Below are 49,183 nucleotides of genomic sequence, written 5' to 3' on the forward strand. Positions count from 1 at the left end.
GGCAGATCTTCCGCAGATCCCGATGCAGCCCCAACCGCATGACGTCAATCGCCAAAGCCGTCCTCACCCTAGAGCGGCAACGCTGAAGAAGCTCACTGGTTCAAGGCCCGCCCAAGCGCGGGCGCGCAGCGGGTGGGGCCGCCGCCCTGTCTTCGCCAGCGGCGGCCTTCCGCGTCTATTGAGCAATGCCATGTCGCGGGCTTCTCTTGCGTTGTTCTGAACACCTTCACACCCGTTCGGATCAATAATGATGGTGCTTCGCGGCGCCAGATGATGCCTGATGCTAGCGTCGGAGAGGAGCAGCCGGGAATAGTTCCAGCTGCCCATCCAGCCCCCGCATACCCGAAAGGCAGTTAAATGGGCACTGCGACCGCTGACGCCATTGGCCTGAAGATTAAGAAGGTCTTCAGTGCCCTGGATGCCGACAATGACGGATACGTCGACTGGAGCGACTTCCAGGTCATCATCGACCGATACTTCAACGAGTACGGGCTGAACAAGAACGACCGCAAGGCCATGGCCCTCCACGCCGCCTACGCCATGCTCTGGCAGGAGCTGGCCCGCCACGCGGACGCCAACGGTGACCTGCGCATCTCCGAGGAAGAGTACGTCGCGGCGACCCGCTCCGCGGTGATCGACACCAGTCGCTTCGATGCCGTCAACGGTCTCGCCGAAGCCACGTTCGACGTGATGGACACCGATGGCGACCACCAGATCAGCAAGGACGAATACCTTCGGCACGCGAACAACGTCTGGGGTATCCCCTCTCCCGAGGCTGCACAGGCGTTCGCGGCGCTGGACATCGACGGAGACGGACACATCTCTCGTCCGGAACTCATCCGATCCTCCCGCGAATTCTTCCTCTCCTCCGACCCGTCCGCCCCGGGGAGCCTGGTCTTCGGGCGCGTATAAGGGCCTGTCGGGTGGCTGATCGCGCGTGAAGCGCAACAATCTCGATTCACCCGACGGATCGCGCGACCATCGACACGGAAGCGTGCGCCACAAGGACCTCCTGCCGCTCATGGATTCGACACCCACGAGCTGTTCAGGAGGTCCTTTCCTCATGCCCGCGCCACGGAAGAATCACCGGACCGGAGACCCGCGTTCAACCGCCACCACTCGCGATGGAAAAGAGGAGTTGTCACCCAAGGCTCATCTCGCCGCTTCTACCGGTGCAGCTTGCTCTGGTTGACGGTATGGGCAGCGTGGCTGAGGACCGTGGGTGACTGAGTGACAACTCCGACCGGATCGTCTTCGGCAAGATGCTGCGACTGCCGCGCTTCGGCTGTTCTTACGAGGCCATCGCCGACGCGACCTGCTCGCCCAGCACAATCCGCAGCCGTCGCGACGAGTGGATACGCGTGTGCGCTTTCGCCGGGTTCAAGCAGCTCGCACCTGAGTCCTACGACCGGATCGTCGGCCTCGTCCTCGACCAGATTCCCGTCTCGCCCGGTGCTAGGAGCGTCGCGGCACCGTCATCGACGCCTGCCTTCTTCGACCTCGCCGACAAGCATCACCGTGCGCAGCCTGATCCGGCGGTCCTGGACAACGCACCGCTGGGCAGATCGGCGGAGAGGAAGGGAGCAAGGAGCGCGAACAACGCGTCGGGGCGGTCCAGGGGGATGATGTGGCCGCAGTCCTGGAGATGGTGTCCGACCAGGTCGTCGGCGATGGGACGGAGTTGGCGTTCGAGCCCGGGACCTACGGGGTGAGAGCCGATGGCCATGGTGGGCGTGGTCAGCCGAGCCGTCGCGACGGCGTCCTGGATCTGCTGCGCGCTGGTGGGCAGCGCCCGGTAATAGGAGAACGCGCGACGCAGGGCCTCGCTCCCGGTGTACGCGTGGACGAAGGCCGCGCGGATGTCGTCGGGGACTCCTCGCCCGAGCGTCCCCGAGTCGAGGAAGAAGTCGACGTACAGGGCCTCGTTGCCGGCCAGGACGGTTTCGGCGAGGCCGGGGACGGCGTGGAAGCCGAACCACCACGGGGCGCCGCTCGCGACGACGTGTTCCGCTCCGGGCAGGCGGCCGAGCAGTCCCTCCATCACGACCAGGCGCCGGACGATGCCGGGCCGGCGCAACGCGAGCAGGACGGCGGGGGCGGTGCCCGCGTCGATGCCGACCACCGCCGCCGAAGGCTCGCCGAGTGCGTCGAGCAGCCCCTCGGCGTCGGCGGCGAGGGTGCCCGCGTCGTAACCCTCGACAGCATGTGAACTGGCGCCGAAGCCCCGCAGGTCCGGGGCGATGACCCGGTACCGCCCGGCCAGTCGGCCCATGATGTCGCTCCAGAGTTGCCAGGTGTGCGGGAAGCCGTGCAGCAGGAGAACCGCAGGTCCGTCCCCCGCGATTGCGACGTTGAGTTGGACGCCGTTCGTCGCGATGCGGCGTAGTCGATGTGCGTCGGCGGCTGGCATGACGGCTCCTCCGGCTGGTTACCATTGGTGACCACGAAACGATAGGTAACCGTACGACCGCTTGCCAGACGGCACTTTCAGGGAAGGTGGTGAGCCACAGGTGACCACTCGAGGAGCCCAGGCCGCCGGTCGCGGGGTACGCGGCGATCTGTTCGATCCCCGGTGCCCGACGAGGCAGTTGCTGGACCGCATCGGCACGAAGTGGACGTCCATGGCCGTCAAGACGCTCGCCGATGCCGCACCGCACGAGGTGCGCTTCGCGGAGCTGAGACGCCGGATGCCCGGCGTCTCGCAGAAGATGCTGTCCGTGACGCTGCGAAGCCTGACCCGCGACGGTCTGGTGTCGCGCCGGGTCGAACCGACCGTGCCGCCGCGGGTCTTCTACCGACTCACCGGACTCGGGCTGTCCCTTGAAGCCGCGCTCGCGGGGCTGCGGACCTGGGCGGAGGAGCACATGGCCGAGATCGACCGCGCCAACGAAACCTCCGACCAGGAAGGCGATGAGGGATAGGCAGCCTGAATCCGCGCTCAGTACCGGTGGCTCGGATGCTCGATGTAGCCGCCGGCGTCGCCGCCCTGTACCACGCGGGAGATGGAGGGGATGCCGCCGGCGCAGTGGCCGGCGCGGCATCTCCCGGTTCTGCCCGAAGCACGACTCATGCCGGAGGGGTACGGCGAGGCACACGTGCGCCCGCGGTCGAGGCGGAGCTACTTGCGTCGCCGGACGTACCAACCCACGACCAGCACGACCAGGAGCGACAGCGCGAACGCCCACACGGTCGTGGCTGTGTCGTAGGACCGGTACATGATGGCCAGCATGCGTGGACGGATACCCGGCCTGCGGCACGGCAGTACCGGAGTCGCGGTCAGGCAGTGGCGGATCGCGCGGCCGGTCGTCGGGTCACAGTTTGCCGAAGACCACTCCGCGCCAGGTCCAGCCGGACCCGAGGACGGTGTCGCGCAGGGGTTCGCGCATCCGGGCGCTGTCGAAGCCGAAGGTCTCCGTCGCCTCCGGACGGCCGTCGGCGCCGCGTCCGACAGTCCACTGCCGGCTGACGGTCCGGCTCGGTCCGCGCGTGTACTCCGCTGTCACCTGGAGCCGTGTCGGGGTGCCGACCCGGCTGAGTTCCCACTGTTCCTCCAGCGCGCGGACCTCATGCGCCTGGTGGTCCAGCCGCATCCGGATCCGCACCGCGTGACCGATGTCGGAGCGGAGGAAGGTCTGCTGCCAGGCGGGCTCGGTCAGCCGCCACTCGGCCAGCAGGTCGCACTGCTCACCGCCGCCGTACCGGATGACGTACGGGACCTCGGGCTGGTTGAGGCCGAGCAGCGCGGACCGCAACTCCTGCCCCGGGACCGGCGACACCCCCTCTGCGGGATGCCGGGTGCCGGTCAGCTTGTCGAAGAGTCCCATGGGGCCAACCTACGAAGGCCGCGACCGGCGGCACAAGCCTGGCCGCCGCCCGTGCACGGCTACGGCGTCGCCTCCTCGCCCGGGCGGACACTGCGCACCAGGACCCGCTCATCAGCTCCACCGACTCGTCGGCGATCTCCGGCCGTGTGGCCATGCCGAGGAGGGCGAGGTGCGTGCGTTCCCGGGTGGTCGTTAGAGTCGTCCGGCGGGAGGGAGACGACGTGCGACTTCGTTGTGTGGTGCTGGACGACTTCCAGGGGGCGGCCACCGGGTCGGCCGACTGGTCGGTGCTCGGTGACCGGGTCGAGGTGGTGCCGCTGCGCGAGCACCTCGCTGACGAGGACGCCCTGGCGGAGGCCCTCGCCGAGGCCGACATCGTCGTGACCCTGCGCGAACGCGTCGCGTTCCCCGGCTCGTTGATCGCCCGGCTGCCCCGGCTGAGGCTGCTCGTCGCCTCCGGGATGCGCAACAGCGTCATCGACTACGCCGCCGCCGAGGCGCACGGGGTCACCGTGTGCGGTACGGCGAGTTCCAGCACCCCGCCGGTCGAGCTGACCTGGGCGCTGCTGCTCGGGCTCGCCCGGGGCATCGTCCAGGAGAACAACGCCTTGCGGGGCGGCGGGCCCTGGCAGTCGACCGTCGGCGCCGATCTGCACGGACGCCGGCTGGGGCTGCTCGGGCTCGGCAAGATCGGCGCCCGGGTGGCGGCGGTCGGGCTCGCCTTCGGGATGCGGGTCAGCGCGTGGAGCCGGCACCTCACCGGGGAGCGCGCCGCGGAGGTCGGGGTGGAACTCGCCTTCTCCAAGGAGGAGTTGCTCGCCGAGAGCGACTTCGTCTCCGTCCACCTGGCCCTCGGTGACCGTACCCGCGGCCTGGTCGGCGCCGCCGAACTCGCCCTGATGAAGCCGACCGCCTACCTGGTGAACACCTCGCGGGCGGCCATCGTCGACCAGGAGGCGCTGCTGGCCGCGCTGCACGAGGGGCGCATCGCGGGCGCCGGGGTCGACGTCTTCGACATCGAGCCGCTGCCCGCCGGACATCCGATGCGGACCGCTCCCCGGCTCCTCGCCACACCCCACCTCGGTTACGTCTCGCACGCCAACTACGCGACGTACTACGGCCAGGCGGTGGAGGACATCCGGGCCTGGCTGGACGGTTCACCGATCCGCCGGCTGCCCTGAGGGACCGGATCCGCCGATAGGCCGACTGCCCTGAGGGTCCGGTCAGGCGTCGGTCGGCACGCGTTCGTAGACGCCGTCGGCGCGGCGCAGTTCGTGGAGGTCGACCAGGTAGCGGCGCAGGGTCACATGGTCGATGTCGTCGGACCCCTCGCACCAGGCGCGCAGGCGCTCGTTCACGACGCGTTCCGGGTAGGCGACGCCCGGCTCGAAGGTCTGTTCCGCGATGTGCCGCAGGACGCGCTGCTTGCGGGTCCACTGGGCCGGCAGCCGCAGCAGACGGCCGTCGCGGACGAACGTGGCGATCACGTCCGGTCCGGTCTGCCGCGCGGGCCGCTCGCGGCGGGCCAGGTCGCGCAGGAGCTCGTGGGAGACGGCGAGCGCACCGTCGGGGCCTTCGGTCACGGCGCCGTGCTCGCGCAGCCGGAACAGCGCGAGGGCGGTGTCCCTCGCCGGGAGGCCGGCCGCACCGGCGACCTCCTCGGGGCCGCGCGCGCCGAGCGCCACGGCGGCGAAGGCCCGCAGCCGGCCGGGGTCGGCGAGCAGGCCGATCAGTTGCCGGGAGCGTTCGCGCGGATCGGTGGGGTTGTCGTCGTCCATGGCCGGAGGGTAGGCGAGCGGCCCGGCCGGGCGCCCGTGAATTAGGCGGTGCCGTCCATGCGCCCCCGCATGAGACAGGTCGTGCGGGCGCCCTGGCTCGGGCGTGCCGTACAGCCGCCGTGCCGGCTCGTGGACCGGTGGCGGGGTGCCGTTGAAAGGGTGACGCCGGGCTGATCACCGTGACCAGCCCCGCGCGGCGCCGTTGAACGGGGAGTGCGGCGGCGGGTCCGTCGCCGTGCCATCCGAGCTAGCAAAGGAGAACGTGATGTCTCGCTTCGCGAAGGCAGCCGCTGTCGCCCTCGGCACCAGTGCCGTGGTGATGAGCGGGGCCGGGCTGGCCCTGGCCGACGCCGACGCCGGGGCCGCGGCCGTCGGCTCCCCCGGCGTCCTGTCGGGCAACATCGTCCAGATCCCGGTCGACGTGCCGATCAACCTCTGCGGCAACACCATCGACGTCATCGGCCTGCTGAACCCGGCGTTCGGCAACGCCTGCGTCAACGGCGGCCACGACAGCAAGGGCGGCAACGCCGGCCCCGGCTACGGCGGCTGAGCCGACCGGCACCCACAGGGAAGAGCCCCGGCACTCCGAGCGCCGGGGCTCTTCCCCGTGCCCGCCTCACGCGTACCGGTAGATCCGGCTCACGTCCTCCAGCTGGTCCGGGGTCTCGTCCCACGGGGGCAGCTTCTGGTGCCGGGCGACGACGCGGCCGTGCTGCCGGTCGGTGGCCCGGGGCGGCTCGGCCGGCAGGTACCGGTGGTCGCGGTGGGCCCGCTGCCAGCGGTACCACTGGAGGTCGACGAAGGCGTGGTGCAGCCAGAACACCGGGTCGTTCACGGAGGCGCCGCCGAGCATGGCGCCGCCGACCCAGCGGTGCACCCGGTTGTGGTTGCGCCAGGAGGCGCTGCCGGTGCCGGACCCCCAGCCCTCCAGCCTGTTGCGGAAGCCCTTGCGGACGGTGGAGTCCCAGGGCCACACGTCGTACACCCGCTCGTCGAGCGCCGCCCGGAGTTCGCCGCGGGTGGGCAGCTGGATGGGGGCGGCGGCCCGGCCGAGGTCCCGGGTGAGGAACTTGCCGTCGGTGACGCCCTCGCGGATGGTCCAGCGGCCCGCCGCGTAGGCGAAGGGACCGGTGGTGACCTGGCGGTCGGAGCGCCGCCCGTTGCCGCCGAGGAGATCCTTGGTCCAGGGCACGGACGTCGTCGTGCGGTGCCGGGTCCAGTCCCAGTACGGCACGGTCACCGAGGAGTCGACCCGGCGCAGCGCCCGTTCCAGCTCCAACAGGAAGCGGCGGTGCCAGGGCAGGAACGACGGCGCCATGTGGGCGCTGCGCAGACCGTCCTCGCCGTCGGTGGTGTAGAAGTCGATGTGCATGCGCACGAACTCGTCGTACTCGCCGCGCCGTTTCAGCTCCAGCAGGGCGTCGACGAACCGGCGGCGCTCGGTGCGGGTGAGGGTGCTGACGTCCTTACGCACGTACGCCATGGCGGCCCCCCGGGTGCGTGTGGTCCCCCGGCCGGGAGCCTCCGACCGGTCCGGGCGCCAGGTCGCGCAGCCGCTGTCCGGGACCGAGGCCGTCGACGGCCGCCCGGGTGGCCTCCAGGGGCGTCCGGTACGACGTGTAGTGGTCGACCATGCTCAGCCAGCTGCCGTCGGCCCTGCGCATCAGGTGCAGCGGGCGGCCGTCGATGGTGACCCGCCAGTCGGTGCCGGCGGTCCGCGGTCCCGCGGCGGGCAGCGGGACGCCCTGGATGCGGCGGCCCCGGTAGGTCTCGTCGAAGGAGCCGCCCCCACTGCCGGCCGGGGACGCCGGCCGGGAGGCGGCGACGACCGGGGTGAGCGCCAGGGCGGCGGCGGAGGCCAGCAGCCCCCGGGCCACCTCCCTCCGCGAGGGTCTGCCCGCCCCCGCCCCCACCGCGGTCCGCTGTTCCGCACCGACCGCCACACCACCGACGCCGACGACCATCGCTGCTCCTCCTCCGGGTTGGGATGTCCTCCCGGTTAACCGGTGAGGGGCGCGCGGGGTCACCGCCGGAGAGCCATCCGGGGAGTACGAGGGGATCGCGGGAGGCGCGGCCCCGGGCGCGGACGGGTCCGCCGGCGGGCCGGTCAGACGCCGGAGCCGGTGTCCACGTCCGCGCCGGCGACGGTCTGGAGGACCGGGGCGAGGACGCCGGCCCGGGGCAGCTGGGTGCCGGGGAGGCCGAAGTGAGCGGCCCGGGGCGCGGTGAGCGGGGCGTCCGCGGACAGGCCGGGGGTGAGGGCCCGCAGCGCGGAGGCGGGCGCGGTCACGCCGAGGTGGTCGAAGTCGTCGCCCAGGACGTGCGGCAGCGGAGCCCGGGCGTCCAGGCCGGGCAGGCCGCCGCTGACCGGCAGCTGCGGCAGGGTGCGGTCCGGGAGGAGCCGGCCGGTGACGAACCGGGGACCTTCGGGGGCGCCCGGTGTCGGCAGCGGCAGCTCCGCGCCGAGCCTGGGCACCTCCATGTGCAGGGCCTTGGAGACGCCGCCCAGGGGCACGGGGACGGGAACCGTGCCGGCCGCTGCGGCGGGGCCGGCGGCCCCCACGGTGGCCGCGACGCCCGTGACGACGGCGGCGAGGGTTCCTCGGGTGGTCGACTTCATGTCAGGTACGGTCCCTTTCAGGGTGCGGGGATTCGACGTCCGTACCGCGTAACGAGCGGACCAGGGCTTCCGCGCACAATTCCCCCGGGTGCCGTAATAGTCAGCTCGTCCAGAAGTCCCACCGGCGCGTCAGCGCGAGCACGCCGACCACCCCTGCGCGGTACCGGCAGCGTCCAGGTGCGCTCGACGTGGAACGCCCCGACCCGTTGGGGGGCGAGCAGGAGGCCGTGGCGCAGGTGGCGCTTGTGAAGGGGGACAGCGGCCGGCTCCTCAGACGCGCAGGCCGCGGGCGGGGAGGTAGAGGTGCGCGGCGGCGTTCGTGGTCTCCGGGGCGCCCGCGAACGCGGCCAGCGTCTCCCCGGTGGCGGGCCGGCGGGGGCCGGTCGAGGGGCAGATCCGGGTGGTGAACATGAAGTAGGCGTAGCCGAGTTCCTGCACGGCGCTCACCCATTCCGCCGGCGGGGTGACCTGGCTGCTGACGCCCGGCATCTGGAGGACGATCTGGCCGGCGACGACCAGCATGCTGACCTTCAGGCTGGGCCGACTGGTGCCGTCGACGGGCTCGCCACCGACGGGCAGCCCCATGTCGGCGCAGAGCCGCGCGACGGCGGCGGACGCGGCGTCCGGGCCGTCCGGGCCGTCGCCCAGGGAGCAGGCGAGCAGGCAGGGGGTCCTGCCGTCGCCCACCTCGTTCCTGGCCATCCAGGCGAGCAGCGCGAGGGTGCCGAGGTCGGCGGCGCGGAAGGGGCGGGTCTCGCTCGATACTGAGGTCACCGCGCGACCATACCGACGGGCCGCGGGCCGGTCGGGCCGCTCCTCACCCGTCCGGAGCAGTGTCCGGGGCCGTGCCACACGATCGGGGGACGGGGCCCGGGACACGCCGGGGGCCGGTCCCCTGGGTGCGGAACCGGCCCGTCTCGGTGCGGTGGACGTCAGTGCCGCAGCGGCAGACCGCCGAGCAGCTTCTTGCTGTTGAGGGTCTTGGTGGCGTTCTTGACGCCGCTCAGCACAGAGTCCTTGTTCTCGGTGTCGAGCGCGTCCGACTGGTGCCGGACCGGCAGCAGGTCGGTGACGGTGGGCGGGTGCTCGGTGATCTGGGCGAGCCCTCCGTTGAGGCTCATGGGCGGCAGGTGCTGGGCGTCGTAGGCGAACGCGGGCGCGGCGACGCCGGCAAGGGCCACGGAACCGGCGACAACGGCGGCGGCCTTCAGGGACTTCATCGTGTTCCTTTCCTCGGCAACTCACGTCGCCCCAGGGTGTCTGACGCCCTGCCTAACGAGGTCCGGCCGGGCCGGAAACCCCGGCCCGAGAAGACATATGAGATCCCCGTGCGACTGCGACCGGCGTCCGCCGGTGGCAGCGGCGGACGCCGGCGGACGGCCCGTTCGGGTTCCCGCGTCAGCCGGTGGTGGTCGTGAGGTCCGTCGTGGCGGGCAGGGACGGCAGCGCGGGCAGCGAGGGCAGGGCCGGGACGGAGGGCAGGGACGGCAGGGAGTCGATGCTGGGGGCGGGCATGTCGGTGCCGAGGAGGGTCGTGCCGAGCAGGTTCACCAGGCCGGACACCACGTCGCCGGCGGACGACAGGAGCTGGTCGAGGCCGCCGGTGACCGCCTTCACCAGGTCGTCGATCGCGCTCTGGAGGGCGGACAGCGCGTCACCGGCGAGGTCGCGGGCGGTGATCGGCTTGCCGTCGTCGGCCTTGGCGGGCGCGGGGGCGGCGGGCTCGGCCGGCTGCGCGGCGGGCTCGGCGGGCGCCGGGGAGGCGCTGGCCGAGGGGGAGGCGGCGGTCGACAGCGAAGCGCCGGCCGAGGGGGACGCGGGCTTCGCGGGCGACGCGGTGGTCGAGGGGGACGCGGGCTTGGCCGGCTTCGCGGTGGTCGAGGGGGACGCGGGCTTGGCCGGCTTCGCGGTGGTCGAGGGGGACGCGGGCTTCGCGGGTGAGGCGGGGGCCGTCGGCGACGCGGGGGACGCCGGGGCCGTCGGGGAGACCGGGGCCGTGGGGGAGGCCGGGGACGCGGACGCCGCCGGGGTGGGGTCGGCGGCGGCCTCGGCGATGGCCTTCTTCGCCGCCTCGCCCAGCCTCCTGGCCTCGTCGGCGGGCAGCTTGCCCTTCTCCAGCGAGCGGTTGAGCAGGTCGACGACCGGGTCGAGGACGGAACCGGCGGTGCCGAGGGCCCTCACCTGGGCGAGCAGTCTCTCGCGCTCCGCGACGGGGCCGGGCGCCCGGGAGGCGGCGCGGTCGTGTCCGCGTGCCGTGTCGGCGGCGACGGCGGGGCCGGTGATGCCGACCAGGACGGCCGCGCAGAGAGCGGTGGACGCGAGACGCCGGGCGGGCACAGCACGCATGGGTGTTCCTTTCGGTGGACAGCGGGACCTGAGCCCACCGTCAGTTCACCGATGGCGGCGCGCAACCGCTCACGCCCGGAACGTGATCCGTCCGGGGTAGCGCGGAACCGGCCGTCCGCGCCGCGACGGATGTGCGGGCGGCCGGCCGGCCGAAGGGGTGCGTCCCGGTGTCAGTCGTTGACGCAGGTGTTGCCGAACGCCGGGTTCAGGAGGCCGATGATGTCGACGGTGTTGCCGCAGACGTTCACCGGGATGTGGACCGGGACCTGGAGGACGTTGCCCGACAGCACGCCCGGCGAGTTGGCGGCGACGCCGTGGGCGTCCGCGTCGGCGGAGGCCACACCGGCGGCGCCGGCAACGGCCGCGACGGCGGCAGAGGTCAGGACCAGGCCCTTCGCGATACGCGACATGGGGAGGAGCTCCTTGAGATCGACACAACATCCGGGCGGGATGCCCGGCGCTGTGTCAACGCGCCGCGCATCGAGGAGTTGTGCCGCCAATGGGGTGATGCGCCGGGCGAAGTGCTTCACTGTTCCGACACACTTGCCCGATTTCTCCGTATTGGTACGGATGCCGCTAGAGTTGCGGATCTCTCCAGACGTGCGAAAGGGCACCGCCGGCCATGCGCAAGTTCCCGGGAACGCCGCCGCGTACGACGGCGGCCGCGCTCGCCCGCGCCGCCCTTCCCGGCGCGGGCAGACACGCCGGCCCGGTGGCGTACGACGGCGGCCGCGGACGCGCGGGTGACGCGCTCATGTTCCGCGCAGCGCACCGGCGTACGCCCGTCGCCATCGGTGACCCCGCGCGTCCCGCGGACGACGTACCGGACGCCACGATCAATGACCTGGCCGGTGTAGCGGTCCGGCGGGTGCCGGTCTACGCCGACGCGCTCGGCCGCGACCACCCCGTGTCCGATCTCGGCGCGGCTGTGCGCGACGGCGGTGACCGGCCGGGCCGCCGGCTCGTTTCCCACGCGGACGCGGCGTGGGCCGGCGCGCTCTCCGACGCCGTGGACGCCCGGTAGTGCGACGCGTTCACGACCGCAGTTCCGAGCGCCCCCCGTGAGCGAGGTAACCCGCGAATGCACCAGCCAGCACCCGACCCGCGGCCCCGGGTCCTGCACCTCGCGCAACCCGTCGAGGGCGGGGTGGCCCGGGTCGTGCTCGACCTGGCGCACGCCCAGCTCGCGGCGGGGCTGCCGGTCACGGTGGCCTGCCCCGGCGGAGAACTGGCCGCGGGGCTGCGGGAGCTGGGCGCCGACGTGCGGCACTGGCGGGCGGGCCGGTCCCCGGGGCCCGGCCTGCCCGGCGAGGTACGGCGGCTCGCACGGCTGATCGACGACGTACGGCCCGCACTGGTGCACGCCCACAGCGCCAAGGCCGGGCTCGCCGCCCGGCTCGCGGTGCGCGGGCGCACGCCCACCGTGTTCCAGCCGCACGCCTGGTCGTTCGCGGCGGTCGACGGGCCCACCGCCGCGCTCGCCCGGCGCTGGGAGCGATGGGGGGCGCGCTGGGCGCACCGGGTGGTGTGCGTGAGCGAGGCGGAGCGCGCGACAGGCGTACGCGCCGGGGTGCACGCGGTGTACACGGTCATCCCCAATGGCATCGACACCACCCGCTTCGCCCCCGCTGCCCGCGCGGCCGCCGGCACGGACGGCACGGACGGCACGGACGGCACGGACGGCACCGGGGAACCGGCGTCACCCCTCGTCGTGTGCGTGGGGCGCCTGTGCCGGCAGAAGGGCCAGGACGTGCTGCTGCGTGCCTGGGAGGACGTACTGCGTGTGCTGCCGCGGGCCCGGCTGGTGCTGGTCGGCGACGGCCCGGACCGCGAGGCCCTGCGCCGGCGGGCGCACCCCGGCGTGCGCTTCGCCGGCGCCGTCGGCGATGTCGTGCCCTGGTACCGGGCCGCGGACCTGGTGGTGCTGCCCTCGCGCTGGGAGGGCATGGCGCTCGCCCCGCTGGAGGCGCTGGCCTGCGGACGGCCCGTCGTCCTCACCGACGTCGACGGCGCCCGCGAGAGCCTGCCGCCCGCCCTCGCCGCACGCTGCCTGGTACCACCGGAGGACCCCGTGGCACTGGCCGGGGCGGTCACCGGGCTGCTGTCCGATCCGCCGCTGCGCGCGGCCCTCGGCGACCAGGGGCGCCGGCATGTCCTGACCACGCACGACGTGCGGCACACCGCCGGACGGGTCGCGGCCCTCTACCGCGAACTCCTCGTCCCCGCCCCGGCGGCGAACGGCGGAACAGCCCAGCCCGTGCCCTCCGAGTGCAGGGAGTCCATCCACTCGTGACTGCGGAAAGCACCGTCCCCTCCCCCGGCGCGCAGCCCTGGGACCACGGTTCCTCGCCCATCTCGGTCCTCCCGACCCGTGCCGCCGGCAGCTTCCGGTTCCCGCTGCGGCGCCCGCCCGCGCGGCCCGCCTCCCCGCTCCCGCTGGTCACCGCCGACCTGTTCGCCGCGCTGGCCGGGGCGCTCGCGCTGGACGGGGCCGTGCGCCGGCCGGTGCTCGTCGGCGTCCTGGTGGCCGGCGCGCTGCTGCTGCGTCCGCGCGGCTCCCGACCGGTCACCGGCGTCCTGGACGAACTTCCCGTGGTGTGCGGACGGATCGCGGTGGTCTGGCTGGCCCTCGCCGCCGCGCTCGCCGCGCAGCACCCGCGGCACGTCCTCGCCGTCCCCGCCCTGCTGCTCGGCTGGGCGGTGCACGCCGTGGCGGCCTGCGCGGGCCGGGGCGCGGTCCACCGGCGACGCCGCACCGCGCTGCTGCGGCGGCCGGCCACCGCCCTCGTGATCGGGCCCGCCGCGACCGCCCAGCGGGTGGCCGCCGCGCTGCTGCGGCACCCGCGCTGCGGGGTCCGCCCGGTGGGCGTGGTCGCGGAGCTGCCGGACGGCGCCGGCGGCCTGCCGGTGCTCACCACCGGCGAGGAGGTGGAACGGGCCCTGATCCAGAACGGGGTGCGGGCCGTCCTCACCGTCGACCCGGCCGTCCGCACCGGCAAGGGACCGCTGCTGCGGGCACTCGCCGAGTCGGGCTGCGCGGTCTGGGAGGTGGACGCGGACCGCCCGGCGTACGAGGTGCGCGACCAGCTCGCCGGGTTCGCCGTGCGCCGCCTGGACCTGGGCGCGCGGCGCCGGACGAGCACCCGGAAGCGGCTGCTGGACGTGCTGGTCTCCGGGGCGTTGCTGGTGCTCGTCAGCCCCCTGCTGCTGGTGTGCGCGGCGGTGCTGCGGCTCACCGACGGGCCCGGGGTCGTCTTCCGCCAGGAACGCGTCGGCAAGGACGGCCGCCCGTTCACGCTGCTGAAGTTCCGCACCCACCGCCCGGTCGACGAGCACGAGGCGGCCACCCGGTGGAGCGTGGCCGGCGAGCGCAGGATGAGTCCCTTCTGCCGGTTTCTGCGGCAGACCTCGCTGGACGAACTGCTCCAGCTGTGGAACGTGTTCCGGGGGGACATGAGCCTGGTCGGACCGCGTCCCGAACGGCCGTACTTCGTCTCGCAGTTCAGCCAGGCCTACCCGGGTTACGCGGCCCGGCACCGCATGCCGACCGGCATCACCGGGCTCGCCCAGATCAACGGGCTGCGCGGCGACACCTCCATCGAGGACCGGGCCCGCTTCGACAACGCCTACATCGACAACTGGTCCCTGTGGCAGGACGTCTGCATCCTGCTGCGCACGGCCGCCGCGCTCGTGCGTCCCACGGGGAGCTGACCGATGGCCCTCGTGTCGCCGCTCCGCCGCCCCGCGTGGCTCTCCCCGGTGCTGCCGGTGGTGGCCGTGGTCGCCCTGCTCGCGCTGCCGGTCGCACCCGGCGGCGACGGCGGTGCCGGACCGGCCGACGCGCTGTCCGCGCTGGTCGTCGTGGGCTGCGCGGTACGCCTGCTGCGGGCGCGCCGCCGCCCGCTCACCCGGACCGCCGCGGTGGTCCTCGGCCTGCCGGTGGCCGGTGTCGCGCTCGCCGCGCTGCACGCGGTCCCGCCGGACGCCGGGATCGCCGGTCTGGGCCGCTACCTCCAGGTCTTCGTGCTGGTGCCGGCCGCCGTGGTGCTGCTGATCCGCGACCGGGTCGACTTCCGGCTGCTGGCCTGGTCGTTGGTGGCGCTCGCGGGATGGCAGGGCGCGGTGGGCGTGCACCAGTACGTCACCGGGACCGGCGCCTCCTACCAGGGCGAGGACGTCCGGGCGGTCGGCACGTTCGGGGTGACGGACGTGATGGGCATGGCGACGGTGGTGGCCTTCGGGCTGGTGTGCGCGGTGGGTCTGGCGCTCGGCCGGGGGGCGCCGCGCGAGCGCGCGGCCGCCGTCTGCTGCGCGCTCGCCCTGACCGTTCCCCTCGCCCTGTCCTTCAGCCGGGGTGCCTGGATCGCCACCGTGGTCACGCTCACCCTCCAGCTGGTGCTGTCCGGGCTCCGCCGGGCGCTGCGGGTCGGGGCGGCCGTGCTGGCCCTCGGCGTGGTGCTGGTCGGCGGGTTCGGCACGGGCACGGCCATGCTCCAGGAGCGGATCGACAGCATCGGCCAGGTCGCCGACGCGCCCGACCAGTCGGTCACCGACCGGTACACGATGTGGGCGGCGGCCGGTGCGATGTGGCGCGAGCGCCCGCTGACCGGCGTCGGCCTGAAGGGGTTCCCCGAGTACCGCGACGGGTACGCCTCGCTCGCGCTGTCCTCCGGCAGCGACACCGAGGGCGCGGGCGCCGCCTACCGCCGGCAGCCGCTGCTGTCCCCGCACAACATGTACCTGCTGGTCCTCGGCGAACAGGGGCTGATCGGGCTGGTCTGCCTGGCGGGCGGCTGGCTCGCCCTGCTGGTGTGCGCCCTGCGCGGCCTGTGGCGGACCCGCGCGGCGGGGGGCCGGGTGCTGGATTGCGCGCTCGTCGCCTGCGGGCTGCTGGTGTGGCAGCTCGTGGACTTCGCGTACGCCGACATCGGCGGCCCGTCGACCGTGCTGACGGCGGTGTGCTTCGGCCTGGTCGCCTGGTGGGCGCTGATCGGCGCCGACCGGATCGGCGCCGACGGGCACATCGCCGTACCGGCCGGACGGGGAACCGTGACCGGTGAGGCGGCCCTGGGATGACGACCCCCACGACGGGCGGCCCCCCCGACCCGCACCGCCCGCCCCAGAGGCCGGGTACCGGCCAGGACGCCCGGGCGACCCCGGGGGCCGGAGCGGAGACCCCCGGGTGGACCCAGCAGCCGACGCCGAGCCAGGGCACCCGAGCCGTGTCCGACCGAGCGACCGGAGCGGAGACCTCGGGGCAGGCACCGGAGCCGACGATGAGTCGGGCCTCCCGACCGGGGGCCGGCCCGAGCGCGGGCACGGCGGAGGTACGAGCAGCCGGGACGGAGGTCCGGCCGGCTCAGGAGCCCGCGGAGAGGCGGGGTCACGAGGTCGCACCGGCGCCGACGGGGCGTGCCCGGGGCGGGACCTGGCCGAGGAACGGTACGTGGCGGCGGTTCACGGCCGCTCCCGGCGCCGCGGCCGGTTCCACGGCGGGACCCGGGACCGGGACGGCGCCCGCGCGGGAGCCCGGCGGTGGCAGGGCCACCCTGCCGACGGCGCGGTCGGCCGTGCCCGACCCGGCCCGGCCCGCACCGGGAGCCGACCCGACGCCCCGGCTCGCGGGTCGGGGCACGGCGACAGGGCCGGCCACCGTTCCCACCGTGGACCCGGCCCCCGTCCCGGCGGACCCGACCCCGGCGGCGGACCCGGCGAGCCCCGCCATGGACATGGTCCGGGCCACCCCGCCGGCGCACCCCACCACGAACGTGAGCCCGGCCCCTCTCCCGAGCCACCCCACCACGGGCACGGCCCCCTTCCCGGCGCACCCCGTGACGGACGCCAACCCGGCCCACCCAGGCACGGACACGACCTCCATCACCGCGCCAACAGACCCCGCCACGGGCGCGAGCCCCACCGCTCTCCCCGTCCTCCCCCCACCCCCACCCCCGTCGGTGTCCCCCGGGCCGATCGGCTCTCCGCTCCCCGAACTCCCCCACCCCACCCGGAGGTTCCTCGCCAGGGCGACGATCGTCACCGCGTCGTTGTCCATCGCGGCGGCGTTGCTCGGGCTGGTGCGGGACCAGTCGTTGGCCCGGTTGTTCGGGGCTGGGCGGGACACGGACGCCTTCCTGGTGGCGTGGACCGTGCCGGAGTTCGCGGCGACGCTGCTGATCGAGGACGGGCTGGCGTTCGCGCTGATCCCGGCGTTCAGCCGGGCGCTGGCCCGCCGTGCCCAGGGCGCCCCCGGGGATCCGGTACGGGCGTTGGTGGCGGGGACCCTGCCCCGGCTGACGCTGTCGTTCGCGGCGGTCGGGGCGCTGCTCGCGCTGACCGCGCCGCAGTTCGTCGGGGTGCTCGCGCCGGGGCTGCCCGATCCGGGGCTCGCCGTGGACTGCACCCGGCTCACCGCGACCTGTGTGCTGAGCTTCGGTCTGGCCGGGTACTCCAGCGCGGTGCTGCGGGCCCACCGCCGGTTCCTGGCGCCGGCGGCGATCTACATCGCGTACAACGTCGGCATCGTCACGGCGATGTACGCGCTCGGCACCCGCTGGGGTGTGCGTTCGGCGGCGTTCGGGGTGGCGGCGGGCGGCTGCCTGATGGTGCTGGTGCAGTTGCCGTCGCTGGTGCGGGAGCTGCGCCGGCGTGCGGGGCGGCCGGACGCCGGGGCGGTGGCCGCCACACAGCCGATGGACGTGCGGCTGCTGGCGACCGTGCTGCTGTTCGCGCTGTGCCGGCAGTCGCAGGTGCTGATCGAGCGGTTCCTCGCCTCGGGTCTGCCGGCGGGGGCCATCAGCCACCTGAACTACGCGCAGAAGGTCGCGCAGATCCCGATGACGCTGTCGATGATGCTGTGCACGGTGACGTTCCCGGTGGTGGCGCGGGCGCTGGCGGACGGGGACACCGAGCGGGCCCGGGACCGGGTGGAGCGGGACCTGGCGCTGGCCGCCCGCCTGGTGCTGCTGGGCACCGCCGCGGTGGTGGCCTGCGCGCCGCAGCTGATCGGGCTGCTGTTCCAGCGGGGCGCGTTCACGGCCGGGGACACGGCGGCGACCGCCGCGGTGATGCGCGTCTACGCGCTGGGGCTGCTCGGCCAGACCCTGACCGGTGTCCTGGTCCGCTCCTACTTCTCGGCGGGCCGCGTCACCTGGTACCCGCTGGCCGCGATGGCCGCCGGGATCGCGGTCACCTCCGGTGTCGGCGTGTGGACGCTCGGCCCCTGGGGGGTGACCGGGATCGCCGCGGCCAACGCCACCGGCATCACGCTCAGCGCCGTCCTGCTGCTGGCCGGTGTGCGCCGCCGCGGTGTGCCCATCCGCACCGGGGCCGTGCTGCGCGGGCTGGGCCGGCCGCTGTGCGCGGCGGGGGCGGCCGCCGCGGCCGGCGCCGTCGCGGCGGGCCTGTGCCCGGCACCGCTCACCGGGCTCGCCGCCGGCGGAGCCACGGTGGCCGTCGTGTCGGTCCTGCTCGGCCTCGGACCGGACGTCCGGGGTCCGGTCTCCGCTCTTCGTTCCGTACGCACCCACACCGTGAGGCTCGCCCATGCCGTCTTCCGCTGAGTCCCTCCGCGCGGCGGCCCCGGCCGCCGCCGGCACCGGCCCGGTCCCGTGGATCGCCATGTACCACTCGGTCGGTGACTGTACCGACGACCCGTACCGCATCACCGTCACGCCGGAGCGACTGGACCGGCAGCTCGGCTGGCTGCGCGGGCAGGGGCTGCGCGGGGTGTCCGTGGGCGAGCTGCTCGCCGCGCGGGCCCGGGGCGGGGGGCGGGACCTGGTGGCCCTCACCTTCGACGACGGGTACGCCGACTTCGTCACCCACGCGCTGCCCGTGCTGGCGCGCCGGGAGTGCACGGCGACCCTGTTCGTGCTGCCCGGCCGGCTCGGCGGTGACAACGCCTGGGATCCGCTGGGCCCGCGCAAGCCGCTGCTGGGCGCCGACGGCGTCCGGCGGGCCGCCGCCGCGGGCGTGGAGATCGGCTCGCACGGTCTCACCCACGTCGATCTGACCCGGGCCGACGACGCCCTGCTGGCGGCGGAGACGGCGGGCAGCAGGGCCCTGCTGGAGGAGCTGACCGGCGCCCCGGTGCACGGGTTCTGCTACCCGTACGGCACGGTCGACCGGCGGGCCGTGGACGCGGTGCGGCGGTCCGGTTACGGCTACGCCTGCGCCATCGACCCGGGCGGGCTGAACGGCCCGCACGTCCTGCCGCGCGTGCACGTCGGGCAGAACGACACCGCCGTGCGCCTGTTCCTGAAGTACCGGCTGCACCGGTTGCGCCGGCGGCCGGTGGAGGGACTGCGGTGAGGGCGCTGCACATCATCACCGGGCTCGGGGTGGGCGGCGCCGAGCAGCAACTGCGGCTGCTGCTGCGCCATCTGCCCGTCGAGTGCGACGTGGTGACGCTGACCGCCCCCGGGGCGGTGGCCGACGGGCTGGCGGCCGACGGGGTGCGGGTGACGCACCTGGGCATGGCCGGCAACCGCGACCTGGGCGCGCTGCCCCGGCTGGCCCGGCTCGTCCGGCGCGGCCGGTACGACCTCGTGCACACCCACCTGTACCGGGCCTGTCTGTACGGGCGGATCGCCGCCCGGCTGGCCGGGGTGCGGGCGGTCGTCGCCACCGAACACTCCCTCGGCGAGTCGCAGATGGAGGGCCGGCCGCTGACCCCCGGGGTGCGCTCGCTGTATCTGCTGGGCGAGCGGCTGGGCCGGTCGACCGTCGCCGTGTCGCCCACCGTGGCGGCCCGGCTGACCCGCTGGGGCGTGCCCGGGCAGCGGATCGCGGTCGTGCCGAACGGGATCGACCTGGCGCGGTTCGCCCACGACCCGGTGGCGCGCCGGGACACCCGGGAGCGGCTGGGCCTGCCCGAGGACGCGTTCGTCGTCGGCGGCATCGGCCGGCTGGTCCCCGGCAAACGCTTCGACGTCGTGGTCCGCGCCCTCGCCGCGCTGCCGGACGACTGCCGGCTGCTGCTGGTCGGCGGCGGACCGGAGGAGTCCGCGCTGCGGGAGACGGCGCGGGCGGCGGGCGTCGCCGGCCGGGTGGTGTTCGCCGGTGAGCGGCCGTACCTGCCCGACGGGTCGTGCGGGCCCGGCATGCCAGAGCTGGCCTCCGCGATGGACGTGCTCGCCGCCCCCTCCCCCGAGGAGGCGTTCGGCCTGGCGGTCGTGGAGGCGCTCGCCGCCGGGCTGCCGGTGCGCTACACCTCCTGCCCGGCGCTGGAGGACCTGCCGCCGGACGCCGCCCCGGACGCGCTGCGCGTCCCCTGCGACGCCGCCGCCTACGCCCGCGCGCTCGCCGGGGTCCGGGCCGCCGGGCCCCGACCGCGCACCGCGCCGGAGGCGGCCCGCCACTACTGCATCACCCGCAGCGCCGCCCGGCTCATGGACGTCTACGCGGCGGCGCTCGCCCGCACGGTCCCGAAGTCCCGTCCTGCCCAGGGAGTCAGCCCCTCATGAGCGAGAACCACACCCGGCACCACCGCACCCCCCGTCCGCTGCGCGTGCGAGCGCTGCCGCCCTGGTCGCTGGTGGCGGCCGGCGTCCTCGCGGGCGGGCTGCTGGGCGGCGGGTACGGCGTGCTGCGGACACCGCAGTACACGGCGACCAGCTATGTCATCGCCGTGCCCACCGAGCGGGCCGACACCGCCACCGCGCAAGGCTTCGCCCAGGCCTACGGGCGGGTGGCGACCCAGCTGGCGGTGCTCGGCGACGCGCAGGTGGAGGCCGGGGTGCCGGTGCGGACCCTGCGCGACGACGTGCGCACCGCGACCTCGCCGGACGCCCCGATGGTGGCCGTCTCCGCCGTGTCCGCCCGCCCGTCCCGGGCCACCGACATGGCCAACGCGGTCGCCCGGGCCCTCGTCCGGCACGCCGACGCCGCGAAGGCCGGCACGCACGTCGGTCTCCTCCAGTTCTCCCGGGCGGTGCGGCCGACCGAGCCGGACTCGGCGTCCGCCGGGGTGACCGGGCTGGTCGGGGCGAGCGCGGGCGGCCTGCTCGGCGCGCTGGCGCTGCTGGTCCGGCCCAGGCGCGGGCCGGAGGACGAGGCGGTGCGGCCGGCCTCGGTGCCCGGCCCGGCCGTCGCCGCCGACGCGCACGGCCAGCTGTGACCGCGACGTACCCGGCGCGCACCGCGCCCGCCGCCCTGACCGCGGAGGTCGTCACCGACGAGGCCGCGTTCGCCGCCCTGGCGCCGGCCTGGGGGCGGCTGTACCGGCGGTGCGCCGCCGCGACCCCGTTCCAGAGCCACGCCTGGCTGCATTCGTGGTGGCTGTCGTACGGCGTCCGGGGCCGGCTGCGGGTGCTGGTGGTGCGCGCCGGCGGTGAACCGGTGGCCGTCGCGCCGCTGATGCTGGTCCGCCGGCCGCTGCCGGCGCTGGTGCCGCTGGGCGGGGCGATCTCCGACTACGCGGACGTGCTGCTGGACGACGGGGACGGGGACGGGCGGGTGGCCGGGGCGCTCACCGAGGCGCTGGCGGACGCGGCGCGCACGGCGCTCGTCGACTTCCGCGAGGTGCGGCCGGGGAGCGCGGTGGAGCGGGTCTACGACCGCTGGCGCGGGCCGCGCCGCACGGTCCCCGACTCGGTCTGCCTGGAGCTGCCGGCCGTGCCCATGGACGCGTTGGTGGCCCGGCTGCCGTCGAACAAGGCGCAGCGGGTGCGGGCGAAGCTGCGTCGGCTGGACACGCTGGGGGTGTGGCGGCGGGCGGTGGGCCCGGAGGAGGTGGAGGCGGCGCTGGTGCGGCTGCTGGAGCTGCACCGGTTGCAGTGGCAGGGGCGCAAGGTGACGTCGGAGCACCTCCAGCCCCGGTTCCGGGAGCATCTGGTGCGCGCGGTGGGGCCGATGGCGCGCGCGGGGGACGCGGTGGTCACCGAGTTCCGGATCGGCGAGGACGTGGTGGCGGTCGACCTGACGCTGCTCTCGCGCGGTCTGGCCGGCGGCTACCTGTACGGCGCGCATCCGGGGCTGCGGGAGCGGAAGGCGGACGTGGCGGTGATGCTGCTGGACGCCTGCGCGGAGCACACGGCCGGGGGCGGGCGCGGCACGCTGAGCCTGCTGCGGGGCGATGAGCCGTACAAGCACCACTGGCGGCCCGAGCAGGTCGTCAGCCGGCGCCTGTTGATGGCGCGGCGGCGCACCGCCCCGCTGCTGACGGCCGCGCTGGGTGACGCGGCCGCGCGGCGGCGGGGCAGGGAGGTGCTGCACCGGTGGCGGGAGCGCGGCGAGGGCTAGCGGCTGCGCGACCACCAGTCGAGGCGGAGGCAGAGCTTGCCGCCGAGCCAGTACTCGACCCAGTCGCCGAGGTCCAGCGGCGAGCAGTGGGCCGGGGGCCTGGTGACGGGCGTCGGGGTGGGGGTCGGTGCGGTGCTCGGGGTCGGCGTCGGGGTCGGGGTCGGTGCGGGGGTCGTGGGTGCCGGGGCGGGCTGTTCGGTGCGGCCGTACAGGGCCGTGCGGTAGACGTTCGTCGACCGGGGGTTGTCCGGGCACTGCCACACGCCGTGCGGGCAGTAGTCGGTCAGCGTGTTGTACAGCGGCCGGTGCACGTCGATCCAGGCGAGCATGCGCCGCATGTACTCGGCGTTGTCGCCGTTGCGGAACAGGCCCCATTCCGGATAGGAGATCGGCTTGCCGTGGGACTTGGCGAAGTCCACGTGCTGCTGGAGACCGAAGGGCTCCTTCACCTGCTCGTCGAAGGAGAGCCCGCTGGGCTGGTCGTAGGAGTCCATGCCGATGATGTCGACCGTGTCGTCCCCCGGGTAGCAGGCCGTCCAGGGCACGGCGTCCCGGCCGCGGCTCGGTGTGAAGTCGAACCGGAACCGCTGGCCCGGCACCGCGCGCATGGTGGTGACGATCCTCCTCCAGTACGTCTTCCAGGCCGCGGGGTCCGGTCCGCAGCGGTGGGTGTACGTGGTGCCGTTCATCTCCCAGCCGAGGACGACGACCGTGTCCGGCACCCCGAGCCGCACCAGCCGTTCGGCCAGGGCCCTGAAGTGACCGTCGAACGCGCCGGCCGTGCCCTGCGCCAGCAGGCGCCGCACCTCGGAGTCGGGGACGTGCTCCTCGTTGCGCTCCTGCATGGGCACGTTGAGGACGAGGGTGCGGTCGGGCTTCTCGCGCCGCCAGTGCGCCCAGACGTCCAGGAAGCCGGGCGGGCCCTCGATGTCCCGCCAGAGCCCGCCGGGCAGATAGGTGTGGGCGACCTTCAGCTCGGTCCCGCCGAGCCAGTGGCTCAGCTCGGCCATCCGGGCGACCCCGCGGGCCCCGGAGTCCAGGAAGGCCCCGAACGGCGGGGCCGCCGGTACGGCGGGACTCGGGGACGCGGGCGCGGGTACCGCCGGGGTGGCGGGGCTGGGGGACGCCGGTGCGGGTACCGCCGGGGTGATGGGGCCCCGGGTCGCCGGGGTGGGCGTCGGTGGGCCGGCGGCCCGCGTCGCCCCCGCCGCGGACACGGGTCCGGCCACCAGGGCGACCGACGCGGCGACCGCCGTGACCACGGTCAGCCGCCGGGAGCGGTCCCGTCGCTGCTGTGGAGCCATGCCTGCCCCTCTCTCCGCTCGACCGCGTCTCCGCCGTCCGTTTCCTGTTATTGACACACAGTCATATCCGTACGCGTTCCGCCAGCGTGGCTGGGGCTTTCAGGTGGCCCGACCCCCCGCACGGAGCAACGGAACAGAGAAGTCACCGAATCCAGAGAAAAAAGGAACGCCCGTGTCGCCACTGGACATCCGGGTCCCCGCGGTGCTGCTGCGGATCGACCGGAACCCCTTCCACCACGGCACCCTGGGCGCCGTGCGCTCACTGGGCAGGGCCGGGGTGGAGGTGCACGTCGTCGCCGACTCCACGCCGAGTCCGGTCCACGTGTCGCGCTTCGTCAGGCGGCTGCACCCGCCGCCGGCGCCCGGGGCGTCCACCGGTGACATCGCCGCCGCGCTGCACCGGGTCGCGGCCCGGGTCGGCCGCCCGGCCGTGCTGATCCCGATGGACGACGCCGGCGCCGTCGCGGCCGGGCTGCTGCGCGAGGAGCTGGCGCCGGCCTACCTCCTGCCGCGGCAGCCCGAGACGCTGCCGGGGCGGGTGGCGGACAAGGCGCAACTGGCCGGCATGTGCGCCGCGAGCGGTGTCCCGCACCCGGTGACCCTGGTCCCGGACAGCGCCGGGGAGGCGGCGGCAGCCACCCGGCGGCTGGGTCTGCCGGTGGTGGCCAAATGGAGCAGGCCCTGGCTGGTGCCGGCGGGCAGCGGACTGCGCTCGACGGTGCTGCTGCGCTCGGCACGGGAGGCGCGGGAGCTGTACGCGCGCACCGGGGAGGCCGGGAGCCCCCTGCTGTTGCAGGCGTTCCTGCGGCCCGGCCCGGGCCTCGACTGGTTCTTCCACGGGTACGCCGACCGCGCCGGTGTCCTGCGCGCCGGCGGGTCCGGCCGCAAGCAGCTGGCCTGGCCGCGCGGGGCGGGGCTGACCGCGGCCGGCCGGTGGACACCGGACCCGGAGGTGCGGGCGCTGGCCGAACGCCTCACCGGCGAGCTGGGCTACCGGGGCATCCTCGACCTGGACTTCCGCCGCTGCGGCCGCACCGGCCGCCCCCACCTGCTGGACTTCAACCCGCGTCCCGGCGCCCAGTTCCGGCTGTTCACCGACAGTGCCGGCCTGGACGTCGTACGGGCCCTGCACCTGGACCTGACGCACCGTCCACTGCCGGCCGGAGTGCCGCTGCCGGGGCGGGAGTTCGTGGTGGAGAACTACGCGCCGCTGACCGCGCTGCGCCCGGCGCCGCGGGGCCGTGAGCTGGCCTGGTACGCGTCGGACGACCGGGCACCGGGCCGCGCGATGTGGGCGCTGTGGGCCCGGCACGTCACGGGCCGGCTCGCCGGACGGATGCCCCTGCGCGCGAGACGGCCGCAGCCACCGGTGCCACCGTCGCGGCCCCGCCCGGCCCCGCCGGTGGGTGCCCCCGACCTGCCGCACGCTCCGGTCGGCGACGAGAGGGCGGGCAGCCGCTGAGACACGGGCCGCCGGCGGTGGGCGGCGGCCCGCGCGGCCCGTCCGTCGCCCCGCACGCGGCGGCGGCCGGATTCCCGAGATGTGGCGAGCGGGGTGCCGGGGGTTCGGTCCGGCACCCGGCGCGCTACCGACGCGAGGCGGCCCTGCCTCGCCGGTACAGGACGGTCCCGGCCGCGATCAGCGCGGCACTGGCGGCCGAGCCCCCGATCACAGTGCCGGCGTGGCCACCGGTCTGCGCGAGGGCGGGCGGCTGGGCGGGGTGGTGCTCGCCACCGGCGGGCGGCGTGCTGTGGTCGCCGGACGGGGGCGTCTCGTCGCCGCCGTACGGGGGCTGGGTGTGGTCGTCGCCGGGGATGGGCTGGTCGCCGTAGCCCCCGGTGTCACCGGACTCGTCGGAGCTGCCGTAACCGCCGGAGTCCCCGTGGTCGTCGGAGTCGCCGTAGCCGCCGGAGCCGGCCTGGCTGCCGGAGTCGTCGGACGCGCCGTGGCTGCCGGAGTCCCCGTAACCGCCGGAGTCACGGGGACCCGTGTCGCGGGGTCCGGAGTCGTGGGAGTCGGTGTCGTGGGAGCCGCCGTGCGTGTCACGGGTCGGGCCGTCGGTGTGCCGCACCGGGCCGTGGTCGTTGACACAGGAGTTGCCGAACGCCGGGTTCAGCGCGGCCGCCACGTCGACGGAGTTGCCGCAGACGTTGACCGGCACGTTCACCGGGGCCTGGACGCTGTTGCCGGACAGCACCCCGGGCGAACCCATGGCTGCGCCGTGCGCGTCGGAGTCGGCGAGCGCGGAACCGGCGTACAAGGACAGCATGCCGGTCGCGGCGGCGGCCACGGCCATGCCCTTGCTGAGAGTGTGTCGCAATCTCGTGGTCTTCCTGCTCGTGGAAGTGGAAGGCCGGCCTCGCACCGACGAGTCGAAGGCTCGACGGTCCGAGGCCGGCCAGACACATCCGGGACTGGGTGTGTGGTGCTGCTCCGTCAGTCGTTGACGCAGACGTTGCCGAACGCCGGGTTCAGCAGACCGATGACGTCGATCGTGTTGCCGCAGACGTTGATCGGCACGTGGATCGGGACCTGGACGACGTTGCCGGACAGCACGCCCGGGGAGTTGACGGCGGCGCCCTCGGCTCCGGCGTCGGCGAAGGCGGGTCCGGCCAGGCCCAGGGCCAGGATGGCGCCCGTGACGACAGCAACGCTCTTCTTCATGAAAATTCCCTTCTTCGGGGTCATACCCCAGTGACGGCCAGAACCGTGTGCGCACGACGCGGAAGGTCGCGGCACGGAACGAGGGATAGACGCAATGGGAGATCGCGGAACGCGGACCGGGCGACAATCACTCGATCGCACCGCTGCCTCACACGTTTCCCCTCGTCCGGATTCCGTGGAAAAAGGCCCGGGCCGCCCGCGGACGACGCAGCGGACGGCCCGGGCCGGCCAAGATCGGCTCAGCCTTCGCCGTTGGCCGAGAGAACCGACAGGTCCTCCAGGATGTGCGAGAGCGCACCGTCGCGCTTGGCGTTGGTGGAGTTGTCGGAGCACTGCTGCTGAAGGTGGTCGGACAGGATCGGGATGTCCTGGACCGTGACACCGATGAGCGCGTCGACGGCGACGTCGACGTCCTGGATGCCGACACACGGCTTGTTGAGCGAACCCTGCACCAGCGAGAGCTGCGGGCTCATGTTGCCCTTCGTCGCCGAATTGCCGAACGACGAGACGGCGCCGTTACCATTCGCGATGGTCGGTCCGTCGTCGTTGCCGATGGCAAGCGCCTGCGGCGCGGCCGCCACCGCCATTCCCACGACAGAAGCGGCGGTCGCAGCGGCGACCATTGCCTTCTTGAGCACTTCGCGTTCCTTTCCTCGTAGCGACGCATGCCCTACGGCGACATCAACCGGGCCTGCCGGGAATGGTTCCGCTGATTCACCCGGTTGGAGCGCAAACGCCTCGCAGGTGACGCGAAGCCGCCAATCGGACAAACACAACACCAGCTCACCCATCCGCCGACGGGGTGAACGGGAGAAACCACAGGGGTCCTCCGGAGTTGACCAGAGCGCTCCGGTGGACGGGGTTTCCTCTGAAAGGACTGGCCAGTGATCAGGAAGATTGTTGCCACCGCGGCCGTCGCCGCTTCCGCCTTGGGCGCTTCCGCCGCCGCGGCCCCCCAGGCGCTGGCGATCGGGAACGACGACGGTCCGACCGTGGCGAACGGCAACGCGGGCTGGCAGAGCTACGGCAACTCGGCCACGTACGGGAACATGAGCCCGCAGATCGCGCTGATCCAGGGCTCCTTCAACAAGCCGTGCATCGCCGTGAACGACATCCCGATCGGCGTCGGCGCCCTGATCGGTGTCAACGTGCAGGACCTGCCGATCCTGTCGGACCACATGCAGCAGCAGTGCACGGAGAACTCCTCGAACGTCAAGCGCGACGGCGCGCTGGCGCACGTGCTGGAGGACGTGTCGATCCTGTCGCAGAACTCCGAGGCCGGCCGGTAGTCGATCGCGCCGACCGGAGCGGGCCGCCGAGTGTCTCGGCGGCCCGCTCCGTCATGTCGGGACAGGGCACCGGGCCGGGCTAGGAGACGATGTCCTTGCGGGAGAAGCCCCGGAAGGCGAGGGCGAACAGCACGAGCGCGTACGCCACCGACACCGCGGCGCCCTGGATCATCCCGGACCACTCGGGGCGCGGCTGGACGGCGTCGGCCCAGGCGAACTGCCAGTGCGCGGGCAGGAAGTCCCGCCAGTGGCCGAGGGCGGTGACGGCGTCCAGGACGTTCCCGACGATGGTCAGGCCGACCGCGCCGCCGACCGCGCCGAGCGGGGCGTCGGTCCGCGTGGACAGCCAGAACGCGAGCCCGGCGGTGACCAGCTGGGAGACGAAGATGTACGCCACGGCGACCACCAGCCGCTGGGCCGCCGTACTCGTGTCCAGCGCGCCGCCCGTGGGGATCTCCAGCGGGCCCCAGCCGTAGGCCGCCGTGCCGGCCGCCAGGGCGACGAGCGGCAGCAGCAGCATGGCGGCGAGGCTCAGCCCGAGCGCCACGACCAGCTTGGACCACAGCAGCCGGGCGCGGGGCACCGGCGCGGCGAGCAGGTAGCGCAGGGAGGACCAGTTGGCCTCCGAGGCGACCGTGTCCCCGCAGAACAGGGCGACCGGGACGACCAGCAGGAAGCCCGCCGACACGAAGAGGTTGACGGCGGCGAAGTTGGCGCCGGACGCGGTCGCCGTGTCCATCAGGGTGACCTGGCCGTTGCGGGCGCCCGGGTCGCCGCCGACGGCGAAGGCGATCAGCAGCACGAGGGGCAGGACGGCCAGGAGCGCGCCCATGACCAGCGTGCGTCGGCGGGTGAGCTGGCGGACCAGTTCCACGCGCAGCGGCAGGGTGCGGTCCGCCCGGTAGCCGGGGGCGACCTCGGTGAGCGTGCTCATGCGGCACCTCCGATCAGGGTGAGGAAGGCGTCCTCCAGGCGGCGGTGCGGGCCGACGGAGACGACCGGCACCTCCAGCCGGACCAGCTCCGCGACCAGCCGCTCGGCCGTGCCGTCCGGTCCGAGGCGGACCAGGAGTCCGTCGTCGGCGCGCACGGCGGAGGCGACGCCGGGCAGCGCGGCGACCTTGCCCACCACCGGTTCCTCCACGGGCGTGGCGGTGCCGACGAGCAGCGTGTCGCCGGAGCCGGTGATCTCGCGGACCGGGCCGGCCTGCACGAGCCGCCCGCGGTCCATGACCACCAGGTGGGTGCAGGACTGTTCGACCTCGGAGAGGAGGTGGCTGGAGACGATCACGGTGCGGCCGGCGGCGGCGTAGCGGATCATCACCTCGCGCATCTCGCGGATCTGGGGCGGGTCGAGGCCGTTGGTGGGCTCGTCCAGGATGAGCAGGTCGGGCAGGCCGAGCATGGCCTGGGCGATGGCGAGCCGCTGGCGCATGCCCTGGGAGTAGGTGCGCACCGCGCGGGCGAGCGCGTCGCCGAGGCCGGCGATCTCCAGGGCCTCCTCCAGGTGGGCGTCCTCGGGCGGGCGGCCGGTGGCCCGCCAGTACAGCTCCAGGTTGTCCCGCCCGGACAGGTGCGGCAGGAAGCCGGCGCCCTCCACGAACGCGCCGACCCGGGAGAGCACCGTGGCGCCGGGCCGGACGGCGTGGCCGAACACCCGGATCTCGCCGTCGTCGGGCGCGATCAGGCCCATCAGCATCCGCAGGGTGGTGGTCTTGCCGGCGCCGTTGGGTCCGAGCAGGCCGAGCACCTGGCCACGTTCGACGCGGAAGGACAGCTCGCGCACCGCGTACCGGTCGGCGGAGCCTGCGTACCGCTTGTGCAGGCCGCTGATGACGAGCGGGACGTCGGCCAGCGCGGGGTCGGGGGCGGGGGCCGCGGTGCGGCGGCGGGCGGTGAGCAGCAGGGCGAGCGCGGTGACCGCGCCGGCCACGGGCAGCCACCACACCCAGGCGGGCAGGGCGGCCGCCGCCGTGGTGACGGCGGGGGCCGTCGGGACGCTCAGGCCGCCCTTCAGGGCGACGGTGTAGCCGGCCGGGGCGGCGGGCGAGGCGTAGCCGAGGTCGGTGGAGGCGAGGACCAGGCGGAGGCGGTGGCCGGCGCGCACCTCGTGGTCGATGGCCGGGAGAGTGACGGTGACGTCCTTGCCGGTCCTGGCTCCGGTCACCCGGAGGGGGGTGACGAGCTGGGCGGGCAGCACCTGTCCGGTGCCGTCGGGCGCGACGTCGTAGACCTTGCCGAACAGGACGGCGTCCTCGCGGGTGGAGGTGACGCGCACGGTGGCGGTCGGGGTGCCGGTGATCCGCAGGTCGCGGGTGAGCGGCGCGGAGTCGAAGCGCGCGTACTGGCCGGGGAAGTCCAGGGAGACGCCGACGCCGAGGGCGGACAGCTGGGCGAGGCCGCCGGAGCCGCCGAGGCCGGGCAGGGCGGAGACGCCGGGCGGGCTGCCGCCGGCCGGGTTGTCGACGTGCTGGGTGCCGCCGGTGAGGGGGAGGGTGCGCGGGTGGTCGCGCAGGCCGGGGTAGGTGTCGGCGCTGGCGCCGCGCAGCTGGGCGGTGCCGTCGGTGGAGTCGACGCCCCCGGTGCGGGTGACGCGGAAGGCCGGGCCGGTGCCGACGCTCCGGTCGCCCTTCAGGTAGCGGTCGAACCACGCCCGCACGCGGGTCTCGACGCGGCCGGTCTCCATGTCGCCGCCGTCGTGTCCGCCGGCGATCCAGTCGACGTCGACGGGGGCGCCGTTCGCCCGGATCGCCCGGGCGGCCGCGTCGGCCTGGCCGAGGGTGAACAGGGAGTCCGTCTGTCCCTGCACCAGCAGGGTGGGCACCTTGACGCGGGTGCCGACGGCGGACGGCGAGCGTGCCTCCAGCAGGGCGCGGGCGGCCGGGTCCGGGGTGCCGGACTCGGCGACCCGGTCGTACATCCGGCACAGCGCGGGCTGGAACCTGGCGCAGCCGCCGCCGGTGTTCACGAAGATGCCGGCCCACAGCTTCTTGAACACCCCGCCGGGGAACAGGGCGTCCGCGAGGTTCCAGTAGGTGATGGCCGGGGCGATGGCGTCGACCCGGTGGTCGTACGCGGCGGCGAGCAGTGCGACCGCGCCGCCGTAGGAGCCGCCGGCGACGCCGACGCGCGGGTCGCCGGGCCCGTCGAGCCGCACCTGTGGCTGGCGGGCGAGCCAGTCGACGAGGCGGGAGACGTCGGCGACCTCGGCCCGGGGGTCGTTCAGCCCGATCCGGCCGGTGGACCGGCCGAAGCCGCGCGCGGACCAGGTCAGCACCGCGTACCCGTCGCGGGTGAGGTCCTCGGCCTGCCGGCGCATGTCGTCCTTGGTGCCACCGAAGCCGTGTGCGAGCAGGACGGCGGGGTGCCGGCCGGCGCCGGCCGGGGTGAAGAACGAGGTGTCCAGGCGCACGCCGTCGACCGCCATGACCCGGTCGGTGCGGTGCACGGCCCGGGTGCCGTCGGAGGCGACGGCCGCCGTCCACGTCCCGGCGCCGGCGAGCATCGCGACGGCGGCCACGGCGGCGAGGAGCCGGCGCGGCCCCCGCGACAGCGCCCGCAGCCGGGAGGGTCGAAGATCCATGCACCAACGGTACGGGCCGCCACCGACAACCGCCGCAGCCGGCGGGCTGAACCGCGTGCCCTCCCCGGGTCGTACGGGGCCGTCCCGGCGTACTTCACCCGCGGTACGAGGAGGCGCATCCGGAACCGGGACGACGTCGCCCTCGCCCCGTACCGCGGTGCGGGGGGCGAGGGCGACGTCGGGGTGCGCCGTGGTGACGTGGGGGTGCTGACTCAGGCCTGCGCCGCGCCGGGCAGCGGTGCGCCGGTGGTGAGCTGGGCGCTCTCGGTGGCCGGCGTGGTCCCGGCGACCGGCGCGTCCTCGGCCGGCCGGGTGTCCTGGGGGATGGAGACCAGCCAGCGGGTCTCGCGGCGGGGGCGCAGGTAGAGCGCCCAGTAGAGGGTGGCGACGGCGGTGATGCCGCCGGTCCAGAGCAGGTAGGTCGTCTCCTGCTGGGTGAGGATGTAGGCGAGGACGGCGATCAGCAGGACCGGCACCGCGGGCCACAGCGGCATCCGCCAGGCGGTCGTGTGCTTGTGGGCGCCGCGGCGGGCGAGCAGGGCGGCGACCGCGACGAGCAGGTACATGCCGGTCACGGAGACGCCGGTGACGCCGTACAGGGTGTCGAGGTTGACGAAGCAGAGCAGCGCGCCGGGGACGCCGACCGCGAGCGTGGCCACCCACGGGGAGCCGAAGCGGCCGAGCTTGGCGAAGACGTTGTTGACCGGGCCGGGCCAGGCCTTGTCGCGGGCGGAGGCGAACAGCACGCGGGAGTTCTGGATGACCATGACGATGCCCGCGTTGATGATGGCGAGGGCCACGCAGAGGCTGACGAAGGTGCCGACGGCGGAGTTGGACCAGGCGGTGACCATGGCGCTGATGTCGCCGCCGGTGAGCTCCCGGAGGTCGCCGGCGCCCATGGTGATGGCGGCGACCGGCACCAGGATGACCACGGTGGAGATGGCGAGGGTCGCCATGACGGTCCGGGCGACGTTGCGGCGCGGGTTCTCCAGTTCCTCGGAGAGGTAGACGGCGGTCGAGAAGCCCTGGGTGACGAAGAGGGCGATGGCGAGCCCGGAGACGACCAGCATGGCGGTCACGGTGTCGGTGTGGCCACCGGAGCCGGCGATCTGCATGGAGGTCAGGCTGCTCAGGCCGCGGTGGCTGTGCGAGAAGCCGAGGACGGCGACGACTCCGGCGGCGATGACCTCCAGGACCAGGAAGATGCCGGTGATCCAGGCGTTGGCGCGCAGGTCGAGCAGGCCGGCGAGGGTGGCGAGCAGCATGACGCCGGCGCCGGTCAGTGCCGGGTCGAGGTGGACCAGGGGGGCCAGGTAGTCGGCGGTGCCCATCGCGATGACGGGCGGCACGATCATGACGACCAGCAGGGAGAGCACGAAGACGAGCCAGCCCGCGAGGCGCCCGGCCATCGTGGAGACCATGGCGTACTCGCCGCCCGCGCTGGGGATGAGGGTGCCCAGCTCGGAGTAACAGAACGCGACGGCGATACAGAGGAGGGAGCCGATGCCGATCGTGAGGGCGGTGGCGGTGCCGAGTGAGCCGAACAGGTCGGGCACGACGACGAAGAGCGTGGAGGCGGGGGTGACGCAGGAGAGCGTCAGCAGGGTGCCGCCCACGACACCGATGGAACGCTTCAGCTGGGGTGGGGCTGTCGCGGTGTCGACCACGGACTTCTGGAGCGTGTCGGTCATGCGGCGGTTCCGATCGACGTGAGCGGCTGTGGCTGGGGTCGGGAGCGCTATCGCCTCCGGCGGATCGTCGTACGTTCATTTCGTCCGCTCCCGGCGTTGCATAGAGAACCCCGACGAAAACCGCCACGTCAATGGCCGTTTACCTGCGGAATCCGCACTCGCGGAAGATCAGGCACCGCATCGTTTTCCCAGGCCGTGACGCCCCATAGGTCCATCCAACAAGTCACAACGGATTTGGACCTTGCTTTCTTAGGTGAGCGCCGCGAAATCCCTTCACCATCCGTTTCGTCCGGCCAGAACGGGAACCGCAGCGAGTGTGGCAAAAAAATGTCGGCCGTCCGCATTGCGGACGGCCGATCGGGCGGGCTGGGGCGGGCTCAGTGGTTGCGCGGGAAGCCCAGGTCCACGCCGGCCGGGGCGTCGGCCGGGTCGGGCCAGCGGGTGGTGACGACCTTGCCGCGGGTGTAGAAGTGCGTGCCGTCGTTGCCGTAGATGTGGTGGTCGCCGAAGAGCGAGTCCTTCCAGCCGCCGAAGGAGTGGTAGCCCACGGGGACCGGGATCGGCACGTTCACGCCGACCATGCCGGCCTCCACCTCCAGCTGGAAGCGGCGGGCGGCGCCGCCGTCCCGGGTGAAGATCGCGGTGCCGTTGCCGAACGGCGAGGCGTTGATGAGCGCCAGGCCCTCCTCGTAGGTCTCGGCGCGCAGCACGCACAGCACCGGGCCGAAGATCTCGTCCTGGTAGGCCTTCGCGGCGGCCGGCACCTTGTCGAGCAGCGAGACGCCGATCCAGTGACCGTCCTCGTAGCCCTCGACGGTGTACCCGGTGCCGTCGAGCACGACCTCCGCGCCCTCGGCGGCGGCGCCGGTGACGTACGAGGCCACCTTGTCGCGGTGGGCGCGGGTGATCAGCGGGCCCATCTCGGACGCCGGGTCGCTGCCCGGGCCGATCTTGATCTTCTCGGCGCGCTCGCGGATCTTCTCCACCAGCGCGTCCCCGATCGCGCCCACGGCGACGACGGCCGAGATGGCCATGCAGCGCTCGCCGGCCGAGCCGTACGCGGCCGAGACCGCCGCGTCGGCCGCCGCGTCCAGGTCGGCGTCGGGCAGGACCAGCATGTGGTTCTTGGCGCCGCCGAGCGCCTGCACCCGCTTGCCGTGGGCGGAGGCGGTGGTGTGGATGTGGCGGGCGATGGGGGTCGAGCCGACGAAGGAGACGGCCTTGACGTCCGGGTGCTCCAGGAGACGGTCGACGGCCACCTTGTCGCCGTGGACGACGTTGAACACGCCGTCGGGCAGGCCCGCCTCGGCCAGCAGCTCGGCGATCCGGACGGCGGCCGACGGGTCCTTCTCGGACGGCTTGAGCACGAAGGTGTTGCCGGTGGCGATGGCGAGCGGGAACATCCACATCGGGACCATCGCGGGGAAGTTGAACGGGGTGATGCCCGCGACGACACCGAGCGGCTGGCGGATCGAGGCCACGTCGACCCGGCCGGCGACCTCGGTGGACAGCTCGCCCTTCAGCTGGACGTTGATCCCGCACGCCAGGTCGACGATCTCCAGGCCGCGCGCGACCTCGCCGAGCGCGTCGGAGTGCACCTTGCCGTGCTCGGCGGTGATCAGTTCGGCGATCTCGTCGCGGTGGGCGTCCAGCAGCGCGCGGAACCGGAACAGGATGGTGGTCCGCTGGGCCAGCGAGGACCGGCCCCAGGTCGCGAAGGCGTCCTTGGCCGCCGCGACGGCCGCGTCCACCTCCCCCGCCGAGGCGAAGGCGACGTTGGTGGTGACCGCGCCGGTCGCCGGGTCGGTGACCGGCCCGTACGTGCCCGACGCGCCCTCGACGGTCTTTCCGCCGATCCAGTGGTTGACGATCTTCGTCATGCCCAGAAACTCCTTCTACAGATGGCGGCGTCGGGTGGAGACGTGCCGTTCGTACAGCTCGCGTGCCCGGACCGCCGACGGTCGGGTCGCGGTCTCGGCCACAGGAACATCCCACCAGGCCTGCGCCCCGGGCGCGCCCGACACAGTGTCGGACGTTTCGGTCTCCACGTAGACACATGTGGGAGTGGTGGCGGCCCGGGCCTCGGCGAGTGCCTCGCGCAGCTCCGCCACCGTCGCGGCGCGCAGCACCCGCATGCCCAGGCTGGCCGCGTTGGCGGCGAGGTCGACGGGGAGCGGGGCGCCCGGCCGCCCGTCCGGCCCGGCCGGGAAGCGGTAGGCGGTGCCGAACCGTTCGCCGCCCACCGACTCCGACAGGCCGCCGATCGAGGCGTACCCGTGGTTCTGCACCAGCACCACTTTGATGGCGACGCCCTCCTGCACGGCGGTCACCAGTTCCGTCGGCATCATCAGGTAGGTGCCGTCGCCGACCAGCGCCCACACGTTGCGCTCCGGCGCGGCGAGCTTCACGCCGAGCGCGGCCGGGATCTCGTAGCCCATGCAGGAGTAGCCGTACTCGACGTGGTACTGGTCGCGCGAGCGTGCCCGCCACAGCCTGTGCAGGTCGCCGGGGAGCGAGCCGGCCGCGTTGACGATGACGTCCGACCCGTCCACGAGCGCGTCCAGGGCGCCGAGGACCTGCGGCTGGGTCGGACGCGCGCCGTCGTCGCCGGCCGCGAAACAGGCGTCGACGCGGCGCTCCCAGCGTTCCTTGTCCGCGGTGTACCCGCTGACGTAGGAGCCGTCGGCCGTGTACCCGTGCGCCGCCAGCGCCTCGGTCAGACCGGTGAGCCCGCTGCGGGCGTCGGCGACCAGCGGGAGACCGGCGAGCTTGTGGCCGTCGCGGGGCGCGATGTTCAGGTTGAGGAAGCGGACGTCCGGGCGGGCGAAGAGGGTGCCGGAGGCGGTGGTGAAGTCGGTGTACCGGGTGCCGACACCGATCACCAGGTCGGCGGTGCGGGCCAGCTCGTCGGCGGTCGCGGTGCCGGTGTGCCCGATCCCGCCGACGTCCTGCGGGTGGTCGTGGCGCAGCGAGCCCTTGCCGGCCTGGGTGGAGGCGACGGGGACGCCGGTGGCCGAGGCGAACCGGGCGAGGGCCTCCTCGGCGCGGCTGTGGCGCACCCCGCCGCCCGCGACGACCAGCGGGCGGCGCGCCTGCCGGACCGCCCGGACCGCGGCCGCCAGCTCGGCCGGGTCCGCGCCCGGCCGGCGTACGGTCCACACCCGCTCGGCGAAGAACTCCTCCGGCCAGTCGTGGGCCTCGGCCTGCACGTCCTGCGGCAGGGCGAGGGTGACCGCGCCGGTCTCGACCGGGTCGGTGAGGACCCGCACGGCCTGGAGGGCCGCCGGGATCAGGGCCTCGGGCCGGGTGACGCGGTCGAAGTACCGGGAGACAGGGCGCAGGGTGTCGTTGACCGACAGGTCGCCCGCGTACGGCACCTCCAGCTGCTGGAGCACCGGGTCGGCCGGGCGGGCGGCGAAGACGTCACCGGGCAGGAGCAGCACCGGCAGGTGGTTGACGGTGGCCAGGGCGGCGCCGGTGACGAGGTTGGTCGCGCCGGGGCCGATGGAGGTCGTCACGGCGTGCGTGGACAGGCGGTCGGACTGGCGGGCGTAGCCGACGGCCGCGTGCACCATGGACTGCTCGTTGCGGCCCTGGTGGTACGGCATGACGTCGGCGTGTTCGAGCAGCGCCTGGCCGATCCCGGCGACGTTGCCGTGGCCGAAGATGCCCCAGGTGGCGCCGATCAGCCGCCGCCGCTCGCCGTCCCGCTCGGTGTACTGGGCGGCGAGGAAGCGGACGAGTGCCTGGGCGACGGTCAGCCGCGTCGTCATCGGTATCCCCTCGTGGTGTCGGTGTGGTCCGGGTGGAAGCGGATCCGCCACTCGCGGGTGGCGCCCGGGCCGGCCATGACGTTCAGGTAGTACAGGTCGTGCCCGGGCTGGGCGATCGAGGGGCCGTGCCAGCCGTCGGGGACGAGGACGGCGTCGCCGGAGCGGACCTCGGCGAGCAGGTCGGAGCCGCCCGGCCGGGAGGGGGACACCCGCTGGTAGCCGAGGCCGCCGGGGCCGTCGATCTCGAAGTAGTAGATCTCCTCCAGCTCGCACTCCTCGCCGGGCCGGTGCTCGTCGTGCTTGTGCGGCGGGTACGAGGACCAGTTGCCGCCCGGGGTGACCACCTCCACGGCGATCAGCCTGTCGCAGTCGAAGGCGTCGGCCGAGGCGAAGTTGCGCACCCGGCGGGCGCACCCGCCGCTGCCGCGGTCCTCGACGGGTACCTCCGGCGCGGGGCCGTAGCGGGCGGGGAGTCGTCGCTCGCACTTCGCTCCTGCCAGGGCGAAGCGGCCTCCCGCGCCGGAGGCGATCTGGACCCGGGTGTCCCGGGGGGCGTACGCGAAATCGGAGACGTCCGCGAACACGCTTTCCCGACCCAGGAGTTGGAACTCTTCCTGCTCGATTCGTACGGTACATCCGCCTTCCAGCGGAAGCACGATCCATTCGCTGTCCCCGGTGGTGAACGTCCGCGTACCACCCGGTGTCAGCTCCACGACGCGCAGCGCGCTGTACGTCCACCCGGCCCGCTGCGGGCCGATGTCGAGGGCGTACCCGGCGTTCGCGGCGGTACCCCTGGGCAGGTGGAGGTCGGTCCTGGTCATGCGGCCCTCACAGCAGTCCTACGGCGGCGTCCACGGCGGCGGCCACGTCGCCGTCCGCCGGGTACAGCAGCGGGCGGCCGGCGACCAGCCCGCGCACGGTGGGCAGGCGCAGGGCGGCGCGCCACCTGTCGTGGGCGGCGCGCCGGTCCCCGGGCGCGTCCCCGGCGTCCCCGCCGAGCAGTACGGCGGGCAGCGTGGAGGTCTCCATCACCCGGGCCATGTCGGCGGGGTCGTCGGTGACCGGCACCTTCAGCCAGGTGTAGGCGGAGGTGCCGCCGAGGCCCGAGGCGATGGCGATGGACCGGGTGACCGCCTCGGCCGTCAGGTCGTCGACCAGGCCGCCGCCGGGGGTGCGGCGGCAGATGAACGGTTCCACGAACACCGGGAGGCGGCGGGCGGCCATGGCGTCGACGGCGCGGGCGGTGGACTCCAGGGTGATCACGGAGCCGGGGTCGGTGTAGTCGACGCGGAGCAGGACCTTGCCGGCGTCGAAGCCGCGGCGCTCGATGTCCTCGGGGCGGTGGCCGGTGAACCGGTCGTCCAGTTCGAAGGCGGCTCCCTGGAGACCGCCGCGGTTCATCGAGCCGATGACGACCTTGTTCTCCAGGGCGCCGAGCAGCAGCAGGTCGTCCAGGACGTCGGCGGTGGCGAGGACGCCGTCGACGCCGGGCCGGGACAGCGCGAGGCAGAGGCGTTCGAGCAGGTCGGCGCGGTTGGCCATGGCCAGGCCCCGGTCGCCGACGCCGAGGGCGCCGCGGGCCGGGTGGTCGGCGGCGACGATCATCAGCCGGCCCTCGGCGTTCAGCAGCGGGCGGCGGGCCCTCCGGGCGGCGGCCTCGGTGACGGCCTCGGGGTGGCGGGCGCGGACGTGGGTCAGTTCGGAGACGTCCACCCGGCGGGGGCGGACCCCGTCGCCGCCGTGGGGGTGCGTGCCCGTGACCCGGCCCGCCCTCACCGCACCGCTCCCGCCTCCAGGGCGGCGGCCACCTCGTCGGCGCCGGGCATCGCGGAGGAACACTCCAGCCGGGAGGCGACGATCGCACCGGCCGCGTTGGCGTGCCGCATGACCGTCTCCAGACTCCAGCCGGCGAGCAGGCCGTGGCAGAGGGAGCCGCCGAAGGCGTCCCCGGCGCCGAGTCCGTTCAGGACGGTGACGGGCAGCGGCGGGACCTCCACCCTCTCTCCGTCGCCGCGGACGGCGAGGACGCCCTCGGGTCCCCGCTTGACGACGGCCAGCTCGACGCCGGTGGCCAGCAGGGCGCGGGCGGCGGCGTGCGGTTCGCGCTCCCCGGTGGCGATCTCCACCTCGTCCACGTTGCCGACGGCGACCGTGGCGTGGCGCAGTGCCTCGGCGTAGAAGGGGCGGGCGGCGGCGGGGTCGGGCCAGAACATCGGGCGCCAGTCGAGGTCGAGGACGGTGGTTCCCGACCCGGCCCGGTGGGCGAGGGCCGCGAGGGTGGCGGTACGGCTCGGTTCGTCGCTCAGGCCGGTGCCGGTGACCCAGAAGATCCGGGCGCCGCGGATCGCGTCCAGGTCCAGCTCGTGGGCGTCGATCTCCAGGTCGGGGGCCTTGGGCTGCCGGTAGAAGTAGAGCGGGAAGTCGTCCGGCGGGAAGACCTCGCAGAAGGTCACCGGGGTCGGCAGGCCGGGGACGGGGGTGACCCAGCGGTCGTCGACGCCGAAGCCGCGCAGTGCCTCGTGGAGGTAGGCGCCGAACGGGTCGTCGCCGGTGCGGGTGATCACGGCGGTGTGCCGGCCGAGCCGGGCGGCGGCGACCGCGACGTTCGCCGCCGAGCCGCCGAGGAACTTGCCGAACGACGACGCCCGGGCGAGCGGGACACCGGTCTGGAGCGGGTAGAGGTCCACTCCGATCCGCCCCATGGTGATCAGGTCGTAGGCCATCGGCATCCCTCCGTCGTGGCTCTTCCCGGCTTTCTAGTCCGGCACGCCGAGCGCTGTCAATCTTTTGTCCGGACATTCGGACGGGTTGTCGAGGGGCTGCTCCCCCGGACCTCTCCCCTCTCTGCCCTGTGTGGCGGCTGTGTCACAAACACCCTCTTCCTGTCACACATGTCACGTATACGCGGGCTCTCGGTCACACCCGGACGACAAGGGTGTCCGCCCGGTAACTCTGCGTCGTTCACCGGGCACAGGCTTGGTGATCGCCAGCGCAGCGCCCGGTCCCCCCGGCGGCCGTACCGGCCGCCGCCGCGGCGCGCGCGGGGAGGTACGGCTCATGACCGACCGAAGGCTCTGGTCCTACAAGGAGATCGCGGCGCACATCCGGGTCCAGCCGGACACCGTGCGGTCCTACCGCAAGCACGGGCTGCTGCCCCCGCCCGACCACGTCGAGGGCGGCAAACCGTACTGGTACGCCGACACGGTCCGCGCCTGGGTCGCCTCCCGCCCCGGCAACCGCGGCCGCGGCTGATCCCGCTCCCTCCGTCAGGGGCGGACGGCGCACGCGGGGTACCCGGACGCGCCGGCCGGGCGACGCTCCCGGCGCGCCGGGACACCTCTTGGTGAAATACCCCCTAGGGGTATAACCTGATGAGTGTGGAGGTTCCCCGGAGCCCCATCGGCCCCATCCGCCCCGACGAGGAGCAATGACATGACCGCCCAGACCGACACCCCCGGCTCCGTCACCGCCGTCTACAAGGTGACCGGCATGAGCTGTGGCCACTGCGAGGGCTCCGTCTCCGGTGAGATCTCCGAGATCCCCGGCGTGACCTCGGTGCGGGCCGTCGCGTCGACGGGCGAGGTGACCGTCGTCTCGGAGGCCCCGCTGGACGAGGCGGCCGTGCGCGCCGCCGTGGACGAGGCCGGCTTCGAGCTGGCCGGCAAGGCCTGAGACAGACCCTCCGTTCCCCGACCGGGCCGCGCCGACCGGCTGATACCGGATCCGTACGGCCCCGGTCCGATGTCTGGAGTCCGGACATGACCAGCACCACCGCGCAGACAGCCATAACCGACGGCGCCGCCCACGAGGTCGAGCTGCTCATCGGCGGTATGACCTGCGCCTCCTGTGCCGCCCGGGTGGAGAAGAAGCTCAACCGGATGGAGGGCGTCAGCGCCACCGTCAACCTCGCCACCGAGCGGGCCCGGGTCGCCTACGCCGACGGCGTCGAGGTCGCCGACCTGATCGCCACGGTCGAGCGGACCGGCTACACCGCCGAGGAACCCCCGCCGCCGGACCCCGCGCCCGAGGACGGGGCCGGGCCGGAGCCGTCCGGCCGGGACCCCGAACTCGGCGCGCTGCGGCACCGGCTGCTCGTCTCCGCCCTGCTCGCGGCCCCCGTGGTCCTGCTGGCGATGGTCCCGGCGCTCCAGTTCGACAACTGGCAGTGGCTCTCGCTGACGCTCGCCGCGCCCGTGGTCGTCTGGGGCGGCGCCCCGTTCCACCGCGCCGCGTGGACCAACGCCCGGCACGGCGCCGCCACCATGGACACCCTCGTCTCGGTCGGCACGCTGGCCGCGTTCGGCTGGTCGCTGTGGGCCCTGTTCCTCGGCGACGCGGGCATGCCGGGCATGCACGACGCGTTCCGCCTCACCGTCTCCCGCACGGACGGCGCCTCCACCATCTATCTGGAGGTCGCCGCCGGGGTCGTCGCGCTGATCCTGCTCGGCCGCTACCTGGAGGCCCGCTCCAAGCGGCGCGCGGGCGCCGCCCTGCGGGCCCTGATGGAGCTGGGTGCCAAGGACGTGGCGGTCCTGCGGGACGGCCGCGAGGTGCGGGTGGCGGTGTCCTCGCTGGCCGTCGGCGACCGGTTCGTCGTACGGCCCGGCGAGAAGATCGCCACCGACGGCACGGTCACGGAGGGCGTCTCCGCGGTGGACGCGTCCATGCTGACCGGCGAGTCCGTGCCGGTGGACGTCGGCCCCGGCGACCGGGTCACCGGCGCCACGGTCAACGCGGGCGGACGGCTGGTCGTCGAGGCCACCCGGGTCGGCGCGGACACCCGGCTCGCCCGGATGGCGAAGCTGGTGGCGGACGCGCAGAACGGCAAGGCGGAGGTGCAGCGGCTCGCCGACCGGGTCTCCGCCGTCTTCGTGCCCGTGGTCATCCTGATCGCGCTCGGCACGTTCGGCACGTGGTTCGGCGTCACCGGGGACCCGGTGGCCGCGTTCACGGCGGCCGTCGCCGTGCTGATCATCGCCTGCCCGTGCGCACTGGGCCTGGCCACCCCGACCGCGCTGATGGTCGGCACCGGCCGCGGCGCCCAGCTCGGCATCCTGATCAAGGGCCCGGAGGTGCTGGAGTCCACGCGCCGCGTCGACACGGTGGTCCTCGACAAGACCGGCACGGTCACCACGGGCCGGATGAGCCTCCAGACGGTGTACGTCGCCGACGGCGAGGACGAGAAGGAGTTGCTGCGGCTCGCGGGCGCCCTGGAGCACGCCTCCGAGCACCCCGTCGCGCGCGCGATCGCCGCCGGCGCCGAGGAACGCGCCGGCGCGCTCCCGGCGGCCGAGCACTTCGAGAACGTGCCCGGCCGGGGCGTACGCGGGCGCGTGGACGGCCACGAGGTGGCCGTCGGACGCCTCTACGACGAGCTGCCCGAGGAGCTGGCACGCGCGGCGAGCGAGGCCGAGCGGGAGGGCCGTACGGCCGTCGTGGCCGGCTGGGACGGACGGGCCCGCGGGGTCCTCGCGGTGGCCGACACGGTCAAGGAGACCAGCGCGGAGGCGGTCCGCGCGCTGCGCGGGCTGGGCCTCACGCCGGTGCTGCTCACCGGCGACAACCGGACGGTCGCCGAGGCGGTCGCCCGGGCCGTCGGCATCGACGCCGCGGACGTCCACGCCGAGGTGCTGCCGGAGGAGAAGGTGGAGGTCGTCCGGCGGCTCCAGCGCGAGGGCCGCTCGGTGGCGATGGTCGGTGACGGCGTGAACGACGCGGCGGCGCTCGCCACCGCCGACTTGGGCCTCGCCATGGGCACCGGCACCGACGCGGCCATCGAGGCCGGCGACCTGACGCTGGTGCGCGGGGACCTGCGAGTGGCCGCCGACGCGATCCGGCTCTCCCGCAGGACGCTGACCACCATCAAGGGCAACCTGGTGTGGGCCTTCGGCTACAACGTCGCCGCGCTGCCGCTGGCCGCCGCGGGGCTGCTCAACCCGATGATCGCGGGGGCGGCGATGGCCTTCTCCTCGGTGTTCGTGGTCACCAACAGCCTGCGGCTGCGGGCCTTCCGGTGAACCGGGGCGCCGGGACCGCGCCGATTGCCCGGACCGAATCGGGCCACCCCCTGGAGTCCGGCGCGCACCTCACATAAGCTCTTCACAAGGCTCGCGCATCTTCCTTACGCTTGGGACCCGATCGACGTATCGGGGCTCTTGCGTACCTAAAGGACATATGCAAGAGACGCACATCACAGTGATGCGAACGTAACCCTCGAAGGGCTTCGAAGGTCTAAGTTGGCGATGTCGGACCAGCGTCTTGGGGGGCGCTGACCGGCATCTGGGAATGTCTTGGGGGACTTTCCCAGAGATGCGTTGCCGGGGCACGCACACCGGGGAGCTTTGAGCGGCCCTCCCAGCGTGCGTTGTCCCGGCAGACCGCACCGCATCACCGGAGCAGGACGGGCTGTGCTCGTCCTGCTCGAAGACAGCGATTCAGGCGCTGTCCTCTCCGAGCGCCCGGCCGGATCCCGTGGGGGGAATCCGCACCGGGACATGGGAAGGCGCCCTGGTCGTCGGCCCGTGGGGGGACCGGCGTCCTGGGGCGCCTTCCGTCTGTCTACGGCTGTTCTCGCACGCCGGTGACGCGGGGCCCGCCGGTGCGGCAGGCCCCGTCACCCGGTCGGTTCAGCGCTCCTCGACCGGCACGAAGTCGCGCTCGACGACGCCCGTGTAGATCTGGCGCGGGCGGCCGATGCGGGAACCCGGCTCCTTGATCATCTCGGTCCACTGGGCGATCCAGCCCGGCAGGCGGCCGAGGGCGAACAGGACCGTGAACATCTCGGTCGGGAAGCCCATGGCCCGGTAGATCAGACCGGTGTAGAAGTCGACGTTCGGGTAGAGCTTGCGCTCGACGAAGTAGTCGTCGGACAGCGCGTGCTCCTCCAGCTTCAGGGCGATGTCGAGCAGCTCGTCGTCCTTGCCCAGCGCGGAGAGCACGTCGTGGGCGGCGGCCTTGATGATGCGGGCGCGCGGGTCGAAGTTCTTGTAGACCCGGTGGCCGAAGCCCATCAGGCGGACGCCGTCCTCCTTGTTCTTCACCTTGCGGATGAAGGTGTCGACGTCGGAGCCGGAGTCGCGGATGCCCTCGAGCATCTCCAGCACCGACTGGTTGGCGCCGCCGTGCAGCGGACCCCACAGGGCGCTGATGCCCGCCGAGATCGAGGCGAACATGTTGGCCTGCGAGGAGCCGACGAGGCGGACCGTCGAGGTCGAACAGTTCTGCTCGTGGTCGGCGTGCAGGATGAGCAGCTTGTCCAGCGCGGACACCACGACCGGGTCCAGCTCGTAGTCGTCCGCCGGCACCGAGAACGTCATCCGCAGGAAGTTCTCGACGTAGCCGAGGTCGTTGCGCGGGTAGACGAACGGGTGGCCGATCGACTTCTTGTACGCGTACGCCGCGATCGTCGGGAGCTTCGCGAGCAGCCGGATCGTGGAGAGGTCGCGCTGCTTCTCGTCGAACGGGTTGTGGCTGTCCTGGTAGAAGGTGGACAGCGCCGAGACGACCGAGGACAGCATCGCCATCGGGTGGGCGTCTCGCGGGAAGCCCTTGTAGAAGTTCTTGACGTCCTCGTGCAGCAGGGTGTGCCGCGTGATGTCGTTCTTGAACGTGGTCAGTTCGTCGACGGTGGGCAGCTCGCCGTTGATCAGCAGGTACGCCACCTCGAGGAAGGTGGAGCGCTCGGCCAGCTGCTCGATGGGGTAGCCGCGGTAGCGGAGGATGCCCGCCTCGCCGTCGAGGTAGGTGATGGCGGATTTATAGGCGGCCGTGTTGCCGTAACCGCTGTCCAGAGTCACCAGACCGGTCTGGGCGCGGAGCTTCCCGATGTCGAAGCCCTTGTCGCCGACGGTGCTGCCGACCACCGGGTAGGTGTATTCGCCGTCGCCGTACCGCAGTACTACAGAGTTGTCGCTCACGTCTTCCCTCACCGACGTAGTGCCTCATCTTCGAGGTGCCCTGACTGTCTCTACCATCCCCCATTTGGCTCAGGAGAGTGCACTCGGGGTCGACCATTGGGCCTATTGGCGGCACTCAGTGCCGTCAACCTGCTCATCCTGCCCCCTCCGAGGGGCAACCGGAAGTGCTCTGTGACCTTCATGACTCATTTGATCGATCATTTTTGCCGAGGAGCCGGTGGTCCAGGGCCGTGCAGCGCCGTCCGGCCGACACCGTGCGCACCGCCTGGGCGATTGCCCGGCGTGAACCGACGAGGACGACGAGCCGTTTCGCCCGGGTGACCGCCGTGTAGAGGAGATTGCGCTGGAGCATCATCCATGCCCCGGTGGTGACCGGAATCACCACGGCGGGATATTCACTCCCCTGCGAGCGGTGGATGGTCACCGCGTACGCGTGGGCCAGCTCGTCCAGTTCGTCGAAGTCGTACGGCACCTCCTCGTCCTCGTCCGTCAGCACCGTCAGGCGCTGATCGACCGGGTCGAGGGAGGTGACGACGCCGACGGTGCCGTTGAAGACGCCGTTCTTCCCCTTCTCGTAATTGTTGCGGACCTGGGTGACCTTGTCGCCGACACGGAAGACCCGGCCGCCGAACCGTTTCTCGGCGAGGTCCGGCCGGCCCGGCGTGATGGCCTGCTGCAACAGCCCGTTCAGCGCGCCCGCGCCGGCCGGTCCCCGGTGCATCGGCGCGAGCACCTGCACGTCCCGGCGCGGGTCGAGGCCGAATTTGGCCGGGATGCGCCGCGCCGCCACGTCCACGGTGAGCCGGCCGGCCTCCTCGGTGTCGTCCTCCACGAAGAGGAAGAAGTCCTTCAGCCCGTCGGTGAGCGGCTGCTGCCCGGCGTTGATCCGGTGCGCGTTGGTGACCACGCCCGACTGCTGCGCCTGCCGGAAGACCCGGGTGAGCCGGACGGCCGGGACCGGACCGCCGTCGGCGAGCAGGTCGCGCAGGACCTCCCCGGCGCCCACGCTGGGCAGCTGGTCCACGTCGCCGACGAAGAGCAGGTGCGCGCCCGGCGGCACGGCCTTCACCAGCTTGTTGGCGAGCAGCAGGTCCAGCATCGACGCCTCGTCCACGACGACCAGGTCGGCGTCGAGCGGCCGGTCCCGGTCGTAGGCCGCGTCACCGCCCGGCCTCAGCTCCAGCAGCCGGTGCACGGTCGAGGCCTCGGCGCCGGTCAGCTCGGCCAGCCGCTTGGCGGCCCGGCCGGTCGGGGCGGCCAACAGCACCTTGGCGCGCTTGGCCCGGGCCAGTTCCACGATGGAGCGGACGGTGAAGGACTTGCCGCAGCCCGGCCCGCCGGTCAGCACCGCCACCTTCTCGGTCAGCGCCAGCCGGACGGCGGCCTCCTGCTCGGGCGCCAGGTCGGTGCCGGTGCGCGACGCCAGCCAGCCCAGGGCCTTGTCCCACTCGACGTCCCGGAACGCCGGCATCCGGTCCTCGTCCGTCCGCAGCAGCCGCAGCAACTGCCCGGCCAGGGACAGCTCGGCCCGGTGGAACGGCACCAGGTAGACGGCGCTGACGGGCTCCGGGTCGCCGTCCGGCCCGGGCACCCGCTCGCGTACGACCCCGGGGTCGGCGCCGTCCTCCGGCGCCCGGCCCAGCTCCGCGAGGCACTCGATGACCAGCCCCGTGTCGACCTGGAGGAGCTTGACGGCGTCGGCGATCAGCCGCTCCTCCGGCAGGAAGCAGTGCCCCTGGTCGGCGGACTGCGACAGCGCGTACTGGAGGCCGGCCTTGACCCGCTCCGGGCTGTCGTGCGGGATGCCGACCGACTGGGCGATCTTGTCGGCGGTGAGGAAGCCGATGCCCCACACGTCGGAGGCCAGCCGGTAGGGGTGCTCCTTCACCACGGAGATCGACGCGTCGCCGTACTTCTTGTAGATCCGCACGGCGATCGAGGTGGACACCTCCACGGTCTGGAGGAAGAGCATGACCTCCTTGATCGCCTTCTGCTCCTCCCAGGCGTCGGCGATCTTCGCGGTCCGCTTGGGCCCCAGCCCCGGCACCTCGATCAGGCGCTTCGGCTCCTCCTCGATGACCCGCAGCGTGTCCACCCCGAAGTGCTGGGTGATCCGGTCGGCGAACACCGGCCCGATCCCCTTGACCAGCCCGGACCCCAGGTAGCGCCGGATGCCCTGCACGGTGGCGGGCAGCACGGTCGTGTAGTTCTCCACGTGGAACTGCTTGCCGTACTGCGGGTGCGACCCCCAGCGACCCTCCATCCGCAGGGACTCCCCCACCTGGGCCCCGAGCAGCGCGCCGACCACGGTGAGCAACTCCCCGGCGCCTCTGCCGGTGTCGACCCGGGCGACCGTGTAGCCGTTCTCCTCGTTGGCGTACGTGACTCGCTCCAGCACGCCGTCGAGCACTGCGAGACGCCGCTCACCCGTGGGGTTCCCCGCCTGGTTGGACATGATCCGACGGTACCGGTGCGCTCTGACAGCGGCCCACTGTCACCGTGCCCGCCCGTGGACGTCCCCCGGTCACCGCCGGCCTCTGAGAGTTCAGGAGAGCGGGCGGACGTCCGGGTGCCCCTTCAGCCCTTCGAGGAAGGTGACGAAGGCGGCGGCGGGGAAGGTGAGGGTGGCCCGGGCGGGGGCCTTGGAGTCGCGGACGGCTGTGTGGGTGGGGGAGCTCGCTATCTCGACGCAGGCGTTGCCGTCACCCTCGCCGGAGTAGGACGACTTCCGCCAGTTCACAGGGGGGGTCATGGAATGCCTCACAGCTCCTTCGCCAGCACGTGCAGGAAGTCGCGCGACCGGTCGGGTTCCAGCGACACGGCCTCCACCTTACGGAAGCGCGTTCGATAGGCGGCGAGTTGCGCCTCCGAATCGACGAAGACCGAGCCATGGGGCGCGTCCCGCACCACTGTGTCCAGCCGGGGCAGCGGACCGCCCGCGTAGGTCATGGCGCTCGAAGCCCTCGCGAAACCGTCGATGTCGAAGGGGATGACCCGTACGGTGATGCGGTCCGCGTCGGAGAGTTCCAGGAGGCGGCCCAGTTGGGCCTTCGAAGTCGCACGGTCGCTGACCCGGATGCGCAGCGCCGCCTCATGGATCACCGCTTCGTAGGGGAAGGCGGCCTGCTGGCGTCTCATGCGGTGCTCAATGCGCAACTCCAGTTCCTCGGGCGTCAGTTCCGGCACGCGGGCCGAGAAGACGGCGCGCGCGTACTCCTCGGTCTGCAAGAGGCCCGGAACGAAGAGCAGCGCGACCTCCCTGAGGAACCCGGCGTGATGCTCCAGTTCGGCCAGGTCCAGGAACGCCGTGGGCAACTGACCCCGGTACTCCTCCCACCAGCCACGCGTACGCCCGGTGGCCATGACGACCAGGGAGTCGATGAACTCCGTGTCCGTGCAGTCGTAGTGGGATGCGAGACGACGCAGCCGCTGCTCACTGACACCGGCGATGCCGGACTCGATCTGGCTGATGACCGGCGCGGTCACGCCAAGGAGTCCGGCCGCCTCCCGGGCCGTGAGACCCGCCGCCTCGCGAAGCCTGCGCAGCTCGACCGCCAGCCGCAGCTGGCGGGCTGTCGGCTCGCTCCTCAACGCCATCGCCGACTCCTCCCAACGCGGCTGCCCGCGCTACTCGTTCGGCGTCACATTACGCGATCGGCTTGCACAGTTTAAACAATTAGCCCTACGGTCGGTGACGCAACGCACACACAGCGGAAGTGCGACGCGCCGTCCCGCCAGGGCGGCTGCGACATGCCACCGCGTGCGAGAACCCCTCACCTCACCGAAGTGGATGACGCATGCCCGAGAACGACACCTGGGACTACACCCTCTACATCCCGAACGACCTCAGAGCCGTCTCCGTCTGCCGCCGCACCCTGCGCCTGATCCTGACGACCCACGGGCTCACCGGCCTGGTGGACACGGCCGAACTCCTGGCGGCGGAGCTGGTGTCGAACGCCGTACGGCACACCAAGGGGCCGGCCGCGCTGCGGGTCCGCCGGTCGCCGGGTGGCCTGGTGTGGATCGGGGCGTGGGACACGGACCCCGCGCCCCCACCTCCGCCCCGGGCGATGGACCAGACCGTGGACCTGGAGGACGGCCGTGGGCTGGGACTGATGGCGGCCTGCGCGCAGTACTGGGGGTGGCAGCCGTCGGCCCGGTTCGGGGACCGGGGCAAATACGTGTGGTGCGAACTTGTGGCCGCCTAGCTCGTTGATCACGTCGTACGGAAAGGAGAGCTGATGGTCGGCTCGTCGCACGAGGCACTGCACCGGATCTTCCAGAAGGATCCGACGCTGCTGACTCGGGCATTACAGCGGGTGCTGCACGTGCCGTTTCCCGAACCGAGGGAGATCGCCGCGCTGAACGTGGACCTGACGGAGATCGAACCGGTCGAACGCCGGGTGGACACCCTGCTCCGGGCGGAGACCGACGAGGGGACGTACCTCCTCGTGGTCGAGTCCCAGGGGAAGGTGGACGACCGCAAGCGGGGCAGCTGGCCGTACTACCTGTCGTACTTGTACGAGAAATACCGCTGTGAGCCCGTGCTCATCGTCATCACCCAGAGCAGCAACACCGCGCGGTGGGCGTCCCGGCCGATCCGGCTGGGCTTCCGGGACTGGCACTCGCTGACGGTGCGTCCCCTGGTCATCGGCCCGGACAACGTGCCCCTGATCACCGACGAACGGCAGGCCGAACGGGACGTACCCCTCGCGGTGCTATCGGCGATGACACACGGGCGTGGCCCGCAGGCGCCCGCCATACTGGAATCACTGGCATCCGCCCTGCGGACCATCGACCCCGACAGTGCCGCGGTCTTCGTGCAGTTCGTCGACTCCTGCCTGGCCGACGCCCAGGCGAAGCAGATGTGGAGGGACCTGATGACGGCAATCCAGTACTTCTGGCGCCACCCGCTGGCCGAACAGGTGCGCGAGGAAGGACGGGAGGAAGGGTTGGAACAAGGCCGGGAAGAGGGGCGCATCGAGAGCAGGCAGCAGATGATTTTCCGCATTCTCGAAAAGCGCGGCATCCCAGCACCCGACCCTGTCCGCGAGCGAGTGAACGCCTGCACGGACCTTGACCAGCTTGAGACCTGGATCGATCGTGCGTGGGAAGCCACCGACATGGCGGAGCTGTTCAACGGAGAGTGAAGGG

Annotated in this window: 46 protein-coding genes and 2 pseudogenes; 22 read left to right on the forward strand and 26 right to left on the reverse strand. The window is 73.4% G+C overall.

Annotated features, from left to right (window positions below; translation table 11 throughout):
- The 3 genes and pseudogenes from ACIQVT_RS33605 to ACIQVT_RS33615 form a co-directional block, all read left to right on the forward strand.
- A pseudogene (locus tag ACIQVT_RS33605) lies at positions 1–86 on the forward strand (IS5/IS1182 family transposase); the annotation flags it as partial.
- 271 nt (positions 87–357) lie between these two features.
- Positions 358–912 (forward strand): EF-hand domain-containing protein, encoded by a 555-nt coding sequence (locus ACIQVT_RS33610; protein WP_403763153.1) that lies wholly within the window; start codon positions 358–360, stop codon positions 910–912.
- Positions 913–1,238: 326 nt separating this feature from the next.
- Positions 1,239–1,478: pseudogene (locus ACIQVT_RS33615) on the forward strand (IS5/IS1182 family transposase); the annotation flags it as partial.
- Between the two features lie 35 nt (positions 1,479–1,513).
- On the opposite strand, the gene ACIQVT_RS33620 reads toward ACIQVT_RS33615, so the two are convergent.
- Positions 1,514–2,410: an alpha/beta fold hydrolase gene (locus ACIQVT_RS33620; RefSeq protein WP_403763156.1), complete on the reverse strand. Its 897-nt coding sequence runs from the start codon at positions 2,408–2,410 to the stop codon at positions 1,514–1,516.
- A 100-nt stretch (positions 2,411–2,510) separates the two neighbouring features.
- Here ACIQVT_RS33620 and ACIQVT_RS33625 point away from each other — a divergent pair, with 100 nt between their 5' ends.
- Positions 2,511–2,921, forward strand: coding sequence for a winged helix-turn-helix transcriptional regulator (locus ACIQVT_RS33625; RefSeq protein WP_403763159.1), 411 nt, complete (start codon positions 2,511–2,513; stop codon positions 2,919–2,921).
- Positions 2,922–3,311: 390 nt separating this feature from the next.
- Here ACIQVT_RS33625 and ACIQVT_RS33630 read toward each other — a convergent pair whose 3' ends face one another.
- A complete protein-coding gene (locus tag ACIQVT_RS33630; protein ID WP_403763163.1) occupies positions 3,312–3,824 on the reverse strand; it encodes a hypothetical protein in 513 nt (170 codons plus the stop codon).
- 221 nt (positions 3,825–4,045) lie between these two features.
- Between ACIQVT_RS33630 and ACIQVT_RS33635 the strand changes: the two genes are divergently transcribed.
- Complete coding sequence (locus tag ACIQVT_RS33635) at positions 4,046–5,005, forward strand: D-2-hydroxyacid dehydrogenase family protein (protein ID WP_403763166.1); 960 nt, start codon at positions 4,046–4,048, stop codon at positions 5,003–5,005.
- Between the two features lie 42 nt (positions 5,006–5,047).
- On the opposite strand, the gene ACIQVT_RS33640 is transcribed toward ACIQVT_RS33635, so the two are convergent.
- The gene (locus ACIQVT_RS33640; RefSeq protein ID WP_403763169.1) at positions 5,048–5,602 is read right to left on the reverse strand and encodes a DUF2087 domain-containing protein; all 555 of its coding nucleotides are present in this window, start codon (positions 5,600–5,602) and stop codon (positions 5,048–5,050) included.
- Between the two features lie 265 nt (positions 5,603–5,867).
- Between ACIQVT_RS33640 and ACIQVT_RS33645 the strand changes: the two genes are divergently transcribed.
- Positions 5,868–6,152, forward strand: coding sequence for a chaplin (locus ACIQVT_RS33645; RefSeq protein ID WP_403763172.1), 285 nt, complete (start codon positions 5,868–5,870; stop codon positions 6,150–6,152).
- A gap of 66 nt (positions 6,153–6,218) precedes the next feature.
- Here the strand turns inward: ACIQVT_RS33645 and ACIQVT_RS33650 are convergent, their stop codons facing one another.
- The 7 genes from ACIQVT_RS33650 to ACIQVT_RS33680 form a co-directional block, all read right to left on the reverse strand.
- Complete coding sequence (locus ACIQVT_RS33650; RefSeq protein ID WP_403763175.1) at positions 6,219–7,085, reverse strand: tyrosinase family protein; 867 nt, start codon at positions 7,083–7,085, stop codon at positions 6,219–6,221.
- Complete coding sequence (locus ACIQVT_RS33655; protein WP_403763178.1) at positions 7,069–7,566, reverse strand: tyrosinase family oxidase copper chaperone; 498 nt, start codon at positions 7,564–7,566, stop codon at positions 7,069–7,071. Before ACIQVT_RS33655 ends, ACIQVT_RS33650 begins: the two co-directional genes overlap by 17 nt.
- 143 nt (positions 7,567–7,709) lie before the next feature.
- Positions 7,710–8,222 carry a hypothetical protein gene (locus tag ACIQVT_RS33660; protein WP_403763181.1) on the reverse strand — a complete coding sequence of 171 codons (513 nt, stop codon included), beginning with the start codon at positions 8,220–8,222 and terminating at the stop codon, positions 7,710–7,712.
- A 270-nt stretch (positions 8,223–8,492) separates the two neighbouring features.
- A complete protein-coding gene (locus ACIQVT_RS33665; protein ID WP_403763184.1) occupies positions 8,493–8,996 on the reverse strand; it encodes a DUF5949 family protein in 504 nt (167 codons plus the stop codon).
- A 158-nt stretch (positions 8,997–9,154) separates the two neighbouring features.
- Positions 9,155–9,442: a hypothetical protein gene (locus tag ACIQVT_RS33670; protein ID WP_403763187.1), complete on the reverse strand. Its 288-nt coding sequence runs from the start codon at positions 9,440–9,442 to the stop codon at positions 9,155–9,157.
- A 178-nt stretch (positions 9,443–9,620) separates the two neighbouring features.
- Positions 9,621–10,568, reverse strand: a complete 948-nt coding sequence (locus tag ACIQVT_RS33675) for a hypothetical protein (RefSeq protein WP_403763190.1) — start codon at positions 10,566–10,568, stop codon at positions 9,621–9,623.
- Positions 10,569–10,738: 170 nt separating this feature from the next.
- Positions 10,739–10,978 carry a chaplin gene (locus tag ACIQVT_RS33680; protein WP_403763193.1) on the reverse strand — a complete coding sequence of 80 codons (240 nt, stop codon included), beginning with the start codon at positions 10,976–10,978 and terminating at the stop codon, positions 10,739–10,741.
- A 212-nt stretch (positions 10,979–11,190) separates the two neighbouring features.
- On the opposite strand from ACIQVT_RS33680, the gene ACIQVT_RS33685 reads away from it, so the two are divergent.
- The 9 genes from ACIQVT_RS33685 to ACIQVT_RS33725 all read left to right on the forward strand — a co-directional run bounded on the left by ACIQVT_RS33685 (position 11,191) and on the right by ACIQVT_RS33725 (position 21,809).
- Positions 11,191–11,592: a hypothetical protein gene (locus tag ACIQVT_RS33685; RefSeq protein WP_403763196.1), complete on the forward strand. Its 402-nt coding sequence runs from the start codon at positions 11,191–11,193 to the stop codon at positions 11,590–11,592.
- Positions 11,593–11,649: 57 nt separating this feature from the next.
- Entirely contained in the window at positions 11,650–12,861 is a 1,212-nt protein-coding gene (locus tag ACIQVT_RS33690; RefSeq protein ID WP_403763199.1) for a glycosyltransferase family 4 protein, read from the forward strand.
- Positions 12,858–14,279, forward strand: a complete 1,422-nt coding sequence (locus tag ACIQVT_RS33695; protein ID WP_403763202.1) for an exopolysaccharide biosynthesis polyprenyl glycosylphosphotransferase — start codon at positions 12,858–12,860, stop codon at positions 14,277–14,279. Before ACIQVT_RS33690 ends, ACIQVT_RS33695 begins: the two co-directional genes overlap by 4 nt.
- A 3-nt stretch (positions 14,280–14,282) precedes the next feature.
- Positions 14,283–15,644, forward strand: a complete 1,362-nt coding sequence (locus ACIQVT_RS33700) for an O-antigen ligase family protein (protein ID WP_403763205.1) — start codon at positions 14,283–14,285, stop codon at positions 15,642–15,644.
- 653 nt (positions 15,645–16,297) lie between these two features.
- Complete coding sequence (locus tag ACIQVT_RS33705) at positions 16,298–18,127, forward strand: lipid II flippase MurJ (RefSeq protein WP_403763503.1); 1,830 nt, start codon at positions 16,298–16,300, stop codon at positions 18,125–18,127.
- Positions 18,111–18,878: a polysaccharide deacetylase family protein gene (locus ACIQVT_RS33710; protein WP_403763208.1), complete on the forward strand. Its 768-nt coding sequence runs from the start codon at positions 18,111–18,113 to the stop codon at positions 18,876–18,878. The genes ACIQVT_RS33705 and ACIQVT_RS33710 overlap by 17 nt, the downstream gene beginning before the upstream one ends.
- Positions 18,875–20,032: a glycosyltransferase gene (locus tag ACIQVT_RS33715; RefSeq protein WP_403763211.1), complete on the forward strand. Its 1,158-nt coding sequence runs from the start codon at positions 18,875–18,877 to the stop codon at positions 20,030–20,032. The genes ACIQVT_RS33710 and ACIQVT_RS33715 overlap by 4 nt, the downstream gene beginning before the upstream one ends.
- Positions 20,029–20,685: a lipopolysaccharide biosynthesis protein gene (locus ACIQVT_RS33720; RefSeq protein WP_403763214.1), complete on the forward strand. Its 657-nt coding sequence runs from the start codon at positions 20,029–20,031 to the stop codon at positions 20,683–20,685. Before ACIQVT_RS33715 ends, ACIQVT_RS33720 begins: the two co-directional genes overlap by 4 nt.
- Positions 20,682–21,809, forward strand: coding sequence for a GNAT family N-acetyltransferase (locus tag ACIQVT_RS33725; RefSeq protein WP_403763217.1), 1,128 nt, complete (start codon positions 20,682–20,684; stop codon positions 21,807–21,809). The genes ACIQVT_RS33720 and ACIQVT_RS33725 overlap by 4 nt, the downstream gene beginning before the upstream one ends.
- On the opposite strand, the gene ACIQVT_RS33730 is transcribed toward ACIQVT_RS33725, so the two are convergent.
- Positions 21,806–23,113: a glycoside hydrolase family 26 protein gene (locus ACIQVT_RS33730; RefSeq protein WP_403763220.1), complete on the reverse strand. Its 1,308-nt coding sequence runs from the start codon at positions 23,111–23,113 to the stop codon at positions 21,806–21,808. The two genes, ACIQVT_RS33725 and ACIQVT_RS33730, sit on opposite strands and share 4 nt — an antisense overlap.
- A 172-nt stretch (positions 23,114–23,285) precedes the next feature.
- Between ACIQVT_RS33730 and ACIQVT_RS33735 the strand changes: the two genes are divergently transcribed.
- Positions 23,286–24,575: an ATP-grasp domain-containing protein gene (locus ACIQVT_RS33735; RefSeq protein WP_403763223.1), complete on the forward strand. Its 1,290-nt coding sequence runs from the start codon at positions 23,286–23,288 to the stop codon at positions 24,573–24,575.
- 124 nt (positions 24,576–24,699) lie between these two features.
- Here ACIQVT_RS33735 and ACIQVT_RS33740 read toward each other — a convergent pair whose 3' ends face one another.
- From ACIQVT_RS33740 to ACIQVT_RS33750, 3 genes are all read right to left on the reverse strand, one after another.
- Positions 24,700–25,434 (reverse strand): chaplin family protein, encoded by a 735-nt coding sequence (locus ACIQVT_RS33740; protein WP_403763226.1) that lies wholly within the window; start codon positions 25,432–25,434, stop codon positions 24,700–24,702.
- Positions 25,435–25,550: 116 nt separating this feature from the next.
- Positions 25,551–25,778 (reverse strand): chaplin, encoded by a 228-nt coding sequence (locus tag ACIQVT_RS33745; RefSeq protein WP_403763229.1) that lies wholly within the window; start codon positions 25,776–25,778, stop codon positions 25,551–25,553.
- Positions 25,779–26,017: 239 nt separating this feature from the next.
- Complete coding sequence (locus tag ACIQVT_RS33750; RefSeq protein WP_403763232.1) at positions 26,018–26,416, reverse strand: rodlin; 399 nt, start codon at positions 26,414–26,416, stop codon at positions 26,018–26,020.
- Positions 26,417–26,662: 246 nt separating this feature from the next.
- Between ACIQVT_RS33750 and ACIQVT_RS33755 the strand changes: the two genes are divergently transcribed.
- Positions 26,663–27,067, forward strand: coding sequence for a rodlin (locus tag ACIQVT_RS33755; protein ID WP_403763235.1), 405 nt, complete (start codon positions 26,663–26,665; stop codon positions 27,065–27,067).
- Between the two features lie 79 nt (positions 27,068–27,146).
- On the opposite strand, the gene ACIQVT_RS33760 is transcribed toward ACIQVT_RS33755, so the two are convergent.
- The 8 genes from ACIQVT_RS33760 to iolC form a co-directional block, all read right to left on the reverse strand.
- Positions 27,147–28,001, reverse strand: coding sequence for an ABC transporter permease (locus ACIQVT_RS33760; protein ID WP_403763238.1), 855 nt, complete (start codon positions 27,999–28,001; stop codon positions 27,147–27,149).
- On the reverse strand, positions 27,998–30,649 hold the full coding sequence (locus ACIQVT_RS33765; protein ID WP_403763241.1) for a CocE/NonD family hydrolase: 2,652 nt from the start codon (positions 30,647–30,649) through the stop codon (positions 27,998–28,000). The genes ACIQVT_RS33760 and ACIQVT_RS33765 overlap by 4 nt, the downstream gene beginning before the upstream one ends.
- 212 nt (positions 30,650–30,861) lie before the next feature.
- Entirely contained in the window at positions 30,862–32,340 is a 1,479-nt protein-coding gene (locus ACIQVT_RS33770) for an APC family permease (RefSeq protein ID WP_403763244.1), read from the reverse strand.
- Between the two features lie 377 nt (positions 32,341–32,717).
- Positions 32,718–34,220 (reverse strand): CoA-acylating methylmalonate-semialdehyde dehydrogenase, encoded by a 1,503-nt coding sequence (mmsA, locus tag ACIQVT_RS33775; RefSeq protein ID WP_403763247.1) that lies wholly within the window; start codon positions 34,218–34,220, stop codon positions 32,718–32,720.
- 15 nt (positions 34,221–34,235) lie between these two features.
- Positions 34,236–36,113 (reverse strand): 3D-(3,5/4)-trihydroxycyclohexane-1,2-dione acylhydrolase (decyclizing), encoded by a 1,878-nt coding sequence (iolD, locus tag ACIQVT_RS33780; RefSeq protein ID WP_403763249.1) that lies wholly within the window; start codon positions 36,111–36,113, stop codon positions 34,236–34,238.
- The gene (gene iolB, locus ACIQVT_RS33785; RefSeq protein WP_403763252.1) at positions 36,110–36,934 is read right to left on the reverse strand and encodes a 5-deoxy-glucuronate isomerase; all 825 of its coding nucleotides are present in this window, start codon (positions 36,932–36,934) and stop codon (positions 36,110–36,112) included. The genes iolD and iolB overlap by 4 nt, the downstream gene beginning before the upstream one ends.
- 7 nt (positions 36,935–36,941) lie before the next feature.
- Entirely contained in the window at positions 36,942–37,826 is an 885-nt protein-coding gene (locus ACIQVT_RS33790) for a deoxyribose-phosphate aldolase (RefSeq protein ID WP_403763506.1), read from the reverse strand.
- A gap of 59 nt (positions 37,827–37,885) precedes the next feature.
- Complete coding sequence (gene iolC / locus ACIQVT_RS33795) at positions 37,886–38,836, reverse strand: 5-dehydro-2-deoxygluconokinase (RefSeq protein WP_403763255.1); 951 nt, start codon at positions 38,834–38,836, stop codon at positions 37,886–37,888.
- Positions 38,837–39,170: 334 nt separating this feature from the next.
- Between iolC and ACIQVT_RS33800 the strand changes: the two genes are divergently transcribed.
- The 3 genes from ACIQVT_RS33800 (at position 39,171) to ACIQVT_RS33810 (ending at position 42,130) form a co-directional block, all read left to right on the forward strand.
- Positions 39,171–39,365, forward strand: coding sequence for a MerR family transcriptional regulator (locus tag ACIQVT_RS33800; RefSeq protein WP_361990127.1), 195 nt, complete (start codon positions 39,171–39,173; stop codon positions 39,363–39,365).
- A gap of 180 nt (positions 39,366–39,545) precedes the next feature.
- Positions 39,546–39,785 carry a heavy-metal-associated domain-containing protein gene (locus ACIQVT_RS33805; protein ID WP_403763258.1) on the forward strand — a complete coding sequence of 80 codons (240 nt, stop codon included), beginning with the start codon at positions 39,546–39,548 and terminating at the stop codon, positions 39,783–39,785.
- A gap of 86 nt (positions 39,786–39,871) precedes the next feature.
- Entirely contained in the window at positions 39,872–42,130 is a 2,259-nt protein-coding gene (locus tag ACIQVT_RS33810) for a heavy metal translocating P-type ATPase (protein WP_403763261.1), read from the forward strand.
- Between the two features lie 609 nt (positions 42,131–42,739).
- Here ACIQVT_RS33810 and ACIQVT_RS33815 read toward each other — a convergent pair.
- The 4 genes from ACIQVT_RS33815 to ACIQVT_RS33830 all read right to left on the reverse strand — a co-directional run bounded on the left by ACIQVT_RS33815 (position 42,740) and on the right by ACIQVT_RS33830 (position 47,626).
- A complete protein-coding gene (locus tag ACIQVT_RS33815) occupies positions 42,740–44,029 on the reverse strand; it encodes a citrate synthase (RefSeq protein WP_356816484.1) in 1,290 nt (429 codons plus the stop codon).
- A gap of 178 nt (positions 44,030–44,207) precedes the next feature.
- Positions 44,208–46,484 carry an ATP-dependent RecD-like DNA helicase gene (locus ACIQVT_RS33820; protein ID WP_403763265.1) on the reverse strand — a complete coding sequence of 759 codons (2,277 nt, stop codon included), beginning with the start codon at positions 46,482–46,484 and terminating at the stop codon, positions 44,208–44,210.
- Between the two features lie 90 nt (positions 46,485–46,574).
- Positions 46,575–46,781 carry a DUF397 domain-containing protein gene (locus ACIQVT_RS33825; RefSeq protein ID WP_403763268.1) on the reverse strand — a complete coding sequence of 69 codons (207 nt, stop codon included), beginning with the start codon at positions 46,779–46,781 and terminating at the stop codon, positions 46,575–46,577.
- 8 nt (positions 46,782–46,789) lie between these two features.
- Positions 46,790–47,626, reverse strand: coding sequence for a helix-turn-helix transcriptional regulator (locus ACIQVT_RS33830; RefSeq protein ID WP_403763271.1), 837 nt, complete (start codon positions 47,624–47,626; stop codon positions 46,790–46,792).
- Positions 47,627–47,826: 200 nt separating this feature from the next.
- Here ACIQVT_RS33830 and ACIQVT_RS33835 point away from each other — a divergent pair, with 200 nt between their 5' ends.
- Both ACIQVT_RS33835 and ACIQVT_RS33840 read left to right on the forward strand, forming a co-directional pair.
- Positions 47,827–48,237, forward strand: coding sequence for an ATP-binding protein (locus ACIQVT_RS33835; protein ID WP_403763274.1), 411 nt, complete (start codon positions 47,827–47,829; stop codon positions 48,235–48,237).
- Between the two features lie 33 nt (positions 48,238–48,270).
- Entirely contained in the window at positions 48,271–49,179 is a 909-nt protein-coding gene (locus ACIQVT_RS33840) for a hypothetical protein (RefSeq protein ID WP_403763277.1), read from the forward strand.
- Positions 49,180–49,183: the final 4 nt, after the last annotated feature.

It is taken from the genome of Streptomyces sp. NPDC100445, from assembly GCF_044759735.1.
Classification (GTDB): domain Bacteria; phylum Actinomycetota; class Actinomycetes; order Streptomycetales; family Streptomycetaceae; genus Streptomyces.

Bases quoted from the DNA above. Each gene is read 5' to 3' on its own strand.
- ACIQVT_RS33610 (WP_403763153.1), top strand. From the start codon at position 358: ATGGGCACTGCGACCGCTGACGCCATTGGCCTGAAGATTAAGAAGGTC.
- ACIQVT_RS33620 (WP_403763156.1), bottom strand. From the start codon at position 2,410: ATGCCAGCCGCCGACGCACATCGACTACGCCGCATCGCGACGAACGGC.
- ACIQVT_RS33630 (WP_403763163.1), bottom strand. From the start codon at position 3,824: ATGGGACTCTTCGACAAGCTGACCGGCACCCGGCATCCCGCAGAGGGG.
- ACIQVT_RS33640 (WP_403763169.1), bottom strand. From the start codon at position 5,602: ATGGACGACGACAACCCCACCGATCCGCGCGAACGCTCCCGGCAACTG.
- ACIQVT_RS33645 (WP_403763172.1), top strand. From the start codon at position 5,868: ATGTCTCGCTTCGCGAAGGCAGCCGCTGTCGCCCTCGGCACCAGTGCC.
- ACIQVT_RS33650 (WP_403763175.1), bottom strand. From the start codon at position 7,085: ATGGCGTACGTGCGTAAGGACGTCAGCACCCTCACCCGCACCGAGCGC.
- ACIQVT_RS33655 (WP_403763178.1), bottom strand. From the start codon at position 7,566: ATGGTCGTCGGCGTCGGTGGTGTGGCGGTCGGTGCGGAACAGCGGACC.
- ACIQVT_RS33660 (WP_403763181.1), bottom strand. From the start codon at position 8,222: ATGAAGTCGACCACCCGAGGAACCCTCGCCGCCGTCGTCACGGGCGTC.
- ACIQVT_RS33670 (WP_403763187.1), bottom strand. From the start codon at position 9,442: ATGAAGTCCCTGAAGGCCGCCGCCGTTGTCGCCGGTTCCGTGGCCCTT.
- ACIQVT_RS33675 (WP_403763190.1), bottom strand. From the start codon at position 10,568: ATGCGTGCTGTGCCCGCCCGGCGTCTCGCGTCCACCGCTCTCTGCGCG.
- ACIQVT_RS33680 (WP_403763193.1), bottom strand. From the start codon at position 10,978: ATGTCGCGTATCGCGAAGGGCCTGGTCCTGACCTCTGCCGCCGTCGCG.
- ACIQVT_RS33685 (WP_403763196.1), top strand. From the start codon at position 11,191: ATGCGCAAGTTCCCGGGAACGCCGCCGCGTACGACGGCGGCCGCGCTC.
- ACIQVT_RS33690 (WP_403763199.1), top strand. From the start codon at position 11,650: ATGCACCAGCCAGCACCCGACCCGCGGCCCCGGGTCCTGCACCTCGCG.
- ACIQVT_RS33700 (WP_403763205.1), top strand. From the start codon at position 14,283: ATGGCCCTCGTGTCGCCGCTCCGCCGCCCCGCGTGGCTCTCCCCGGTG.
- ACIQVT_RS33705 (WP_403763503.1), top strand. From the start codon at position 16,298: ATGGTCCGGGCCACCCCGCCGGCGCACCCCACCACGAACGTGAGCCCG.
- ACIQVT_RS33710 (WP_403763208.1), top strand. From the start codon at position 18,111: ATGCCGTCTTCCGCTGAGTCCCTCCGCGCGGCGGCCCCGGCCGCCGCC.
- ACIQVT_RS33720 (WP_403763214.1), top strand. From the start codon at position 20,029: ATGAGCGAGAACCACACCCGGCACCACCGCACCCCCCGTCCGCTGCGC.
- ACIQVT_RS33730 (WP_403763220.1), bottom strand. From the start codon at position 23,113: ATGGCTCCACAGCAGCGACGGGACCGCTCCCGGCGGCTGACCGTGGTC.
- ACIQVT_RS33745 (WP_403763229.1), bottom strand. From the start codon at position 25,778: ATGAAGAAGAGCGTTGCTGTCGTCACGGGCGCCATCCTGGCCCTGGGC.
- ACIQVT_RS33760 (WP_403763238.1), bottom strand. From the start codon at position 28,001: ATGAGCACGCTCACCGAGGTCGCCCCCGGCTACCGGGCGGACCGCACC.
- ACIQVT_RS33765 (WP_403763241.1), bottom strand. From the start codon at position 30,649: ATGGATCTTCGACCCTCCCGGCTGCGGGCGCTGTCGCGGGGGCCGCGC.
- ACIQVT_RS33770 (WP_403763244.1), bottom strand. From the start codon at position 32,340: ATGACCGACACGCTCCAGAAGTCCGTGGTCGACACCGCGACAGCCCCA.
- mmsA (WP_403763247.1), bottom strand. From the start codon at position 34,220: ATGACGAAGATCGTCAACCACTGGATCGGCGGAAAGACCGTCGAGGGC.
- iolD (WP_403763249.1), bottom strand. From the start codon at position 36,113: ATGACGACGCGGCTGACCGTCGCCCAGGCACTCGTCCGCTTCCTCGCC.
- iolB (WP_403763252.1), bottom strand. From the start codon at position 36,934: ATGACCAGGACCGACCTCCACCTGCCCAGGGGTACCGCCGCGAACGCC.
- iolC (WP_403763255.1), bottom strand. From the start codon at position 38,836: ATGGCCTACGACCTGATCACCATGGGGCGGATCGGAGTGGACCTCTAC.
- ACIQVT_RS33800 (WP_361990127.1), top strand. From the start codon at position 39,171: ATGACCGACCGAAGGCTCTGGTCCTACAAGGAGATCGCGGCGCACATC.
- ACIQVT_RS33805 (WP_403763258.1), top strand. From the start codon at position 39,546: ATGACCGCCCAGACCGACACCCCCGGCTCCGTCACCGCCGTCTACAAG.
- ACIQVT_RS33810 (WP_403763261.1), top strand. From the start codon at position 39,872: ATGACCAGCACCACCGCGCAGACAGCCATAACCGACGGCGCCGCCCAC.
- ACIQVT_RS33820 (WP_403763265.1), bottom strand. From the start codon at position 46,484: ATGTCCAACCAGGCGGGGAACCCCACGGGTGAGCGGCGTCTCGCAGTG.
- ACIQVT_RS33825 (WP_403763268.1), bottom strand. From the start codon at position 46,781: ATGACCCCCCCTGTGAACTGGCGGAAGTCGTCCTACTCCGGCGAGGGT.
- ACIQVT_RS33830 (WP_403763271.1), bottom strand. From the start codon at position 47,626: ATGGCGTTGAGGAGCGAGCCGACAGCCCGCCAGCTGCGGCTGGCGGTC.
- ACIQVT_RS33835 (WP_403763274.1), top strand. From the start codon at position 47,827: ATGCCCGAGAACGACACCTGGGACTACACCCTCTACATCCCGAACGAC.
- ACIQVT_RS33840 (WP_403763277.1), top strand. From the start codon at position 48,271: ATGGTCGGCTCGTCGCACGAGGCACTGCACCGGATCTTCCAGAAGGAT.